Source organism: Pseudomonas sp. FW305-28, from assembly GCF_017351395.1.
In the GTDB taxonomy this organism is placed as follows: Bacteria; Pseudomonadota; Gammaproteobacteria; order Pseudomonadales; family Pseudomonadaceae; genus Aquipseudomonas; species Aquipseudomonas fluorescens_AA.
Window position 1 is genome coordinate 1 of record NZ_JACNDD010000038.1, and the last position, 45,475, is coordinate 45,475.

The 45,475-nt window shown below is 60.8% G+C and carries 40 protein-coding genes and 1 pseudogene; 14 read left to right on the forward strand and 27 right to left on the reverse strand.

Translation table 11 applies throughout. The annotated features are described in order from the left end of the window. Window positions 1-48 precede the first annotated feature (48 nt). Genes J4E53_RS11300 through J4E53_RS11315 form a run of 4 tightly spaced genes read right to left on the reverse strand, consistent with a single transcriptional unit; the run spans window position 49 to window position 2,397 of the window. Complete coding sequence (locus tag J4E53_RS11300) at window positions 49-492, reverse strand: hotdog fold thioesterase (protein WP_060741177.1); 444 nt, start codon at window positions 490-492, stop codon at window positions 49-51. A gap of 52 nt (window positions 493-544) precedes the next feature. Then, on the reverse strand, window positions 545-997 hold the full coding sequence (gene sixA, locus J4E53_RS11305; RefSeq protein WP_060741176.1) for a phosphohistidine phosphatase SixA: 453 nt from the start codon (window positions 995-997) through the stop codon (window positions 545-547). Beyond that, on the reverse strand, window positions 994-1,341 hold the full coding sequence (locus J4E53_RS11310) for a DUF4389 domain-containing protein (RefSeq protein WP_103308773.1): 348 nt from the start codon (window positions 1,339-1,341) through the stop codon (window positions 994-996). Before J4E53_RS11310 ends, sixA begins: the two co-directional genes overlap by 4 nt. Window positions 1,342-1,371: 30 nt before the next feature. Beyond that, window positions 1,372-2,397 (reverse strand): NAD(P)H-dependent glycerol-3-phosphate dehydrogenase, encoded by a 1,026-nt coding sequence (locus tag J4E53_RS11315; RefSeq protein ID WP_060741174.1) that lies wholly within the window; start codon window positions 2,395-2,397, stop codon window positions 1,372-1,374. 199 nt (window positions 2,398-2,596) lie between these two features. Between J4E53_RS11315 and J4E53_RS11320 the strand changes: the two genes are divergently transcribed. The 5 genes from J4E53_RS11320 to fabB all read left to right on the forward strand — a co-directional run bounded on the left by J4E53_RS11320 (window position 2,597) and on the right by fabB (window position 9,547). After that, window positions 2,597-4,720 (forward strand): TonB-dependent siderophore receptor, encoded by a 2,124-nt coding sequence (locus tag J4E53_RS11320; RefSeq protein ID WP_060741173.1) that lies wholly within the window; start codon window positions 2,597-2,599, stop codon window positions 4,718-4,720. After that, the gene (locus J4E53_RS11325; RefSeq protein WP_103308772.1) at window positions 4,721-5,653 is read left to right on the forward strand and encodes an ABC transporter substrate-binding protein; all 933 of its coding nucleotides are present in this window, start codon (window positions 4,721-4,723) and stop codon (window positions 5,651-5,653) included. Then, window positions 5,650-7,551: an ATP-binding protein gene (locus tag J4E53_RS11330; RefSeq protein WP_060741171.1), complete on the forward strand. Its 1,902-nt coding sequence runs from the start codon at window positions 5,650-5,652 to the stop codon at window positions 7,549-7,551. The genes J4E53_RS11325 and J4E53_RS11330 overlap by 4 nt, the downstream gene beginning before the upstream one ends. Before the next feature lie 248 nt (window positions 7,552-7,799). Next, the gene (fabA, locus tag J4E53_RS11335) at window positions 7,800-8,315 is read left to right on the forward strand and encodes a 3-hydroxyacyl-[acyl-carrier-protein] dehydratase FabA (RefSeq protein WP_003204400.1); all 516 of its coding nucleotides are present in this window, start codon (window positions 7,800-7,802) and stop codon (window positions 8,313-8,315) included. Window positions 8,316-8,326: 11 nt separating this feature from the next. After that, entirely contained in the window at window positions 8,327-9,547 is a 1,221-nt protein-coding gene (gene fabB / locus J4E53_RS11340) for a beta-ketoacyl-ACP synthase I (protein ID WP_060741170.1), read from the forward strand. A gap of 180 nt (window positions 9,548-9,727) precedes the next feature. On the opposite strand, the gene J4E53_RS11345 is transcribed toward fabB, so the two are convergent. After that, a complete protein-coding gene (locus J4E53_RS11345) occupies window positions 9,728-10,192 on the reverse strand; it encodes a DUF3859 domain-containing protein (RefSeq protein WP_018610122.1) in 465 nt (154 codons plus the stop codon). A gap of 136 nt (window positions 10,193-10,328) precedes the next feature. After that, window positions 10,329-11,345 carry an amidohydrolase family protein gene (locus J4E53_RS11350; RefSeq protein WP_103308771.1) on the reverse strand — a complete coding sequence of 339 codons (1,017 nt, stop codon included), beginning with the start codon at window positions 11,343-11,345 and terminating at the stop codon, window positions 10,329-10,331. Window positions 11,346-11,471: 126 nt separating this feature from the next. Between J4E53_RS11350 and J4E53_RS11355 the strand changes: the two genes are divergently transcribed. Next, the gene (locus tag J4E53_RS11355; RefSeq protein ID WP_103308770.1) at window positions 11,472-12,332 is read left to right on the forward strand and encodes a pirin family protein; all 861 of its coding nucleotides are present in this window, start codon (window positions 11,472-11,474) and stop codon (window positions 12,330-12,332) included. A gap of 130 nt (window positions 12,333-12,462) precedes the next feature. On the opposite strand, the gene J4E53_RS11360 is transcribed toward J4E53_RS11355, so the two are convergent. The 4 genes from J4E53_RS11360 to J4E53_RS11375 all read right to left on the reverse strand — a co-directional run bounded on the left by J4E53_RS11360 (window position 12,463) and on the right by J4E53_RS11375 (window position 16,264). After that, on the reverse strand, window positions 12,463-13,191 hold the full coding sequence (locus tag J4E53_RS11360; protein ID WP_103308769.1) for a dienelactone hydrolase family protein: 729 nt from the start codon (window positions 13,189-13,191) through the stop codon (window positions 12,463-12,465). Between the two features lie 146 nt (window positions 13,192-13,337). Beyond that, window positions 13,338-15,242 carry a molecular chaperone HtpG gene (htpG, locus tag J4E53_RS11365; RefSeq protein ID WP_060743152.1) on the reverse strand — a complete coding sequence of 635 codons (1,905 nt, stop codon included), beginning with the start codon at window positions 15,240-15,242 and terminating at the stop codon, window positions 13,338-13,340. A gap of 87 nt (window positions 15,243-15,329) precedes the next feature. Further along, window positions 15,330-15,791: a PaaI family thioesterase gene (locus J4E53_RS11370; RefSeq protein ID WP_103308768.1), complete on the reverse strand. Its 462-nt coding sequence runs from the start codon at window positions 15,789-15,791 to the stop codon at window positions 15,330-15,332. Beyond that, window positions 15,788-16,264 (reverse strand): PaaI family thioesterase, encoded by a 477-nt coding sequence (locus J4E53_RS11375; RefSeq protein ID WP_060741164.1) that lies wholly within the window; start codon window positions 16,262-16,264, stop codon window positions 15,788-15,790. The genes J4E53_RS11370 and J4E53_RS11375 overlap by 4 nt, the downstream gene beginning before the upstream one ends. Window positions 16,265-16,422: 158 nt before the next feature. Here J4E53_RS11375 and J4E53_RS11380 point away from each other — a divergent pair, with 158 nt between their 5' ends. Next, window positions 16,423-16,674 (forward strand): hypothetical protein, encoded by a 252-nt coding sequence (locus J4E53_RS11380; protein ID WP_060741163.1) that lies wholly within the window; start codon window positions 16,423-16,425, stop codon window positions 16,672-16,674. Between the two features lie 70 nt (window positions 16,675-16,744). On the opposite strand, the gene J4E53_RS11385 is transcribed toward J4E53_RS11380, so the two are convergent. From J4E53_RS11385 to sdhC, 11 genes are all read right to left on the reverse strand, one after another. Then, window positions 16,745-17,482: a DUF599 domain-containing protein gene (locus J4E53_RS11385; RefSeq protein ID WP_060741162.1), complete on the reverse strand. Its 738-nt coding sequence runs from the start codon at window positions 17,480-17,482 to the stop codon at window positions 16,745-16,747. 273 nt (window positions 17,483-17,755) lie between these two features. Further along, window positions 17,756-19,069, reverse strand: coding sequence for a branched-chain amino acid transport system II carrier protein (gene brnQ, locus J4E53_RS11390; RefSeq protein WP_060741161.1), 1,314 nt, complete (start codon window positions 19,067-19,069; stop codon window positions 17,756-17,758). Window positions 19,070-19,461: 392 nt separating this feature from the next. Then, a complete protein-coding gene (sucD, locus tag J4E53_RS11395; RefSeq protein WP_014339581.1) occupies window positions 19,462-20,346 on the reverse strand; it encodes a succinate--CoA ligase subunit alpha in 885 nt (294 codons plus the stop codon). After that, window positions 20,346-21,512, reverse strand: coding sequence for an ADP-forming succinate--CoA ligase subunit beta (sucC, locus tag J4E53_RS11400; protein WP_003179235.1), 1,167 nt, complete (start codon window positions 21,510-21,512; stop codon window positions 20,346-20,348). The genes sucD and sucC overlap by 1 nt, the downstream gene beginning before the upstream one ends. 196 nt (window positions 21,513-21,708) lie before the next feature. Beyond that, window positions 21,709-23,145 (reverse strand): dihydrolipoyl dehydrogenase, encoded by a 1,437-nt coding sequence (lpdA, locus tag J4E53_RS11405; protein WP_060741160.1) that lies wholly within the window; start codon window positions 23,143-23,145, stop codon window positions 21,709-21,711. Between the two features lie 111 nt (window positions 23,146-23,256). Further along, entirely contained in the window at window positions 23,257-24,477 is a 1,221-nt protein-coding gene (odhB, locus tag J4E53_RS11410) for a 2-oxoglutarate dehydrogenase complex dihydrolipoyllysine-residue succinyltransferase (RefSeq protein ID WP_060741159.1), read from the reverse strand. A 43-nt stretch (window positions 24,478-24,520) separates the two neighbouring features. Next, window positions 24,521-27,352 carry a 2-oxoglutarate dehydrogenase E1 component gene (locus J4E53_RS11415; RefSeq protein WP_060741158.1) on the reverse strand — a complete coding sequence of 944 codons (2,832 nt, stop codon included), beginning with the start codon at window positions 27,350-27,352 and terminating at the stop codon, window positions 24,521-24,523. 262 nt (window positions 27,353-27,614) lie between these two features. Then, window positions 27,615-28,319 carry a succinate dehydrogenase iron-sulfur subunit gene (locus J4E53_RS11420; RefSeq protein ID WP_053123967.1) on the reverse strand — a complete coding sequence of 235 codons (705 nt, stop codon included), beginning with the start codon at window positions 28,317-28,319 and terminating at the stop codon, window positions 27,615-27,617. Between the two features lie 11 nt (window positions 28,320-28,330). Beyond that, complete coding sequence (gene sdhA, locus J4E53_RS11425; protein WP_060741157.1) at window positions 28,331-30,103, reverse strand: succinate dehydrogenase flavoprotein subunit; 1,773 nt, start codon at window positions 30,101-30,103, stop codon at window positions 28,331-28,333. A gap of 3 nt (window positions 30,104-30,106) precedes the next feature. Continuing rightward, complete coding sequence (gene sdhD, locus J4E53_RS11430) at window positions 30,107-30,475, reverse strand: succinate dehydrogenase, hydrophobic membrane anchor protein (protein WP_003204438.1); 369 nt, start codon at window positions 30,473-30,475, stop codon at window positions 30,107-30,109. After that, the gene (gene sdhC / locus J4E53_RS11435; protein WP_003179220.1) at window positions 30,469-30,843 is read right to left on the reverse strand and encodes a succinate dehydrogenase, cytochrome b556 subunit; all 375 of its coding nucleotides are present in this window, start codon (window positions 30,841-30,843) and stop codon (window positions 30,469-30,471) included. Before sdhC ends, sdhD begins: the two co-directional genes overlap by 7 nt. 365 nt (window positions 30,844-31,208) lie before the next feature. Here sdhC and gltA point away from each other — a divergent pair, with 365 nt between their 5' ends. Then, entirely contained in the window at window positions 31,209-32,498 is a 1,290-nt protein-coding gene (gene gltA / locus J4E53_RS11440) for a citrate synthase (protein ID WP_003204440.1), read from the forward strand. Between the two features lie 265 nt (window positions 32,499-32,763). Here gltA and J4E53_RS11445 read toward each other — a convergent pair whose 3' ends face one another. From J4E53_RS11445 to J4E53_RS11455, 3 genes are all read right to left on the reverse strand, one after another. Next, window positions 32,764-34,422, reverse strand: coding sequence for a cation acetate symporter (locus tag J4E53_RS11445; RefSeq protein ID WP_060741156.1), 1,659 nt, complete (start codon window positions 34,420-34,422; stop codon window positions 32,764-32,766). Next, complete coding sequence (locus J4E53_RS11450; protein WP_060741155.1) at window positions 34,419-34,730, reverse strand: DUF485 domain-containing protein; 312 nt, start codon at window positions 34,728-34,730, stop codon at window positions 34,419-34,421. The genes J4E53_RS11445 and J4E53_RS11450 overlap by 4 nt, the downstream gene beginning before the upstream one ends. A gap of 330 nt (window positions 34,731-35,060) precedes the next feature. Continuing rightward, window positions 35,061-35,915 (reverse strand): glycine betaine ABC transporter substrate-binding protein, encoded by an 855-nt coding sequence (locus J4E53_RS11455; RefSeq protein WP_060741154.1) that lies wholly within the window; start codon window positions 35,913-35,915, stop codon window positions 35,061-35,063. A gap of 424 nt (window positions 35,916-36,339) precedes the next feature. On the opposite strand from J4E53_RS11455, the gene J4E53_RS11460 reads away from it, so the two are divergent. Then, the gene (locus J4E53_RS11460) at window positions 36,340-37,638 is read left to right on the forward strand and encodes a serine/threonine protein kinase (protein WP_060741153.1); all 1,299 of its coding nucleotides are present in this window, start codon (window positions 36,340-36,342) and stop codon (window positions 37,636-37,638) included. After that, the gene (locus J4E53_RS11465) at window positions 37,631-38,419 is read left to right on the forward strand and encodes a VacJ family lipoprotein (protein WP_092170930.1); all 789 of its coding nucleotides are present in this window, start codon (window positions 37,631-37,633) and stop codon (window positions 38,417-38,419) included. The genes J4E53_RS11460 and J4E53_RS11465 overlap by 8 nt, the downstream gene beginning before the upstream one ends. Window positions 38,420-38,551: 132 nt before the next feature. On the opposite strand, the gene J4E53_RS11470 is transcribed toward J4E53_RS11465, so the two are convergent. Then, on the reverse strand, window positions 38,552-39,466 hold the full coding sequence (locus tag J4E53_RS11470; protein WP_060741151.1) for a DUF808 domain-containing protein: 915 nt from the start codon (window positions 39,464-39,466) through the stop codon (window positions 38,552-38,554). Window positions 39,467-39,598: 132 nt separating this feature from the next. On the opposite strand from J4E53_RS11470, the gene J4E53_RS11475 reads away from it, so the two are divergent. Further along, window positions 39,599-40,204, forward strand: coding sequence for a TetR/AcrR family transcriptional regulator (locus J4E53_RS11475; RefSeq protein WP_014339596.1), 606 nt, complete (start codon window positions 39,599-39,601; stop codon window positions 40,202-40,204). 132 nt (window positions 40,205-40,336) lie between these two features. Here the strand turns inward: J4E53_RS11475 and J4E53_RS11480 are convergent. Together J4E53_RS11480 and J4E53_RS11485 are read right to left on the reverse strand one after the other, a co-directional pair. Next, window positions 40,337-40,792 (reverse strand): annotated as a pseudogene (locus tag J4E53_RS11480) (REP-associated tyrosine transposase); the annotation flags it as partial. A gap of 211 nt (window positions 40,793-41,003) precedes the next feature. Next, window positions 41,004-41,444 carry a heme-binding protein gene (locus J4E53_RS11485; RefSeq protein WP_060741150.1) on the reverse strand — a complete coding sequence of 147 codons (441 nt, stop codon included), beginning with the start codon at window positions 41,442-41,444 and terminating at the stop codon, window positions 41,004-41,006. A gap of 267 nt (window positions 41,445-41,711) precedes the next feature. Here J4E53_RS11485 and gcl point away from each other — a divergent pair, with 267 nt between their 5' ends. The 3 genes from gcl (at window position 41,712) to J4E53_RS11500 (ending at window position 45,452) form a co-directional block, all read left to right on the forward strand. Next, window positions 41,712-43,487, forward strand: coding sequence for a glyoxylate carboligase (gcl, locus tag J4E53_RS11490; protein WP_060741149.1), 1,776 nt, complete (start codon window positions 41,712-41,714; stop codon window positions 43,485-43,487). A gap of 136 nt (window positions 43,488-43,623) precedes the next feature. Continuing rightward, on the forward strand, window positions 43,624-44,406 hold the full coding sequence (gene hyi, locus J4E53_RS11495; protein ID WP_063324834.1) for a hydroxypyruvate isomerase: 783 nt from the start codon (window positions 43,624-43,626) through the stop codon (window positions 44,404-44,406). A gap of 155 nt (window positions 44,407-44,561) precedes the next feature. Further along, window positions 44,562-45,452, forward strand: coding sequence for a 2-hydroxy-3-oxopropionate reductase (locus tag J4E53_RS11500; protein ID WP_103308767.1), 891 nt, complete (start codon window positions 44,562-44,564; stop codon window positions 45,450-45,452). Window positions 45,453-45,475: the final 23 nt, after the last annotated feature.

Here is a 45,475-nt window from a genome sequence, read left to right on the forward strand (position 1 = left end):
GCTCCCACAGAGGATCCCCTAACCACAGGATTGCATCCAGCTAGAGCGTCAACGCGCCGGCGGCTGCTCACCCAACGGTACCACCGCCATGGTCAGGCGCGACACGCAGTTGACCTTGCCCTCGTCATTGACCAGGCGGATGTCCCAGACCTGGGTGGTGCGCCCCAGGTGGACCACCCGGGCCGTGGCCGTCACCCGCCCACTGCGCACGCCGCGCAGGTGGTTGGCGTTGATCTCCAGGCCCACGCAATAGAATTTGCTGGCGTCCACACAGAGATAGGCGGCCATGGAGCCGACCGTTTCGGCCAGCACCACCGAAGCACCGCCATGCAGCAGGCCGAACGGTTGATGGGTACGCTGATCGACCACCATGCTGGCGGTCAGGGATTCGTCGTCGAAGGACTCGAACCGAATGTCCAGCACTTCGCTGATGGTGTTCTTACCGGCGGCGTTCAGTTTCTCGATGTCGGGGGTGGTGCGCCACAGACTCATCGTTGCCCTTCCTGTGTGATTGTTGTCTTGCCCAGTCCTGCAACCGCTCTATTCAGGGGTGCCTGATGCCCTTGAGCAGCATCGCCCCGGCCAGCGGCAGATCGCCTTCCAGCTCGGCCAGGCCAGCGGTTTGCACTTGCTCGGGTTGTTGCAGATGGCCGTGCTGCAGTAAGCCCAGCAGGCTGCCCACCAATGGGTTATGGCTGACCAGCAGCACATCGTCCTGGTCCTCCAGATGCCTTAGCACCTCCGTCGGTCGGGTCTCCGGCGTGAGCCAATCGACGGTGATCAGTTCAGGTTCGAACCCCAGTGCTTCGCGCACCAGTTGCGCGGTCTGTTGGGCACGCACATAAGGGCTGGCGTAGATGGCCCGCAACGGCTCGCCCATCAACCGGCCGGCGCTGAGCAACACCTCCTCGCGGCCGTGCACCGTCAAGACCCGCTCCGGATCGGGACGGACACCATGGGGCTCTGCCTCACCGTGACGCAATACCCACAGTTTCATAGCTTCGGCTCCTCGTCCCGGACGGGATGCGGCGCCGGTGCCACGGCGTGTGACGCTTCGCCTTCCGGCGTACGTGGCGCCGGCCAGTCGGCGAACGGCCAAGGCTTCTGGTCGCTGTGGAAGGTGCCGAAGCGGCCGATCTGCGCCAGGAACTGGCTCAGGCTGTCGCCGAAATTCATCAGGCTGGCGCTGGGCGCGCCGTAAATCAGCCGATAAATCAACTGCACCAGCACCACGGCGCCGAGGATGAATTGCGCCACCTGCCAGACCAGCAGATAGACCACCATCCACAGCACACGCAGCAGGATGGATTCGTATTGGGGTTGCCCTTGCGGATCGTTCATGGCTCGCTCCTGCTTGCGGTCAATAGCGGTTCAGTTGAAACCGCTGGTGGAAATGAAATCGACGTCGGTCTTCGGTTCGCCACGCATCAACAGCTCGATCACCTGCTCAAGCGTGCGCCCTTCGAACAGAATCGCGTGCAGCCCGGCGACCAGCGGCATATACACCCCCGCCTCCTGGGACTTGGCCTTGAGCACCTTGAGGGTGTTGACCCCTTCGGCCACCTCACCCAGGCGCGACACGGCCTCGTCAAGGCTCAAGCCTTGGCCGAGGGCAAAACCGACCTGGTAGTTGCGGCTCTTGGGCGAGGAACAGGTAACGATCAGGTCGCCCACCCCGGCCAATCCCAGGAAGGTCATCGGATTGGCACCCTGGCTGACAGCGAAGCGGGTCATTTCCGCCAGCGCGCGAGTGATCAGCATGCTCTTGGTGTTCTCCCCCATGCCCAGCGCCACCGCCATGCCGGCGATGATGGCATAGACGTTCTTCAGCGCGCCGCCCAGCTCCACCCCAAAACGGTCGGCGCTGGCGTAGACCCGAAAGGTGCGGCCATGGAGTGCGGCCTGGACCCGTTGGCACAGCGCTTCGTCCTCGCTGGCGACCACGGTGGCAGTCAAGGCGTGCTCGGCGATTTCCCGCGCCAGGTTCGGCCCGGAAATCACACCGATCCGCGCCTTGGGGGCGATTTCTTCGAGAATCTCGCTCATCAGCTTGAAGGTCTGGGCTTCGATGCCCTTGGTCAGGCTCACCAACAACTTGCCGCTCAAGCGCTCGGCATGCGGCGCCAGCACCGAGCGCAAGGCACTGGACGGCAAGGCGACGAAGAACAGGTCGCTGCCCTCCAGGGTGGCCTGCAAGTCAGTCACCGGTACCACTTCCGGGCGGATCTTGATGCCCTTGAGGTAACGCGGGTTCTCGCGGTTGACCCGGATGGCCTCGGCCTGTTCCGGGTCACGCATCCACTGGCGCACCGGGTGACCATTCTCGGCCAGCAGGTTAGCCACGGCGGTACCGAAACTCCCGCCCCCCAGGACCGCAATCGGGCGCTGTTCAGTCATATGCAATCCGTTCATCCATACCAAGTGGCAATGCGGGGCATTATACGGAGCGGCCGGATGGCGACCAGCCCCGGCAACAATTACCGCCAGCTGTAGGAAGCTGACCATTAATTCCTAGGAAAATGCTGTCAACGTGAATGGAAAAGTCGTTCAGCTCAGTTAACATGCCCTTCACCCACCCATTCCCATAGGCTGTACCGTGTCCGTTGGCCCTTCCCGCTCAGGTTCGTCCCTGCTATTGGCACTGATCATCAGCCCGCCAGTGCTGGCCGACGACTTGTTCGTGGACAGCCAGCCCCTGCCCCAGGTACTGACGGCCACGCGCCTGAAGCAATCGCCAGCGGCGGTGCCGGGCAGCATGACCGTGCTCGACAGCGAGCTGATCAAGGCCAGCGGCGCCCGGGACATCAGCGAACTGCTGCGCCTGGTGCCAGGCATGATGGTCGGCAACATCACTGGCAACCAGGCGGCCGTGAACTACCATGGCACCAACGCCAGCGAAGCCCGGCGCATGCAAGTGCTGATCGACGGCCGCTCGGTGTACCGCGCCGGCCTGGCCACGGTGGACTGGAGCGATATTCCGGTGGCCATGGAAGACATCGAGCGGATCGAAGTCTTCCGCGGCCCCAACACCGTCAGTTATGGCGCCAACGCGCTGATGGCGGTGGTCAACATCATCACCCGCGCCCCGGCCGACAGCCACGGCACCCGGCTGAAAATCACCCGGGGCCAGCGTGGCATCAGTGACTGGTACGCCAGCCAGGGCAGCGGCTGGGACGGCGGCGACCTGCGGCTGTCGCTGTCCGGCCAGGAAGACGATGGCTTTGACAGCGACCGCAACGGTGCCGACTACCGCGACAGCCGCCGCCTGAACCGCTTCAACCTGTCCGTCAGCCAGACCCTGGACGAACGGCAGAGCATCGACTGGCAATTGAATGCCAAGGATGGGACCAACCAGCGGCCCTATACCTACCATCCCGTGTTTGCCGGGATTACCGCCGCTGGGGATAACTCCGATGTCATCGCCAAGGACTACGCCGGCTCACTGCGCTGGAACCTGGACCTGGACCCCGATCACAGCCTTTATGTACAGGGCTCGATCCAGCACTGGGATCGCCAGCAGACCTGGCGCGCCTGTGACGCCGAGGTGTCCTTCAGCCCGCAACTGACCGACCTGTGGCAGCTCAACCCCAACTATGCCGAGAAGCTGGCGCGCAATATCCCCAGCTACACCAGCACCGGCGCGCCACCCGGCACGCCACAGGAACAGGCGCTGGCCAATCAGGTGCTCGACCAGTGGCGCAACGGCGCCTCGCAAACCCTGTGCGGCGATATCGACCAGAGCGCCCGGGAATCGCGCTACGACCTGGAGATCCAGGACACCCTGAGCCTGTCCGACAGCCTGCGACTGGTCACCGGGGCCAACTATCGCTACGACCGGGCCGACTCGGAGACGTACTTCAACGGCACCCTGGACGACACCACCTGGCGCCTGTTCGGCCAGCTCGAATGGCGGGCCACCGAGCATTGGCTGTTGCAGGGCGGCGCGATGTTCGAAGACACCCGCCTGACCGGCAGCTCGCTGACTCCGCGGATCGCCGTCAATTACCTGATCACTCCGCGCCATGGCCTGCGGGCGGTGTACTCCGAAGCCGTGCGCTCGCCGGACATGTTCGAGAACAACGTCAACTGGAGCTATCAGGTCACCAACCTGCAACCCGCCGCCTTCGGCCAGAACAGTGCCCGTTACTTCGTCCAGACCCGCGGCCCGGGCAACCTGGAACAGGAGCACATGCGCTCCCGGGAACTGGGCTACAACGGTTACTTCGTGGACCTGGGCCTGGCGGTCGATGTGAAACTGTTCCATGACGAAATCACCGGCATGATCAGCGAGCCGCTGCGCAACAATCAGTACATTGCCAGCAACTCCAACGAATCACAGTTCTCCGGGGTCGAGACCCAGTTCGACTGGCGCATGACCAGCGCCGACCGCCTGCGCCTGACCTATGCCTATGTCGACGCCCAGGCCAGCAACCCTCTCGACGAACAACTGACCGCCCGCAACAGCGGCTCGGCCGGCTGGCTAAGGGACTGGGGCCAAGGCTGGAACAGCGCGCTGTTCTATTACGCCGCCGACGATCTCAATGGCTATCGCTTCGAACGGGTGGACACCCGTATCGCCCGGCGCATTCCCCTGGGCAAGGCCAGCCTGGAACTGGCGGGCGTCCTGCAACAGCGCCTGGACAACCAGCCCATGACCTTCGTCGACAACCGCTACGACGCTCGCCATGTCGTGTACTTCAGTGCGGAGTTGTCGTTCTAGATGTCCGGGAACGCCCGCCGCAAGAGGCCATTTCATGGCCGCCTGACGCTGGCCCTGTGCCTGGTGTTTGCCGGCTGGCTGACAACCCTCCAGGCCCGGGCCGCCGAAATCCTGTTGACCGGCGCCGAGGACAGCCCCGGCGTGCAGTCTTTCACCCAGGCCCTGAAAGCCCTGCGCCCCGAAGACAGCGTGCGGTTTACGCCGCTGGCCAACCTGCCGGCGCCGGACAAGTTGCCGGATAATGTCCGCCTGGTTCTGCTTGACCTGCCCAGCCTGGAGTGGCGCCTGCAAGACGCCCGGGGCCCGGCTACCCTGGTCCTGCGCATCAGCCGCCAGCAAGCCCGCGATCGCCTGGGCGAGGCCACGCCCGCGCATCTGAGCCTGTTGTGGAGCGATCCACCGATGGCCCGGCAATTGCGGCTGATCCGCACCATCCTGCCGCAAGTGCGCCAGGTCGGCGTGCTGTACAACGCCCACAGTGAATTCCTGCTCAAGGACATCCGCCAGGCCGCGGCACCGCTGGGCCTGGTGATCGTCAGCGAACGCTGGGACGACACCAGCGACAGCCGTCCCCTGCAAAACCTGTTGGGCCAGAGCGATGTACTGCTGGGCCTCGATGACCCCGACTTGTACAACCCCAAGACCGTGAAGAACCTGTTGCTCAGCAGCTATGCCCGGCAACGTGCGCTGATCGGGCCCAGCGCGGCCTTCGTCAAGGCCGGCAGCCTGGCCAGCACCTACAGCGACCAGCAAGACTGGCTGGCGATTCTCGACGACCTGCTCGACCGCCCCGCCACGACCTGGCCGCGCACGCTGTATCCGGACCGCTTCAAAGTCCTGGGCAACCGGCAGGTCTCCCGCTCGCTGGGGATCGAACCGATTGACGCCGAATCCGTCGCGGCAACGTTGGCCGAAGGAGAACACCGCCCATGACCTTGCGTCGTCGTTGGGACATCAATACCCGCACCCAGCTCATCGCCCTCGGTCCGGCGTTGCTGCTGACCGTGCTGCTGATCAGCTTCTTTACCTTCGTGCGGATCCAGGACTTGCGCCAGGAGCTCAATCACACCGGGCAACTGATCGCCAACCAACTGGCCCCCGCCACGGAGTACGGGGTGATTTCCGGCAACAACGAAGTGCTGGAGAGCCTGCTCACCGCGACCCTGGCGACCCCTCACGTACGCTTCCTGGAGGTCCAGGACAACACCGACAAGGTCCTGGTGTATGTCGAACAACCCGAGCAAGTCCACAGCCGTGCCCAACAGATCGAAGTCTTCCAGGCCCCGGTGCGCCTGCAGCGCATTGCCCTGAACAATGATTTCCTGCAAGGCAACAGCACCGCCGTCGAGGCGCCCGGCGAAGATTACCTGGGCCGCGTGATCGTCGGCATGTCCAGTGACGCCTTCAGCCAGCGGCAGCAGGAGATCCTGTTCAAGGCCGCGATCCTGGCGCTGTTCGCCCTGCTGTTCACCTTCCTGGTGGCGCGCCGGCTGGCGACCAACCTGTCCCGGCCGATCCGCGACATCGGCAACGCGGTCAAGGCCATCCAGCAAGGCGACTACAGCGCCCCGCTGCCCGTCGTCGATGATGCCGAACTGGGGGCCTTGTCGCGGCACATCAACAACCTGGCCGACGGCCTGGAACAAGCCAGCCGCGAACAGCACCAGGCCATGGCGCAGTTGATCAAGACCCGCGAGGAAGCGGAAAAAGCCAACAGCGCCAAGTCCGAGTTCCTGGCGATGATGAGCCATGAACTGCGCACGCCCATGAACGGCGTACTGGGCATGCTGCAGCTGTTGGAAACCACCCGCATGACCGACGAACAGCACGAGTACACGGCGCTGGCGTCAGAATCCACCGAGCACCTGCTGAAGGTGATCAACGACATCCTCGACTTCTCGCGCATCGAACGCTCGGCCTTGGAACTGGAGCACATCCCGTTCAACCTGGCCGAACTGGTGGGCAGTTGCGCGCAGTCGTTCCAGCACAGCGCCGCGCAGCGCAAGCTGGGCCTGGACCTGCTGGTCCCGGACGACATGCGGGCCTTGCAGGTGCAGGGCGATCCGACGCGGATACGGCAGATCCTGGTGAACCTGATCGGCAACGCGCTGAAATTCACCGAGCAAGGCCGTGTTACCGTGCAATGCCAGTGGCAGGCCCTGGACCACGAACTGCTGTGGTTCACCTGCACGGTGCGCGACAGTGGCATTGGTATTCCCGCCGAGAGCCTGGAACGCATGTTCGACGCCTTCCAACAGGCCGACAATTCGATTTCCCGGCGCTACGGCGGCACTGGCCTGGGCCTGCCGATCGCACGCACCCTGGCCGAACGCATGGGCGGGACGCTGCGGGCCCAGAGCGAAGAAGGCCAGGGCTCGGTGTTCACCCTCGAGATCCCGCTGGCCCTGTCGCGCCAGACGCCACCGACCCTGGCACCGCGCCTGCCCACCGGCAGCGGCGATGGCGAAGGCCGCAACGTGTTGCTGGTGGAAGACAATCCGGTCAACCAGACGGTGATCGAAGCCATGCTGCGCAGCCTGGGCTTCACCGTCAGCGTCGCCACCGATGGCGCCCAGGCTGTACGCAGCGCCGAAAGCCTGATTTTCGAAGCGATCCTCATGGATTGCCGCTTGCCCATCATCGATGGCTACGAAGCCACCCGGCAGATCCGTCAGTTGCCGGGCTGCGACGAGGTGCCGATCATCGCCCTGACGGCCAACGCCTTGCAGGGCGATCGCGAAGCCTGCCTCGCGGCGGGCATGAACGATTACCTGGCCAAGCCGTTCAAAAGGAACGACCTGCAGCAGATTCTGCAGCGCTGGGTGAACTAGAACCGCTCACCGGACCATCTGTGACTGGCGTGAAAGGCGAAAGTGCGGCAGTCTTAGGCACCCGAACAAGCCTCGATTGGGGCTTGAATAAAAATTTCAGTGCACAGGTGTACATTCATTTCCCGTGTGCTGTGACTTTCACTACAACGCAATAGTCTATGAGTAGGCTGTCGATTCGAGGCATGAACGCTTCGATCGGCCGGGAAGATTTGCCCCACCCTGCCGCATGGGACTATTGAGGAGCTCGCATGACCAAACAAAACGCCTTTACCCGGGAAGACCTGCTGCGCTGCAGTCGCGGTGAGCTGTTCGGCCCAGGTAACGCGCAACTGCCCGCCCCGAACATGCTGATGGTGGATCGCATCACCCATATCAGCGAAGAGGGTGGCAAGTACGGCAAAGGTGAATTGGTCGCCGAGCTGGATATCACTCCGGACCTGTGGTTCTTCGCCTGCCACTTCGAAGGTGACCCGGTGATGCCGGGCTGCCTGGGCCTGGACGCCATGTGGCAACTGGTCGGTTTCTTCCTCGGCTGGCAAGGCCTGCCGGGCCGCGGTCGCGCCCTGGGTTCGGGCGAAGTGAAGTTCTTTGGTCAGGTCCTGCCGACCGCCAAGAAAATCACCTATAACATTCATATCAAACGCGTCCTCAAGGGCAAGCTGAACATGGCCATTGCCGATGGTTCGGTTGCCGTGGATGGTCGCGAGATCTACACCGCCGAAGGCCTCCGGGTCGGCGTTTTCACCTCCACTGACAACTTCTAAGGGTTATCCGCATGCGCCGCGTCGTTATCACTGGTCTGGGCATCGTTTCGTGCCTGGGCAATGACAAAGAGACCGTCTCCGCTAACCTGCGTGCAAGTCGCCCTGGCATCCGGTTCAACCCGGAATATGCTGAAATGGGTCTGCGTAGCCAGGTTTCCGGCTCCATTGACCTCAATCTCGAAGAACTGATCGATCGCAAGATCTACCGTTTCGTCGGCCATGCGGCGGCCTACGCCTACCTGGCCATGAAGGACGCCGTCGCTGACTCCGGCCTGACCGAAGAGCAGGTTTCCAACCCGCGCACCGGCCTGATTGCCGGCTCCGGCGGCGCCTCCACCTTGAACCAGATGGAAGCGCTGGACATCCTGCGCGAAAAAGGCGTCAAGCGCGTTGGCCCCTACCGCGTCACGCGGACCATGAGCAGCACCGTTTCCGCCTGCCTGGCCACGCCGTTCAAGATCAAGGGCCTGAACTACTCCATCGCTTCTGCCTGCGCCACCAGTGCCCATTGCATCGGTACCGCCATGGAACAGATCCAGATGGGCAAGCAGGACATCGTGTTCGCCGGTGGCGGTGAAGAAGAACATTGGAGCCAGTCGTTCCTGTTCGACGCCATGGGCGCCTTGTCCAGCAAGCGCAACGACACGCCGGAAAAAGCTTCCCGTGCCTACGACGCCGACCGTGACGGCTTCGTCATCGCTGGCGGTGGCGGCATGGTCGTGGTCGAGGAGCTGGAACACGCCTTGGCCCGTGGCGCGAAGATCTACGCGGAAATCGTCGGCTACGGCGCGACTTCCGACGGCTACGACATGGTCGCGCCAAGCGGTGAAGGTGCCGTGCGTTGCATGCAGATGGCCATGTCCACCGTTGATGCACCTATCGACTACCTGAACACCCACGGCACCTCGACCCCAGTGGGCGACGTGATGGAAATGAAAGGCGTACGTGAAGTGTTCGGCGACAAGGCTCCGGCCATCAGCTCCACCAAGAGCCTGTCGGGTCACTCCCTGGGCGCCGCCGGCGTTCACGAAGCGATCTACTGCATGCTGATGATGGAAGGCAACTTCATGGCCGGTTCGGCCAACATCGACGAACTGGACCCGGAAGTGGCCGACCTGCCCATCCTGACCAAGACTCGCGAAAACGCCACCATCAATACCGTGATGAGCAACAGCTTCGGCTTCGGTGGCACCAACGCCACCCTGGTGATGAAGCGCTGGCAGGGCAAGTAAGCCCCGCCGCTACGCCACACACAAAAACGCCCCGACTGGTTCGGGGCGTTTTTTTGCGCCTATTCCCCTGTGGGAGCGAGCTTGCTCGCGATTGCAGTGTGTCATGCACCAGATAAGTTGACTGGCCTACCGCAATCGCGAGCAAGCTCGCTCCCACATCAGGTCTGTGGTGGCTAGAACTCAGCGCACCACAAACCGCTGCTGCGTCAGCAACCGATCGCCCTGGAACACCATGAACCGCCACTCCCCCGGTACCACTTCGTGGCTTTCGGTGAACTCATAGGCCATGACGTCCTGAGGCGCGCCGGGCACCAGTTTCTGGATGACTTCGAACTTGTCGTGGCGCACACCATCGGGGGTGCGGATACCGGGAGTGAAGTACAACAGGGTCAACGGCTGGTCGTCTGCGACCTTGCCCGCCAACTGATAACGCATGCCGAACTTGGTGCCCAGCTTCGCCGGGACGCTCTCGGTCTGGCGGATCTGCTCGTTGCTGCGCCGCAGGACCCGCTCCCCCGATTGCAGCTCGGCTTGCGGCCCTTCGAAGACGCCGTATTCCACCGGGCCTTCGACACGGACTTCGGCCTGTGCCAGGCCGCAGGTCAACAACAGCGCGACCAGTGCGCTTGAACGGGTGAGGTGCATAGTGCGCTCCTTGATTGAGATGAGCGCGAGGGTATGACGCCGCAGTGACAGGCTGATGACATAGCGATCTTGGTCTGTGAGAGCAAAGCTTGCTCGCGATGCAGGCACCTCGTTTCCCCGGAAACCGGCGTCGTCTTCATCGCGGGCAAGCCTTGCTCCCACACAACACCGCCAGGAAATTATCCCGCGCGACCTTCCTGGCCACCTCTTCCGGCAAGGCATCGAGGAACGGATCGAAGCCGTGCAACGCCTTGCCCAACTTGTTGAAGCGCCCGACCACATCCGATCCCACCATGAAGCGCTCAGGAAAGCGCTCCACCAGCTTTACCCACTCGTCCCGGGGCTTGCCCGCCTCGTCCAGCAAGTACGGCGTGAGCAGGCTCCAGGACAGGTCGATGTACAGATTGGGATAGGCCTCAAGCATGCGGGTCAGGGTCGGCAACAGAAAATCCAGTTGGGTCTGGTGGCGATGGATTTCCATGCTGGTGCCGGCATGGGCCCAGATGAAACGCGTATGCGGGTGGTTGCGCAACGGCTCCTCGATCTCCGCCAGGTACAGGGGATTTCTTTCACGCTTGGACGTGATATTGGAATGCAGCATCACCGGCAGGTCATTCTCGGCCGCCAGGTGATAGATCCGGGTCATGGCTTCGTTGTTGGCCCGCGGGGTATCGCCCGAGGTCAGCGCCGTCAGGTCGTCATGGCGAGTGAAGACTTCGCCGATGCCTTGCCACAACCCCGGGTAGAGATCGAGCATGCGCTGGATGTGGGCGGCGGAGTTCTTGTCGTTGGGATTGAAGCCCGACAGGAAAGGATGGAAGTGCCGACGTTGCTCCTCGGTCAGCTTGCTCACTGCCGCCGCAACGATCACATCGGTGGCGCTGTACCAATAGGCGTCTGCATCGTCACCGGCGTAGTAACGCGGGCGCTTGGGCTCGTCTTCATGCCATTTCTTGGCCACCGGAACACCGGAAATCATCACATGCTCGATGCGATTGTCCGCCATCGCCTGGAGCAGCTTGGGCATGCCGGCGGTTTCCTGAAAGAAATCGACGTAATGCAGGTGCGCATCGCTGTAGGCATATTCGCGGGCCGCGGCGCCGCCACTCGAAACAACCAGCAGCCAGGCAAAGATCAAACGGGTCAAAGGCACGGGCAGTCTCCAGAAGCCATGAGCAACATAGACCCTCGCCGTCCCGCTGGGGTTCAAGGCGCATCTGCCGCGTCTGCCGGCGGCGGGTTATGCTTCGCGCAACCGTTGTTCAACCTGGAAGACAACATGACCACTCCCCTGACCGTTCGCCCCCGCGCCGAAGACGTCGAAGGCCAGCCGATTCTTCGCCCGCTGCCGTCCGCCAAATGTCGCAGCGTCGGGCCTTTCGTGTTTTTCGATCACATGCTGCAAACCACCTACCCGGCCGGCAAAGGCATGAACATCCGCCAGCACCCGCATATCGGCCTGTCCACCCTCACCTACCTGTTCGAAGGCAAGCTCCAGCACAAGGACAGCCTGGGTTCCGACCAGGTGGTGGACGCCGGGGATGTCAGCTGGATGACCGCCGGCAGCGCCATTGCCCACGTCGAACGCACTCCCGAGTCACTGCTGGGCAGCCCTTTCGTCATGCACGGGTTGCAAGTCTGGCTGGCCTCGCCCAAAGCCTACGAACAAGGCCCGGGGCACTACAGCCATCATCCGGCACAGAGCCTGCCGGTCAGTGAGAACCTGGGGGTCAGCATCCGCATGATCGCCGGGTCAGGCTTTTGCCTGGAATCGCCGGTGCCGGTGCTCTCGCCCACGCTGTATGCCGAACTGCACCTGCAGACCGCGACGACATTGCTGATTCCCACCGAGCATGAAGAGCGGGCCCTGTATGTGTTGAGCGGCGAGGCGTTGCTGGATGGCGAGCCGGTGGCCCCCCACTCGTTGGTGATACTGCCAAACGGGGAAGAAATGACGCTGTTTGCAGAGAGCGACTGCCATGCCGTGCTGTTCGGCGGCGCACCGCTGGATGGACCGCGACGGATGAACTGGAATTTCGTCGCCAGCGAACCGGCCCGGATCGACGAAGCCCGCCGGCGCTGGGCAGCCGGAGACTGGCCGACCGTGCCAGGGGAAAGCGAGCGGATCGAGTTGCCCTAGATCGGATGCCATTAACCTGTGGGAGCCGAGCTTGCTCGCGATAGCGGAGTGTCAGTCGGCATTAATGCTGATTGATACACCGCTATCGCGAGCAAGCTCGGCTCCCACAGGGTTCTGAGTCAACCCAATCTCAGCCCTTGAACACTTCATCCAGCAAGTTATGCATCGACCGGAACGCGCGTCCGGCGACCTTGGCGTTGTACATCATCTTGCCCGGCATATTGGCCTGCGGGTCGGTGAACGAGTGCACCGCACCGCCGTAGCTCAGCAATTGCCAATCCACCCCAGCCGCGTTCATTTCATCTTCGAAAGCCGGTAGCTGCTCTTTCGGCACCAGCGGATCGGAGGCGCCATGCAGCACCAACACCGCACCCTTGATGTTCTGCGCATCGGCCGGGTTCGGTGTATCCAGGGTGCCGTGGAAGGAGATCGCCGCCTTCAACGGTGCGCCACTGCGAGCCAGCTCCAGGGCGCAGCAACCCCCGAAGCAGAAGCCGAACGTGGCCAGTCTCGCCGTGTCGACCTGTGCATCCCCCTGGCTCTGCAGTTGTTCGAACGCGGCCTGCATACGCTTGCGCAACAAGGCCCGGTCGTTCTTGAGGGGCATCATCGCCGCCCCCGCTTCATCGGCATTGCTCGGGCGCACCGTCTGCCCGTACAAGTCGGCGATCAACACCACATAACCGTTGGCCGCCACCGACTTGGCGATATCCTCGGCACCTGCCCCTACACCCATCCAGTTCGGCGCCATCAGCAAACCCGGGCGCGGACCCTGCTGGTTGACGTCGAAGGCCAGGCGACCTTCATAACTTTGACCATCGATCTGATAGACCAGCGAACGAACCGTAACCTGACTCATGACAGACTCCTCCTGATGAAACATTCAAGAAGCGCTTGTGGGAGCGAGCTTGCTCGCGATAACGGTAGACCAGTCAACGTATCTGTTGAATGTTGGACCGAAATCGCGAGCAAGCTCGCTCCCACAAGGGACTTTCCTGCGTCAGATTAAGCTGACAGTTCGACCAACAGCTTGTTCAGGCGACGCACATACGCCGCCGGATCCTTCAGGCTGTCACCGGCCGCCAGGGCCGCCTGGTCGAACAGGATGTGCGACAGATCGCCGAAACGCTCTTCGCTCTGCTCGTTGTCGAGTTTTTCCACCAGCGGGTGGGCCGGGTTGAATTCGAAGATCGGCTTGGAGTCCGGGACTTTCTGGCCGCTGGCTTCGAGGATCTGGCGCATCTGCAGGCCCAGGTCCTGCTCACCGATGGCCAGGATCGCCGGAGAATCGGTCAGGCGGTGCGAGACACGCACTTCGCTGACAGCATCGCCCAGGGCCGTCTTGATCCGCTCGACCAGGCCTTCCTTGCTCTTGGCGACTTCTTCGGCGGCTTTCTTGTCTTCTTCCGAATCCAGGTTGCCGAGGTCCAGGTCGCCACGGGCCACATCGACGAAGCTCTTGCCGTCAAACTCGTTGAGATAGCTCATCAGCCACTCGTCGATACGGTCGGTCAGCAGCAGCACTTCGATGCCTTTCTTGCGGAAGACTTCCAGGTGCGGGCTGTTCTTGACCTGTGCATACGTTTCACCGGTCAGGTAGTAGATCTTGTCCTGGCCTTCCTTGGCGCGGGCCAGGTAATCGGCCAGGCCAACGATCTGCTCGCCATCGTCACCCTGGGTCGACGCAAAGCGCAGCAGGCCGGCGATTTTCTCTTTGTTGGCGAAGTCCTCGGCCGGGCCTTCTTTCATGACCTGGCCGAAGTTTTTCCAGAAGCTCTTGTACTGCTCGGGCTCGTTCTTCGCCAGTTTTTCCAGCATGTCCAGCACGCGCTTGGTCAGTGCCGACTTCATGGAGTCGATGATCGGATCTTTCTGCAGGATTTCCCGCGAAACGTTCAGCGACAAATCGTTGGAATCCACCACGCCCTTGATGAAACGCAGGTACAGCGGCAGGAACGACTCGGCCTGGTCCATCACGAACACACGCTGCACATACAGCTTCAGGCCACGTGGCGCTTCACGCTGGTACAGGTCGAACGGTGCACGGGCCGGCACGTACAGCAGCGAGTTGTATTCCAGCTTGCCTTCGACCTTGTTATGGCTCCAGCTCAGCGGGTTCTCGTAGTCGTGGGCGATATGCTTGTAGAACTCCTGGTATTCCTCGTCTTTCACTTCGGTGCGCGGACGGGTCCACAGGGCACTGGCGCGGTTGACGGTTTCCCATTCCACTTCAGGCTTTTCTTCGCCTTCGGCAGCGGTGACTTCCTTCGGCAGCTCGATGGGCAGCGCGATATGGTCGGAGTACTTCTTGATGATGTTGCGCAGGCGCCAGCCATCGGCGAACTCGTCTTCACCGGATTTGAGGTGCAGCACGATGCGGGTGCCGCGATCAGCCTTGTCGACGGTAGCGACTTCGAATTCGCCCTCGCCCTTGGAAGACCAGTGCACGCCTTCGCTCGCAGCGAGGCCGGCACGGCGGCTGAACACTTCGACCTGGTCGGCCACGATGAACGCGGAATAGAAACCGACGCCGAACTGACCGATCAGGTGGGAATCTTTCTTCTGGTCGCCGGACAGGTTCTTCATGAAGTCGGCCGTGCCAGACTTGGCGATGGTGCCCAGGTGCGTGATCACCTCTTCGCGGCTCATGCCGATGCCGTTGTCTTCGAGGGTGACGGTTTTCGCGTCCTTGTCGAAGCTCACACGGATTTTCAGCTCGGCGCCGCCTTCCAGCAGTTCAGGCTTGGAAAGGGCTTCGAAACGTAATTTGTCGACAGCGTCAGAGGCGTTCGAAATCAGCTCGCGAAGGAAAATTTCCTTATTCGAATACAGCGAGTGAATCATCAGGTGCAGCAGTTGCTTCACCTCGGTCTGGAAGCCCAGGGTTTCCTTTTGAGTTTCCACGCTCATGGTCATCAAACTCCAAGTGGATGGTGGTGTCCGCCTCGCTGAGATTGGCGGCGGGATGTCCTCAAGGTGGGGGCAACGCTGATGATTTCAAGGGCGTTCCGTTTTTGAAGGCTCCTGGATCTTGAAATGCGCCCGGGCGGTGGCGATGGGCTCAGCCTCGACATCTTGCCAGGCGGTGATCGCGACATTGGCGACCCGCCGGCCCTGGCGCCAGACCTGGCATTTGGCATAGGTGTCGCGAAACTGCCCGGTGCGCAGGTAATCCAGGGAAAAGTCGATGATCTTTGGTACCCCCGGCGTGCCGGTGGCGATCAACAGATGAACGGCGGCCGACAACTCCATGAAACCGGCGATGACCCCGCCGTGGATGGCCGGCAATAAAGGGTTACCAATGTTGTCCTTGTTGGCCGGCAGGCGAAACACCAAGTCGTCGCCCTGGCGCGTGCATTCGACGCCGATGAGTTGGGCATAGGGGATCGAGGCGAGCAGCAGCGCGTAGTCGCCCTGCTCACAGGCATGGCGCAGTTGTTCCTGGGTGGTCTCGGTCATGGCTGGCCCACGGCAGTCAATGGACTGGCCTTCCCCATGCCCCTGGCATGCTGGCCCAGGCGCATGAACGTGCCCACCACATGGGCGATGGGTTGCTCGGGGTCGTCCTGATAGGCGAAACCCCGGGTGAAGATCACGTCCGGGGTCACCCGATAGCATTGAGCGAAGCCGTAGACGTCTTTGTGGGGCTCGGCGGCGTGCATGTAGTCGATGCGCAGGTCGAGGGTAGGACAGACTTCGAATTGCGGCAGCACACACAAGGTCGACATGCCGCACGCACTGTCCATCAATGAGGTCAACGCGCCACCATGGATGATGCCCGTCAGGGGATTGCCGACGATTTTCGGGCTGAACGGCAGGATGAGCGTCAGCCCATCACGACTGGCGCTGTGCAACTTCAAGCCCAACACCTGGCAATGCCGCAGGGCGGATAAAAAGCGGGTGGCACGCTCAAAAATGGGGTCTTCAGCCATGTCCATCAATGCCCTTGTTTATTTAGAGGCCTGGCAACAGGCGAGCTCGCTAAAGTTCCGCGACCGTGCAAAGTTATATATCTGTAGCAAAAGAGGAACTTAACCCGAGGGGGGTTGCTCAAAAGGCCAGTAGTTATTTCCATAAGGAGAAACACCCCATGCGTAAGACTTTTGCTATTGCCTTGATGTTGGCCGCCTCCCTCGGTCTCGCTGCCTGCGATAAAAAATCCGAGGACAAAGCTCAAGATGCCGCACAACACGCTGAGCAAGCTCAGCAAGACATGAACAAAGCACAGGATAAAGTGAACGACGCGGCTAAAGAAAACGCCGAAGCCGCCAAAGCTCAGTCTGAATCGAACAGCGCCGCCCAGCAGGAACAAGCACCTGCCACCGCGCCTAAGACCAACTGATACGGTTTTAGCTGTAAAAGAAAACCCGCCTGGTGCGGGTTTTCTTTTGCCTGTGATTTGGCGGCGCCTGTCAGGCCGCTTCCTTGCCAACCTCGGGCACTGGTGCTTCCGTGGGGGTATAGACCATCACGTCCAGCACATCGGAGTGAAACTCGCGCTGATACAGCACGAACACCACGCCGGCACTCATCAACATGAATAACCAGGGGCTGACGAACCACGCCAACATGGTCATGCCGAAATAATAGGAACGCAGGCCGAAGTTGAATTGGTTGGCCGCCATGGAAATGACTCGCGCCGCCCTTAGCGCAAAGGCCTTGCGCTCCTGCTCCGACACATGCCGCTCGCCGATCATCGGCGCCGAGCCAATCAGTACCGCCGCGAAGTTGTACTGGCGCATGCACCAACTGAAGGTGAAGAACGCATACACGAACACCAGTGCCAGGCACAGCAACTTGACCTCCGCCATGCCCTGGGAAGCCTGTTGCACCATGGGGATGTCCGCCAGCAACGACACCGCCCGATCCGATGCCCCGAGCACCGTCAGGATGCCAGCCAGGATGATCAGCGTGCTGGAGGCGAAGAATGAGGCGTTGCGCTCCAGGTTGCCGATCACGCTGGCATCGGCGATGCGGTTCTCGCGCAGCAGCATGCGGCGCATCCAGTCTTCGCGGTACAGGTGCATGACACTGGCCAGGCAGGCCGTATCGCGGGCCTTCCAGGTCGCGTAACGGGTGTAGCCCGCCCAGCAGATGATGAACCAGGCGGCGGCAAGCAGATGGATCAGGTTGGCTTGGATGAATGACATTCGATTTCCTGTGACGAAACAAAATCTGGAGCAATAGTCGCGGTGAACCCTGTGGGAGCGAGCTTGCTCGCGATTGCGATCCATCAGACACATCGATACTGGCTGATCTGGCGCTATCGCGAGCAAGCTCGCTCCCACAAGGTTGTGTGCAAGCCTTTCGAGACACTGCTTCGACGTTAGTCCACGAAAAAAGACACGGCACTCAAAAAAAATGCCCCGTATCGATTGATACGGGGCATTTCGGTTGTAGCCGATGAATCTGCCTGAAGCTGTTTAAGCCAGTGCTTCGCTGCGCTTGCCCAGCAGGCGATCACACACCACCGCGACCACCAGGGTCATCACCGAAGGCACCAGCCAGGCCAGGCCTTGTTCGCTCAGCGGCAAGTGGGCCAGTTGCGTCGGCATCCAGTCCGCCAGCCCGGCGCCCTTGAGCGCATCGATCAGGCCAAACAGGAACGACACCAGCATCACCGGGCCAACGATGCGCCCTTGCTCGTGCCAGAAGTCCTTGCAGAAGCTCAAGGCCACCAGGGCGATGCACGGCGGGTAGATCGCGGTGAGGACCGGAATCGAGAACGCGATCAGCTTGGTCAGGCCCAGGTTGGACACCAGCAGCGAAAAGGCCGCCAGGATCACCACCAGGGTCTTGTAGGACAGCGGCAAAACGCGGCTGAAGTACTCGGCACAGGCGCAGGTCAGGCCGACCGCGGTCACCAGGCACGCCAGGGAGATCAGCACCGCCAGGAAACCGCTGCCCAGGCTGCCGAAGGTATGTTGCACATAGGCATGCAGCACCGCCGCGCCGTTGGTCGCGCCCATGGCCACTTCATGGCTGCCCGAACCGAGGCGGAACAGGCTGACGTAGACCAGCGCCAGGCCCACCCCGGCAATCAGCCCGGCGATGATCGCGTAGCGGGTGATCAAGGCCGGCGACTCGACGCCCCGGGAACGGATTGCGTTGACGATGACGATCCCGAACACCAATGCGCCCAGGGTATCCATGGTCAGGTAGCCATTGATGAAGCCCTGGGAAAACGGCGCCGCCACGTATTCGGGGGTCGCCACGCCGATATCGCCGGCCGGCAAGGCAAACGCGGCGATGCCGAGCACGGCCAGGGCGATGATTTTCAGGGGCGCGAGGAAACGCCCGACGGTGTCCAGCAGGCGGCCCGGGTAGAGCGAGATGAAGAACACCAGCAGGAAATACGCGGCGCTGTACAGGAACAGTGCCAGCGGGCTTTCGCCCGTCAATGGCGCCAGACCGACTTCGAACGAAACGGTCGCGGTACGCGGCGTGGCGAACAACGGGCCAACGGCCAGGTAGCACACCGCCGCCAGCAACCCGCCGGCGACCTTGCCGATGGGGCTGCTCAAGGCGTCCATCGCCCCGCCCACCTTGGCCAGTGCCACGACCGTGATGACCGGCAGCCCGACCGCCGTGATCAAAAAGCCCAGCGCCGCCATCCAGACATGAGGCCCGGACTGCAAACCGACGATAGGCGGGAAGATGATGTTGCCGGCCCCGACGAACAGGGCAAATGTCATGAAACCAAGCGCCAGGATGTCCTGGCCTTTCAACACTTTCATTAAGGAAACCACACTACTGAATCGGAATTTAGAGAGGGATTTCCCTTATGGGTGAGGGAAATGCTGCCGATCCGTATGGGACCGACCCGTTTAGCGCGGCGCTTCCTTGTGGGCAGCGGTCGCAAAAATGGCTGCTAGCCTAACGAATTTGGCGATAAAACGCACTGTAAAGGGGCGAACTATCCGATGCACGACGTCCCCGTGTCGCGTTTTTGCATGTAAATGGTTGGCGATTGTCATTCCGTCATCGCGAGCAAGCTCGCTCCCACAATGAAATGCGCTCGACTGTGGGAGCGAGCTTGCTCGCGATAAGGCCCTCCCCATAGACCCAGAAACGACAAAGGCCACCCGAAGGTGGCCTTTGTTGCTGGAACGAAAAGGTCAGCCGAAGCTTACTTCTTCATTTCCCAGCCAGTCAGCTCGGCCAGGGCCTTGCCGATGTCTGCCAGCGAACGCACGGTTTTCACGCCTGCGTCTTGCAGTGCAGCGAATTTCTCGTCTGCAGTGCCTTTGCCGCCAGAGATGATTGCGCCAGCATGGCCCATGCGCTTGCCCGGAGGAGCAGTCACACCCGCGATGTAGGACACAACCGGCTTGGTCACGTTGGCCTTGATGTAGGCAGCGGCTTCTTCTTCAGCCGAACCGCCGATCTCACCGATCATGACGATCGCTTCGGTCTTCGGGTCTTCCTGGAACAGCTTCAGGATGTCGATGAAGTTCGAACCCGGGATCGGGTCACCGCCGATGCCGACGCAAGTCGACTGACCGAAACCGGCGTCAGTGGTCTGCTTCACAGCTTCGTAGGTCAGGGTGCCGGAACGGGAAACGATACCGACCTTGCCTGGCAAGTGAATGTGACCTGGCATGATGCCGATCTTGCATTCGCCTGGGGTGATCACGCCTGGGCAGTTAGGGCCGATCAGGGTGATACCCAGCTCGTCGCACTTGACCTTGGCTTCCAGCATGTCGATGGTCGGGATGCCTTCGGTGATGCAGACGATCAGCTTGATGCCGCCGAACGCTGCTTCAAGGATGGAGTCCTTGCAGAAAGGAGCCGGAACGTAGATCACGCTGGCGGTGGCGCCAGTGGCAGCTACAGCGTCTTTCACGGTGTTGAACACGGGCAGGCCCAGGTGCTCGGTGCCGCCTTTGCCTGGTGTTACGCCGCCAACCATCTTGGTGCCATATTCCAGGGCTTGCTGGGTGTGGAAACTACCTTGCGAACCGGTAATGCCCTGGCAGATAACCTTGGTGTCTTTATTGATCAGGACGCTCATTATTTGCCCTCCGCAGCTTTAACGACTTGTTGAGCAGCGTCGGTCAGGCTGGTAGCAGCGATGATGTTCAAACCGCTTTCTGCCAGTACTTTAGCGCCCAGCTCAGCGTTGTTGCCTTCGAGGCGAACAACAACCGGGATTTTCACGCCGACTTCTTTCACGGCGCCGATGATGCCTTCGGCAATCATGTCGCAGCGAACGATGCCGCCGAAGATGTTGACCAGTACTGCGGCGACGTTGGTGTCGGACAGGATGATCTTGAACGCTTCGGTAACGCGTTCCTTGGTAGCACCGCCGCCCACGTCGAGGAAGTTGGCTGGCTTGCCGCCGTGCAGGTTGACGATGTCCATGGTACCCATGGCCAGGCCGGCACCGTTGACCATGCAGCCGATGTTGCCTTCCAGGGCTACGTAGTTCAGTTCGAACTTGGCAGCGTGCGCTTCGCGCGGATCGTCTTGCGACGGATCGTGGAAAGTCTTCAGCTTAGGCTGACGGTACATGGCGTTGGCGTCGATGTTGATCTTGGCATCGAGGCAGTGCAGGTCGCCGTCGGCCTTGATCACCAGCGGGTTCACTTCCAGCAGTGCCAGGTCGTGGTCCTGGAACAGCTTGGCCAGACCTACGAAGATCTTGGCGAATTGAGTGACCTGCTTGCCTTCCAGACCCAGCTGGAATGCCAGCTCGCGACCCTGGAATGGCTGAGCGCCAACCAGTGGATCGATGGTGGCCTTGAGGATTTTCTCAGGGGTATCGTGAGCGATTTTCTCGATGTCCACGCCACCTTCGGTGGAAGCCATGAACACGATACGGCGGCTCGAACGGTCAACGACAGCGCCCAGGTACAGCTCTTTAGCGATATCAGTGCACGATTCAACCAGGATCTTGGTGACTGGCTGACCGTTGGCGTCAGTCTGGTAAGTCACCAGACGCTTGCCCAGCCACTGCTGTGCGAAGGCTTTGGCGTCTTCTTTGCTGCGAACCAGCTTGACGCCGCCCGCTTTACCGCGACCACCGGCGTGAACCTGGGCTTTGACAACCCATTCGCTGCCGCCGATTTTGTCGCAAGCTTCTGCTGCCGCTTCCGGGGTGTCTACCGCGTAGCCGGTGGATACTGGCAGGCCGTACTCAGCGAACAGCTGCTTACCCTGATACTCGTGAAGATTCATGCTTATTACCGTCTTCGTTAGGTACTGCGCATTCGGTGCTGCACCGTTCTGGTGCCGCACCACCTGTGACTGCTGCTTGCGTAGCGTTCCGGTGAACCGGTGCCGCTACGCAAGGCTGCGTCCAGCGGATATTCCGCGGTGAGTCTTGCTCGCAAGGCTCACGACGGGCCATACCGCCGTGGTTTCTTATTGTCTATTAACGCTTCTTGCGGTTGGCCACGTGGATGGCGCCGCCATTTACGGCCAGGGCCGCTTCGTGCAAGGCTTCGGACAGGGTCGGATGGGAGAAGACCATCATGCCCAGGTCTTCAGCGCTGGTGCCGAATTCCATACCGATCGCGCCTTGCTGTACCAGCTCGGCAGCGCTTGGGCCAATCACGTGAACGCCCAATACGCGATCCGTCTTGGCATCGGCGATGACTTTCACGAAACCACCGGTATCGTTGGCTGCCATGGCACGGCCACTGGCGGCGAACGGGAAGGTGCCGACGTTAACTTCAACGCCTTCGGCTTTCAAGGCCTGCTCGGTCTTGCCAACCCATGCGATTTCCGGGTGGGTGTAGATAACCGATGGGATCAGGTCATAGTTCATCTGGGCTTTGTGGCCCTTGATGCGCTCGACAACCATGATGCCTTCCTCGGACGCCTTGTGCGCCAGCATCATGCCGCGGACCACGTCACCGATGGCGAAGACGCCCGGTACGGTGGTGGCGCAGAAATCATCAACTTTGATGAAACCGCGTTCGTCGAGGTCCACGCCGCTATCGGCAGCCAGCAGATCGGTGGTCACCGGACGACGGCCGACCGCAACGATCAGCTTGTCGAAAGTGATGGTCTGTTCGCCATTGGCGTCGGTGTAGTTGACCACGACCTCTTCGCCGTTGACCTTCGAACCGGTCACGCGAGCGCCCAGCTTGATGTCCAGGCCCTGTTTGGTCAGGGTTTTCAGCGCTTCCTTGGAAACCGCAGCGTCAGCGGCCATCAGGAAGGTATCGAGGGCTTCGAGCACGGTCACTTGCGCGCCCAGGCGCGACCAGACCGAACCCAGCTCGAGACCGATCACGCCGGCGCCGATCACGCCCAGGCGCTTAGGCACGGACTGGAATTCCAGGGCACCGGTGGAATCGACGATCACGTTCTGGTCGACCGGAGCCGGCGGAATGTCGATCGGACGCGAGCCTGGCGCCAGGATGACGTTTTCGGCTTCGATCACTTCAACCGAGCCATCGGGCTTGGTCACTTCGACTTTCTTGCCCAGCAGCAGCTTGCCGTGGCCCTGGATCGAGGTCACGCCGTTGGCCTTGAACAGGGTGGCAACACCGCTGGTCAGGTTCTTGACGATGCCAGCCTTGCGGCCAACCATCGCGGCGACGTCCATTTTCACTTCACCGGTAGAGATACCGTGAACGTTGAAGCTTTCTTTCGCTTCCTTGTATTTCCAGGAGCTGTCCAGCAGCGCCTTGGAAGGAATGCAACCGACGTTCAGGCAAGTACCGCCGAGGGCCTGCTTGCCCTCGCCATCGGTGTATTTCTCGATGCAGGCAGTGGTAAGGCCCAGCTGCGCAGCCTTGATGGCCGCTACGTAGCCACCAGGGCCCGCACCAATCACTACCACGTCGAATTTCTGAGTCATGAGTCATTCCTTTTCGAATCAAACCGGACGATCACTTGTGATGACCGTCGAGGGACGAAACCGGTTGTTTCAGCAAGAGGCCGGTCGACAGACCGGCCCTCGCAGCGAAAATCAGATATCCAGCAGCAGACGAGCCGGATCTTCAAGCAGGTTCTTGATGGTGACCAGGAACGTCACGGCTTCTTTGCCGTCGATCAGGCGGTGATCGTAGGACAGTGCCAGGTACATCATCGGACGAATCACGACTTGACCGTTGATCGCCATCGGACGCTGCAGGATGTTGTGCATGCCCAGGATAGCCGCCTGTGGCGGGTTGACGATCGGGGTCGACATCATCGAACCGAATGTACCACCGTTGGTGATGGTGAACGTACCGCCGGTCATCTCTTCGATGGACAGCTTGCCGTCACGGGCCTTCTTGCCGAAGGTGGCGATGCCGCCTTCGATTTCGGCCAGGCTCATCAGTTCGGCGTTGCGCAGGACCGGAACCACCAGGCCACGGTCGCTGGAAACCGCGACGCCGATGTCGGCATAACCGTGGTAGACGATGTCGGAACCGTCGATCGACGCGTTGACCGCCGGGAAGCGTTTCAGCGCTTCGGTGGCAGCCTTGACGAAGAACGACATGAAGCCCAGGCGTACGCCATTGTGGGACTTCTCGAACAGATCCTTGTACTTCGAACGCAGGGCCATGACTTCGGTCATGTCGACTTCGTTGAAGGTGGTCAGCATCGCCATGTTCGACTGTGCTTCGACCAGACGCTCGGCAACCTTGGCACGCAGGCGGGTCATCGGAACGCGTTTTTCAACGCGATCACCGGCAGCGAACACCGGAGCGGCGGCGGCAGGTGCGGCTGGCTTGGCCGGTGCGGCGGCTGGCGCGGCTTTCTTGGCGGCAACGGCTGCCACCACGTCTTCCTTGGTCACACGACCACCCTTGCCGGTGCCGGCAACGGAGGCGATGTTGATGCCGTTCTCTTCGGCGATCTTGCGCGCGGCAGGCGCGGCGACTGGATCGTCTTCGCCATCGGCAGCAGGCGCTGCGGCCTGGGCAGCGGCAGGAGCAGCAGCGGCCGGAGCGGCGGCAGCGGCGCCGCCCTCTTCGATCGAGCCCAGTACCTGGTTGGACAGGACGGTAGCGCCCTCTTCGGCAACGATTGCGCCGAGCACGCCGTCAGCTTCGGCCAACACTTCCAGAACGACTTTGTCGGTCTCGATGTCGACGATCAGGTCGTCACGCTTGACTGCTTCGCCCGGTTTCTTGTGCCAGGTGGCAACGGTGCCATCGGCAACCGATTCCGGGAATGACGGGGCTTTGATTTCGATAGCCATTATCTGTGGGTCCTTAAAATTCGGTTTCAGTCAGCACGAAGGCTTAAACAGTGAAAGCATCTTGCAGCAGTTTTTCCTGCTGCTCGGCGTGCATCGACGCATAACCACACGCAGGTGCAGCGGAAGCATCACGGCCGGCGTATTCCAGGCCCAGGGCCTTGTTATGGTTGCCGATGCTGCGACGCAGGTGATGCTGGCTGCTGTACCAGGCGCCCTGGTTCATCGGTTCTTCCTGACACCACACCACGTGGGTGAGGTTGGTGTAAGGCGCGATGGCCTCCATCAGGTCTTCTTCCGGGAACGGGTAGAGCTGCTCGATACGCACGATGGCGATGTCTTCGCGGCCTTCGGCACGACGTTTTTCCAGCAGGTCGTAGTAGACCTTGCCGCTGCACAGGACCAGGCGAGTCACCTTCGCCGCGTCCAGCGTGTCGATTTCCGAAATAACGGTCTGGAACGAGCCTTCGGCCAGGTCTTCGAGCGTGGAGATCGCCAGTTTGTGACGCAGCAGCGACTTCGGTGTCAGCACGATCAGCGGCTTGCGCAGCGGACGGATGACCTGACGACGCAGCAGGTGGTAGATCTGTGCCGGTGTCGTTGGTACGCAAACCTGGACGTTGTGCTCGGCACACAGTTGCAGGTAACGCTCCAGACGTGCCGAGGAGTGCTCCGGCCCCTGCCCTTCATAACCGTGTGGCAACAGCATGGTCAGACCGCAGAGACGGCCCCACTTGTGCTCGCCGCTGGTGATGAACTGGTCGACAACCACCTGGGCACCGTTGGCGAAGTCGCCGAACTGGGCTTCCCAGATCACCAGCGCATTGGGCTCGGTGGTGGAGTAGCCATATTCGAACGCCAGGACGGCTTCCTCGGACAGCAGCGAATCGTACAGGTCGAAACGTGGCTGGCCCTTGTACAGGTGTTGCAGCGGGATGTAGGTGCTGGCGTCTTTCTGGTTGTGCAGCGCCGCATGGCGGTGCGAGAAAGTGCCGCGGCCTACGTCCTGGCCGGTGATGCGGATCGGGTGGCCTTCGAACGCCAGGGTCGCGTACGCCATGGTTTCGGCGTAACCCCAGTTGATCGGCAGGCCGCCGGCTTGCATCTTCTGCCGGTCTTCGTAGATCTTCGCGACCTGGCGCTGGACCACGAAGCCTTCCGGGATTTCCAGCAGCTTGGCGGACAGTTCCTGCAGGGTCTTGAGGTCGAAACGCGTGTCGTGACGCGCGGTCCAGGCGTGGCCCAGATACGGACGCCAGTCCACGAACAACTCTTTGTTCGGTTCCTTGACCAGGCTTTTTACCACGTGCAGCCCGTTGTCCAGGGCATTGCGATATTCATCGACTTTTTCCTGGACGCGGGCGACATCCAGAACACCGCCCTGGGTCAGGCGCTCGGCATACAGCTCACGGGTGGTGCGCTGCTTGGCGATCTGCTGGTACATCAGGGGCTGGGTGCCACTTGGCTCGTCGGCCTCGTTGTGGCCGCGACGACGGTAGCAGACCAGGTCGATCACCACGTCGCGCTTGTACTGCATGCGGTAGTCGATGGCCAACTGGGTCACGAACAGCACGGCTTCCGGGTCATCGCCATTCACATGGAGGATCGGTGCCTGGATCATTTTCGCGACGTCGGTCGCGTACTCGGTGGAACGCGAGTCTTCCGGGTTGCTGATGGTGAAGCCAACCTGGTTGTTGATCACGATGTGCACGGTGCCGCCGGTCTTGAAACCGCGGGTCTGCGACATCTGGAAGGTTTCCATGACCACGCCCTGACCGGCGAATGCCGCGTCACCGTGGATGGAAATCGGCAGCACCTTCTCGCCGGTCGGATCGTTGCGACGATCCTGGCGGGCGCGGACCGAACCCTCGACCACCGGGGAAACGATTTCCAGGTGAGACGGGTTGAACGCCATGGCCAGGTGGACTTCACCACCGCTGGTCATCACGTTGGACGAGAAGCCCTGGTGGTATTTCACGTCACCGGAGCCCAGCTCGACCTTCTTCTTGCCTTCGAACTCGTCGAACAGCTCGCGCGGGTTCTTGCCGAAGGTATTGACCAGTACGTTCAGGCGGCCACGGTGGGCCATGCCGATGACGACTTCCTTGGTGCCGTAGGAACCGGAACGCTGGATCAGCTCGTCGAGCATCGGGATCAGGCTTTCGCCGCCTTCCAGGCCGAAACGCTTGGTACCCGGGTACTTGGTGCCCAGGTATTTCTCCAGGCCTTCACCGGCGGTGACGCGCTCGAGCAAGTGGCTCTTGATGTCGGCGGAGTACGTCGGACGGCCACGAACGCTTTCCAGACGCTGCTGGAACCACTGGCGCTGCTCGGAATCGGTGATGTGCGTAAATTCAGCGCCGATGGTGCGGCAATATGTCTGCTGCAACGCTTCGTGAATTTCGCGTAGGCTCGCTTCCTCTTTGCCGATGAACAGGTCGCCGGCACGGAAGGTCGTATCAAGGTCGGCATTGGTCAAGCCGTAGTGAGTGATCGACAGGTCTGCAGGTGCAGGACGCTGCCACAGCCCCAGCGGGTCAAGCTGGGCTGCCTGGTGGCCACGCATCCGGTAGGCCTGGATCAGTCGCAATACTTCAACTTGCTTCTTCTCGTGCTCGGAGCTCACGCTGCCGGCAGACACCGGCTGAGCGCGGCGCTGGTTCTTTGCCAGCAACACGAAATGATCGCGAATCGTCGAGTGCGAAACATCAGTGGCAGAATTACCGTCGGCCGGTAGCTTCTGAAAGTAGGTGCGCCATTCTTCTGGCACAGCGTTAGGGTCGTGCAGGTAGAGCTCGTAGAGCTCTTCCACATAGGCAGCGTTACCACCGGAGAGGTGGGCACTGTTCCACATGCGCTGCATCACGCTTTCTTGCATGCTTGGTCACCCTCGATTAGGGGAACACCACCGGCGAAAACACCGAGCAAACTTGCAGAAGTCCGAGTGCAGCGACTAAAACAAGCCACTTAGGATCACGCTGATAGTCCGGGTACCAGCCCGGATGCCCCTGCTTGTCTCATTTCTTCAAAATAAGAACCACCGCTTTGTGAGCGGCTGTTCTGGTTATAGCCAAGACGCGGGTTGAAGCCCGCGCCCTGGCCTTTACGGGTACAACGGTCCTACGGGTACAGCAGCTGAATCACACGCCGCTTTGCAGCAGCATGTTACGAATGTGACCGATGGCCTTAGTCGGGTTCAGGCCTTTCGGGCAGACGTTGACGCAGTTCATGATCCCGCGGCAGCGGAATACGCTGAACGGGTCATCCAGCGAAGCCAGACGCTCGGACGTCTTGGTGTCACGGCTGTCTGCCAGGAAGCGGTACGCTTGCAGCAGGGCGGCCGGGCCCAGGAACTTGTCCGGGTTCCACCAGAAGGATGGGCACGAGGTCGAGCAGCAAGCGCACAGGATGCACTCGTACAGACCGTCGAGCTTTTCACGCTCTTCCGGAGACTGCAGACGCTCGATGGCCGGAGCCGGCGTGTCGTTCTGCAGGAATGGCTTCACCTTCTCGTATTGCTTGTAGAAGATGCTCATATCGACGACCAGGTCACGGATAACCGGCAAACCTGGCAATGGACGAACCACCAGCTTGTTGCCCTTGACCACGGCCGACAGCGGCGTGATGCAGGCCAGGCCGTTCTTGCCGTTGATGTTCATGCCGTCGGAGCCGCAAACGCCCTCGCGGCAAGAGCGACGATAGGAAAAACCCTCGTCCTGCTCTTTGATCAGGGCCAGCACGTCCAGCACCATCAGGTCTTTACCACCGGTATCGACCTGGAAGTCCTGCATGAACGGCGCAGCGTCCTGATCAGGGTTGTAGCGATAAACACTGACTTGCAACATAGCGGTCACCCTTAATAAGTCCGGACTTTTGGTTCGAAAGTCGGAACAGTCTTCGGCGAGAAGTTCACGGCACGCTTGGCGACGCGTTTTTCACCCGGGAAGTACAAGGTGTGGCACAGCCAGTTTTCGTCGTCACGGTCTTCGAAGTCTTCGCGGGCGTGGGCACCACGGGACTCTTTACGCACTTCTGCGGCGATGGCGGTGGCTTCGGCCACTTCCAGCAGGTTCTGCAATTCCAGCGCTTCGATACGGGCAGTGTTGAACGCCTGCGACTTATCGTTGATCTTCACGTTGGCGATTCGTTCACGCAATTGCGCCAGCTGGGCGATACCCTTCTGCATGTATTCGCCGGTACGGAACACACCGAAGTAGTTCTGCATGCAGTTCTGCAGCTCGCGACGCAGGGTTGCCACGTCTTCGCCTTCGGTACGCTCGTTCAGAGCGGACAGACGCGCCAGGGCAGCTTCGATGTTGGCATCGGTGGCATCGTCATATTCGATACCGTCGGTCAGCGCTTTCTCCAGGTGCAGGCCGGCAGCGCGACCGAAGACCACCAGGTCGAGCAGCGAGTTGCCGCCCAGGCGGTTGGCACCGTGGACCGATACGCACGCCACTTCACCCACTGCGAACAGGCCAGGGATGATTTCGTCCACGCCTTCGCCGTTCTGGGTGATCGCCTGGCCGTGGATGTTGGTGGCAACGCCGCCCATCATATAGTGGCAGGTTGGAACCACTGGAACCGGCGCGACGACCGGGTCGACGTGGGCGAAGGTCTTGGACAGCTCGCAGATGCCTGGCAGGCGGCTGTGCAGCACTTCCTCGCCCAGGTGATCGAGCTTGAGCATCACGTGGTCGCCATTCGGGCCACAGCCGTTGCCGGCGATGATCTCTTTAACCATCGAACGAGCCACAACGTCACGACCGGCAAGGTCCTTGGCGTTCGGCGCATAACGTTCCATGAACCGCTCGCCGTGCTTGTTGATCAGGTAACCACCTTCACCACGGCAACCTTCGGTCACCAGTACGCCGGCGCCGGCGATGCCGGTCGGGTGGAACTGCCACATTTCGATGTCTTGTACCGGCACGCCAGCACGCAGGGCCATGCCGACGCCGTCACCGGTGTTGATCAGGGCATTGGTGGTGGATGCGTAGATACGGCCTGCACCGCCGGTCGCCAGTACGGTGGCCTTGGCGCGGATGTAGGTGGTTTCGCCGGTTTCGATGCAGATCGCGATCACACCGACGAAGGCGCCGTCCTGGTTCTTCACCAGGTCGACGGCGTAGTACTCGTTCAGGAACGTGGTACCGGCTTTCAGGTTGCCCTGGTACAGGGTGTGCAGCAGTGCGTGACCGGTACGGTCGGACGCCGCGCAAGTACGCGCAGCCTGGCCGCCCTTGCCGTAGTCCTTGGACTGGCCACCGAACGGACGCTGGTAGATACGGCCTTGCTCGGTACGCGAGAAGGGCATGCCCATGTGGTCCAGTTCGAACACCGCGGCCGGGCCTTCCTGACACATGTATTCGATAGCGTCCTGGTCACCGATGTAGTCGGAACCCTTGACGGTATCGTACATGTGCCAGCGCCAGTCATCGTTCGGGTCGGCCGAAGCGATGGCGCAGGTGATGCCACCCTGGGCGGAAACAGTGTGCGAACGGGTCGGGAAAACCTTGGTGATCACGGCAGTCTTGTGACCGCCCTGTGCCAGTTGCAGCGCTGCGCGCATGCCGGCACCGCCACCACCAATGATGATGGCGTCGAAAGAAATCGTTGGAATGTTAGCCATGGATCAGATACCCCAGAGAATCTGCACACCCCAGACGAAGTAAGCGAACATCGCAACGCCGCATACTGCCTGGAAAAGGAAACGTACGGCAGTCGCCGACTTGCCGAACGCCATGGGCGTCAGGTAGTCGGTCGCGATGGTCCACATGCCGACCCAGGCGTGAGCGCCCAGTGCGACAAGTGCCAGCAGACTGAAGATACGCATCCAGTTGTTTGCGAACAGTTCATGCCATTGGGCATAGCCCAGGCCTGGGTTTGCCACGACATATCCGATCAGGAAAATGAAGTAAGCCGCGAGAACGACCGCAGACACACGCTGGGCCATCCAGTCGTAGAGGCCCGAACGCGAAAGGTTCGTGACGTTGGTTACCATATCCAGACTCCTGCCAGAACGATCAGCACCGCAGACACGGCGATAATGATTTTCGAGCCCAGCTTGCCGCCTTCCAGCGTCTCACCGATGCCCATGTCCATGATCAAGTGGCGCACACCGGCGACCAAGTGATACAGCAAGGCGGACAGGATGCCCCAAATCACTAGCTTGGCTAGCGGACTGGTCAAACACGCTTTCACCTGACCGAAGCCTTCTTCCGAATCGAGCGACTTGTCCAATGCATAAAGCATGATGGCCAGGCTGACGAAGAGGATGACACCGGAAATACGGTGAAGAATGGACGTGTAAGCAGTGACTGGGAGTTTGATGGTCCTTAGGTCTAGGTTTACAGGTCGTTGGCTTTTCACGGCTTTTTTTTCACACTGAAGAGCCCCTAACAATCAGGGCAAAGTTGTTGGGGCGCGCACTGGTCAGGTACTCACCACCCAGGGAGTGACGACCCCCAAGAAAGCAGGCCCAAAAGCCCCTGGCGGTCGGTGGCCGAGTATAGACAGTTAGGCTACTAATGACAACGCGTTCACCTTCCCCTAATAGCGCATTGCACATATGGCGCAAAAGGCGTAAACGGCAGGTAATTTCGCGGAAAAAGTGCGGTTAAAGCCTTCTGGAGCAAGACTTTAGGCAAATTGACTTTCGGATTTATCTCACTATAGTGGTGCGGGCCCTGCGTGGGGGGTCTGTCTGATGATTTCAAGCATTAATAGGAGGCCACATGGCTGACAAAAAAGCGCAGTTGATCATCGAGGGCGCAGCCCCCGTCGAGCTGCCCATTTTAACCGGCACCGTTGGTCCCGATGTAATCGACGTACGGGGCCTGACGGCCACGGGCCGTTTCACCTTTGACCCAGGTTTCATGTCGACCGCCTCGTGCGAGTCGAAAATCACCTACATCGACGGCGACAACGGCATCCTGCTGCACCGCGGCTACCCGATCGAGCAACTGGCTGAAAAATCGGACTACCTGGAAACCTGCTACCTGCTGCTCAACGGCGAGCTGCCGACCGCAGAGCAAAAGGCCCAGTTCGTCAGCACCGTGAAGAACCACACCATGGTTCACGAGCAGTTGAAGACCTTCTTCAACGGCTTCCGTCGCGATGCCCACCCGATGGCCGTCATGTGCGGCGTTGTCGGCGCTCTCTCGGCCTTCTACCACGACTCCCTGGACATCAATAACCCCCAGCATCGCGAAATCTCCGCGATCCGCCTGGTGGCGAAGATGCCGACCCTGGCAGCCATGGTCTACAAGTACTCCATGGGCCAGCCCATGATGTACCCGCGCAACGACCTGACCTATGCAGAGAACTTCCTGCATATGATGTTCAACACCCCGTGCGAGATCAAACCGATCAGCCCGGTGCTCGCCAAGGCCATGGATCGGATCTTCATCCTCCATGCCGACCACGAGCAGAACGCCTCCACGTCCACCGTGCGCCTGGCCGGCTCCTCGGGTGCCAACCCGTTCGCCTGTATCGCCGCCGGTATCGCCGCACTCTGGGGCCCTGCCCACGGCGGTGCGAACGAAGCGGTGCTGACCATGCTCGATGAAATCGGCGATGTCTCGAACATCGACAAGTTCATCGCCAAGGCCAAGGACAAGAACGATCCGTTCAAGCTGATGGGCTTCGGTCACCGGGTCTACAAGAACCGCGACCCGCGCGCCACCGTGATGAAGCAGACCTGCGACGAAGTGCTCAAGGAACTGGGGATCAAGAACGATCCGCAACTCGAACTGGCCATGCGCCTGGAAGAGATCGCCCTGACCGACCCGTACTTCATCGAGCGCTCGCTGTACCCGAACGTCGACTTCTACTCGGGGATCATCCTCAAGGCGATCGGCATTCCAACCAGCATGTTCACCGTGATCTTCGCCCTGGCGCGGACCGTCGGCTGGATCTCCCACTGGAAGGAAATGCTCTCCAGCCCGTACAAGATCGGCCGCCCGCGCCAGCTGTACACCGGCTACGAGTCGCGTGACATCACCCAGCTGGAAGACCGCAAGTAAGACCTGCCTTGCGATAGGTCCCAAGCTGCATTGAAACAGCCCCCGCTTCTTATATAAGAGCGGGGGCTGTTTTGTTTGTGCCTCCTTTTATGCAGTGGCGGCCGGACTGGCGCCATCGCGAGCAAGCTCGCTCCCACACTGGAACCCAATCCCCTGTGGGAGCGAGCTTGCTCGCGATGACGGCAGCCCTGGCCCCCTTAAACCCGGCACAAAAAAATACCCCGGCCTCTCGACCGGGGTATTTCTTCAAGCTCTTATCGCTACATCAATGGTTAACCGCCCCACTCGCCCCCAGGCCAGTCTGCGAACGCACGAACTGCGGGAAGAACAGCGCCCGTTCGTTTGCGCCTTCAGCCGACTTGTCGGTGATGGAGAAGAACCAGATGCCGACGAAGGCAATGGCCATCGAGAACAGCGCCGGGTATTCATACGGGAAGATCGCCTTCTCGTGACCCATGATCTGTACCCAGATGGTCGGGCCGAGGATCATCAGGCCCACGGCACTGACCAGGCCCAGCCAACCGCCAATCATGGCGCCACGGGTGGTCAGCTTCTTCCAGTACATCGAAAGCAGCAGTACCGGGAAGTTGCAGCTCGCCGCGATGGAGAACGCCAGGCCCACCATGAACGCGATGTTCTGCTTCTCGAACAGGATACCCAGGCCGATCGCCAGCACCGCCAGGGCGATGGTGGTGATTTTCGAGACGCGAATCTCGTCCTTCTCGTTGGCCTTGCCTTTCTTGATCACGCTGGCATACAGGTCATGGGACACCGCCGAGGCACCGGCCAGGGTCAGGCCCGCCACTACCGCCAGGATGGTGGCAAAGGCTACCGCCGAGATGAAGCCCAGGAAGATGCTGCCGCCCACGGCGTTGGCCAGGTGCACCGCTGCCATGTTGTTGCCGCCCAGCAAGGCACCTGCCGCGTCCTTGAAGGCCGGGTTGGTGCTGACCAGCAGGATCGCGCCGAAGCCGATGATGAAGGTCAGGATGTAGAAGTAACCGATGAAGCCGGTGGCATACAGCACGCTCTTGCGCGCTTCCTTGGCGTCGCTCACGGTGAAGAAGCGCATCAGGATGTGCGGCAGGCCAGCAGTACCGAACATCAGCGCCAGGCCCAGGGAGAAGGCCGAGATCGGATCCTTCACCAGGCCGCCGGGGCTCATGATCGCCTCGCCTTTAGGGTGAACCTTCACCGCTTCGGCAAACAGCATGTTGAAGTCGAAGTTGACGTGCTTCATGACCATCAACGCCATGAACGAAGCACCCGACAGCAGCAAGACCGCCTTGATGATCTGCACCCATGTGGTGGCCAGCATGCCGCCGAACAGCACATAGAGGCACATCAGGATACCCACCAGGATCACCGCAACGTGGTAGTCCAGGCCGAACAGCAGTTGGATCAGCTTGCCGGCACCGACCATTTGCGCGATCAGGTAGAACGCCACCACCACCAACGAACCGCTGGCAGACAAGGTACGGATCTGGGTTTGGCCCAGGCGATAGGACGCCACATCGGCAAACGTGTACTTACCCAGGTTACGCAGGCGCTCGGCGATCAGGAACAGAATGATCGGCCAGCCCACCAGGAAGCCGATGGAGTAGATCAGGCCGTCATAACCGGACGTGAACACCAGCGCGGAAATGCCCAGGAAGGACGCCGCCGACATGTAGTCGCCCGCGATTGCCAGGCCGTTCTGGAAACCGGTGATCTTGCCGCCGGCCGCATAGTAGTCGGCCGCCGAGTTGTTTTTCTTGGACGCCCAGTAGGTGATGTACAAAGTCGCGCCGACGAAGGCCACGAACATCAGGATAGCCGCGACGTTGAGGGGTTGTTTCTGCACGGCACCGGTCAGGGCGTCAGCCGCCCAGGCGCCTGGTGCGAACGCTGCGATGCTCAATAGAGCCAGTAGACGCCGGATCATTGCTGAGCCTCCTTGAGAATCGCATTGTTCAGGTCGTCAAACTCGCCGTTGGCGCGCCGCACGTAGATGCCGGTCAGGATGAAGGCCGAGACAATCAGGCCGACACCGATGGGAATACCCCAGGTGATGGTGGACTCAGGCGTGATCTTGGCCCCGAGAATGTGTGGCCCGTAGGCGATCAGAAGAATGAAGCCGGAATACAGCCCAAGCATGATCGCCGAGAGAATCCAGGCGAACTTTTCCCTTTTTCTCACCAGCTCCTTGAAGCGCGGGCTGTTTTGAATCGAGAGGTAAATGCTGTCGTTCATTGTTTTTATCCTCGCAGCACAGATTTAATTGGAACGACTCTACTCTATGCGGCTCAAGGCCAGGTTCCAGACGACCTTAGTATTAGAACGACATGACGGTTTTGCCAGTTTCCCGCACATTTCTCGTAATCCCCCCTGTGGGAGCGAGCCTCTGTGGGAGCAAGGCTTGCCCGCGATGCAGGCACCTCGCTTGAACTTGAGACCTAGGCGATGCCATCGCGGGCAAGCCTTGCTCTCACAGGGCTCGGTGTAGAACCCAGGAATTGCAGGCACAAAAAAACCGCATGACACAACGTCATGCGGCTTCTCGAGCCAGCTAAATCAGGTTGATTACTTGCCGGTCCACTCCTTCACGCGGTCCGGGTGCTTGGCGACCCAGTCCTTGGCAGCGGCGTCCGGCTTGGCGCCTTCCTGGATCGCCAGCATGACTTCGCCGATCTCGTCTTTCGACGCCCACTGGAATTTCTTCAGGAACTCGGCCACTTCCGGGGCCTTGGTGCCCAGTTCCTTGCTGCCGATGCTGTTTACAGTCTCAGCCGCGCCGTAGACGCCTTTCGGGTCTTCCAGGAAGCGCAGTTTCCACTTGGCGAACATCCAGTGCGGCACCCAACCGGTGACCGCGATGGATTCGTTTTTCTTCTCGGCACGGGTCAGCTCGGCGATCATGCCGGCGCCGGAACTGGCCTTGAGTTGATAACCGGTCAGGTCGTAATCCTTGATTGCCTGTTCGGTCTTGAGCATCACGCCTGAACCGGCGTCGATGCCGACGATGCGCTTCTTGAAGGAGTCGTCGGTCTTGAGATCCTCGAGCGACTTGGCCTTGACGTACTCCGGCACGATCAGGCCGATTTTTGCGTCCTTGAAGTTGGGGCCGTAATCGACCACTTGATCCTTGTTCTTGGTCCAGTAGTCGCCGTGGGTCACTGGCAGCCAGGCCGACAGCATCGCATCGAGTTTGCCGGTGGCCACGCCTTGCCACATGATCCCGGTCGCGACCGCTTGCAGCTTCACGTCATAACCGAGTTTTTGCTTGATCACTTCGGCGGCCACGTGGGTGGTCGCGACGCTGTCGGACCAGCCGTCAACGTAACCGATGCTCAGGGTTTTGGTTTCGGCGCTGGCCAAGGTGGAACTGACGGCCAGTACCAGTGCGGCACCTGCGCCCAAGAGTCGTCGCATCTTCATCGTTACTTCCCCGAAAGTGCTGCGCCCGACGGATGTCGGGCGGCGTCAACGTATAGTTATGATGCTCAGCGCCCCCATCACGCTCGCCCTCAAACCGGTCTGAACGCCAGTGGAGTACTGACAGGATTGATCATCAACCTGTGCCGTTCCGCAACCTGCTCTGTCTGCGACGTCGAGGCAACGAGAAACGACATCAGAACGCCAGCTACTGTTTCCGGGCAATTGGCGTCTCCTCACACGTGAGATTTGCAGGCCAAATCCGGTAAATGCCAGATAACTAGCCGCCACTGCGCATGACCGTGTATCGTCCCGCTACTATCGCGCCCCGTCCGTGCCTGTTTTGTGCCCGTCATGGCACTTGGCTCCGCTTCGGTGGTCATAGGCTGCGAACTTCATTCGGCACCTTCCTCTAAGGGATCCAGTCATGCTCCGTTCCTTGCGCTTCGCTGCCCTCCTCGGCGGCCTTATCCTGAGTGCGTCCGCGCTGGCGGCAGATATTGACGCCGCCAGCTATGGCTACCCCTTGACCAACCCGTTCGAGGCGACCATCGCCACCACGCCGCCGGACCTGCGTCCGGAGCTGCCGCTGATCGAAGACATCAATCAGGCCGACCACAGCCTGACCCTGCGCCCGGAACGCGAGTTCATCCTGCCGGACAACTTCTGGCCGGTTAAAAGCCTCACCTACCGCATGGCCACCCAGGACAAGCCCGCGCCGCTGATCTTCCTGATCGCCGGCACCGGTGCGCGCTACGACAGCACCCTCAACGAATACCTCAAGCGCCTCTACTACAAGGCCGGCTACCACGTGGTGCAGTTGTCCTCGCCCACCAGTTTCGACTTCATGAGTGCCGCTTCGCGCTTTGCCACGCCGGGCATTTCCAAGGAAGACGCCGAGGACATGTACCGGGTGATGCAGGCCGTGCGCGCGCAGAACCCCAAGCTGCCGGTGACCGAGTACTACCTGACCGGCTACAGCCTCGGCGCTCTGGATGCGGCCTTTGTCGCCCACCTGGACGAAACCCGGCGCAGCTTCAATTTCAAGAAAGTGCTGCTGCTGAACCCGCCGGTGAACCTCTACACCTCGATCACCAACCTGGACAAACTGGTCCAGACCGAGGTCAAGGGCATCAACAGCACCACGACCTTCTATGAACTGGTACTGAACAAGCTGACCCGTTACTTCCAGCAAAAAGGCTACATCGACCTCAACGACGCCCTGCTCTACGACTTCCAACAGTCCAAGCAGCACTTGAGCAATGAACAGATGGCGATGTTGATCGGCACCTCGTTCCGTTTCTCGGCAGCCGACATCGCGTTCACCTCGGACCTGATCAACCGTCGCGGCCTGATCATCCCACCCAAGTTCCCGATCACCGAAAGCACCAGCCTGACGCCGTTCCTCAAGCGTGCGCTGCAATGCGATTTCGACTGTTACCTCACCGAGCAGGTGATCCCGATGTGGCGCGCGCGCACCGACGGCGGCAGCCTGCTGCAACTGGTCGACCAGGTCAGCCTGTACGCGCTGAAGGATTACCTGCACGACAGCCCGAAGATTGCCGTCATGCACAATGCCGACGACGTCATTCTCGGCCCGGGCGACCTGGGCTTCCTGCGCAAGACCTTTGGCGATCGCCTGACGGTTTATCCACTGGGCGGCCACTGCGGCAACCTTAACTACCGCGTCAACAGCGACGCCATGCTGGAGTTTTTCCGTGGCTAAATATCTGCTGCTTATCGCTGCGTTAATGAGTGCGGGCATGGTCCACGCCGACAACAGCAAAGCCAACGCGCCTGTGGTGGTGGATTCGGACGGCTTCAAGGAACCGCTGACCAAACTCAAGTTCAACCCGGGGCTGGACCAGCGCGAGTTCGAGCGCTCGACCCTCAACGCGTTGAACGTCTATGACCCGCTGGAATCCTGGAACCGCCGGGTCTATCACTTCAACTACCGCTTCGACCAATGGGTCTTCCTGCCCGTCGTCGATGGCTATCGCTACATTACCCCAGGCTTCGTGCGCACCGGGGTCAGCAACTTCTTCAACAACCTGGGGGACGTGCCGAACCTGATGAACAGCCTGCTGCAATTCAAGGGCAAGCGTTCAATGGAAACCACGGCGCGGCTGCTGCTCAACACCACCGTGGGCATCGCCGGCCTGTGGGACCCGGCCACCGCCATGGGCCTGCCGCGCCAGAGCGAAGACTTCGGTCAGACCCTGGGCTTCTATGGCGTGCCAGGCGGCGCGTATTTCGTACTGCCGATCTTCGGCCCGTCGAACCTGCGCGACACCTCTGGCCTGCTGGTGGACTACACGGCCGAATCGGCGATCAACTTCCTCAACGTCGCCGAAGTCAGCTCCAACCACCCGGAACTGCTGCTCCTGCGCGGCGTGGACAGGCGCTACCAGACCAGCTTCCGCTATGGCCAACTGAACACGCCGTTCGAGTATGAAAAGGTGCGGTACGTGTACACCGAGTCGCGCAAGTTGCAGATCGCCGAGTAACTTTCGACCACCCCAAACCCACTGTGGGAGCGAGCTTGCTCGCGATAGCGCTCTGTCAGACAACATAAATGTTGAAGGTCAGGCCCTCATCGCGAGCAAGCTCGCTCCCACAGTTGTCCTGGGTTGCCAGTCTTAGCCTTTCAGCGCTTTCCAGAGCTTGCCGACCACCATCACCCCCGCCAACACCGCCGCCCCGGCAACGATCCCGGCCACGGCATTGAGCAGCGTCGGCACGATAAACCCGGCACCACCGGCACTGGCTGCCACGCCTTCGATCCAGTGATGCACCACTGGCACGCCATGGGTCAGGATGCCACCGCCCACCAGGAACATGGCCGCGGTGCCGATCACCGACAGGCTTTTCATCATGTAGGGTGCCGCCCTCAGGATCGCACCGCCGATGCTTTTGGCGGCCTGGCCTGGCTTCTGCGTCAACCAGAGTCCCAGGTCATCGAGCTTGACGATCCCGGCCACCAGACCATAGACGCCAACGGTCATGACGATGGCGATGCCCGACAGGACGATCACCTGCTGGGTCAGTGCTGCGTCAGCGACGGTGCCGAGGGTGATCGCGATGATTTCGGCCGAGAGAATGAAGTCGGTGCGCACCGCGCCCTTGATCTTGTCCTTTTCAAAGGCCACCAGATCGACCGCCGGATCCGCCACCGCCTCGACCAGTTGCGCATGTTCGGCCTGGTCCTCGGCCTTGCTGTGAAGGAACTTGTGGGCAAGTTTTTCGAACCCTTCGAAACACAAATAGGCGCCGCCCACCATCAACAAGGGCGTCACCAACCAAGGAACGAAGGCGCTGATCGCCAGCGCCGACGGCACCAGGATCAATTTATTGATGAACGACCCCTTGGCCACCGCCCACACCACTGGCAGCTCCCGCTCGGCACGCACACCCGACACTTGCTGGGCATTGAGCGCCAGGTCATCGCCGAGCACGCCGGCGGTTTTCTTGGCGGCCATCTTGGTCATCAGCGCCACATCGTCGAGCACGGTGGCGATGTCGTCGATCAGTACCAGCAAACTGCTTCCAGCCATGGAGGGGGCTCCTTGAATAATAATGCCGCGCAGCATACCGCGAGCCGCGGCGCCTTGGGGCATTCTTGAGCGCCGCGCGAAGCCGGTGCTACCATGCGCCACCGCCAGAACAGGCAAGGAACCCCTGGGTTTATGAGCACAATCCGCGAGCGCAACAAAGAATTGATCCTGCGTGCCGCCAGCGAAGAATTTGCCGACAAGGGCTTCGCCGCGACCAAGACCAGCGACATCGCGGCCAAGGCCGGCCTGCCCAAACCCAACGTCTACTACTACTTCAAATCCAAGGAAAACCTCTACCGCGAGGTGCTGGAAAGCATCATCGAGCCGATTCTCCAGGCCTCGACCCCGTTCAATGCCGACGGCGTGCCCGGCGAGGTGCTGAGCCACTACATCCGCTCCAAGATCCGCATCTCCCGCGACCTGCCTTTCGCCTCGAAAGTCTTCGCCAGCGAAATCATGCACGGCGCCCCCCACCTGAGCCCCGATCTGGTGGAACAACTCAACGCCCAGGCCCGGCACAACATCGACTGCATCCAGACCTGGATCGACCGCGGCCAGATCGCCCCCATCGACCCCAACCACCTTATGTTCAGCATCTGGGCCGCCACCCAGACCTATGCCGATTTCGACTGGCAGATCAGCGCCGTGACCGGCAAGGCGAAGCTGGATGAAGCGGATTACGAAGCAGCGGCGCAGACGATCATTCGGTTGGTGTTGAAGGGGTGTGAACCAGACTGAAGACCGAGTTGCCTTCAATCGTGAGCAAGCTCGCTCCCACACTGGGTTTGCGGTGTCTAGGCATCATGTGTCCAGCATCAACCCTGTGGGAGCGAGCTTGCTCGCGATTGAAGGCACCTCGACTTCAGATTGAACCCATATTGCATCCCACAGTGGATAGTCACCCAATCGCGTCACCAGACCTGCCCGCAGCGGGTTGGCGACAACATAGCGAGCGAGCTTGACCAAGTCCTCCTCGCGCCGCAGCGCTCGGTCATGGTATCCCTGTTGCCACAGGCTACCTTGTCGTCCAGTGGACAGGTTCACCGCCCGAGCACTCAAGGACTTGGTTTTTTGCATCAACTCATTCAACGAGCCTTGCTGCAATTCGATCAACCAATGGAAGTGATCAGGCATAACCACCCAAGCCAATGACTTCGCCCATTTCTTATCCTGGGCACACCGAAATTGTTCAACGACCAATCTGCCTAAAGCGAAGTCCTGGAAAATCGGCTTTCGCTCAACCGTGTTAGTGGTCAATAAATAGATTCGACTCAACTCACCGTAACGGCCAATGCGCAAGCGATGTGAAGCAGGTAGATCAGGCATTCCTTCGCCTCTCCAATAATCAGGTCATCAAAGGCTAGGCCCGTTGATTTTTGGATGCCGGGCTGACTCTTGGCTGGATGTGTCTGACAGATCGTCATCGCGAGCAAGCTCGCTCCCACACTGGGTTTGCGGTATTTAGACACTATGTGTCCGGCATCAAACCTGTGGGAGCGAGCTTGCTCGCGATAGCGCCAGTCCATTCACCCCAAAATCAAGCAACCACCCCCACATCCGCCCTCAACTGCAACGCCTCCACCGCCCTGACCGCCACCTGCTCATCCACATCCGAAACATCACCACTGACACCAATCGCCCCCAGCACCCTCCCGTCCTGATCCCTGATCAATACCCCACCCGGGGCCGGTACGACGTTGCCCTGCCCTAACCCATTCAAGGCGGCAAAGAACGCCGGGCGTTGTTGGGCGTCCTGGGCGAGCAGGCGCGAGCCCTTGCCCAGGGCGATGGCGCCCCAGGCCTTGCCGATGGCGATCTGCGGGCGAAGCAGGCTGGCGCCGTCTTCGCGCTGCAAGGCAATCAGGTGTCCGCCACTGTCCAGGACCGCGACGGTCAAGGGCGCAGCGCTGATTTCACGACCGGCGGCAAGGGCTTGCCCGGCCAGGTTGACGGCGACTTTCAAGGTTAGAGCGCTCATGGGTGCTGTCCTTCTTTTGTTATGGAAAAGCCTTTTGGCTTCACTTTCAGAAAAACCGAACCTCACAAATAGAACACAACACTGAATATTTTTGTATACAATAATTTTCACAAATCGCCTTAACTGATGAAAGAGAGCAGCAAAACCTGACCTTCCGACGAATGAAACAGGTGCTTGAGGAAATGGATTGACCTTCGTCGTTCGCCATGAATACACTCTGCACAAAGCCACTTGTATACAATTACAAAACGTAAGAGGCACAAAACCATGAGCAAAATGAGAGCAATCGAAGCCGCCGTTCTGGTGATGCGCCGTGAAGGCGTGGACACGGCCTTCGGCATCCCGGGTGCCGCGATCAACCCGCTGTACTCCGCCCTGCAGAAGGTGGGTGGCATCGATCATGTCCTCGCTCGCCACGTTGAAGGCGCCTCGCACATGGCCGAGGGTTACACCCGGACCAAGGCCGGCAATATCGGTGTATGCATCGGCACTTCGGGCCCGGCCGGCACCGATATGGTGACCGGCCTCTACAGCGCTTCGGCCGATTCGATCCCGATTCTGTGCATCACCGGGCAAGCCCCCCGCGCCCGTATGCACAAGGAAGACTTTCAGGCTGTGGATATCACCAGCATCGTCAAACCCGTGACCAAGTGGGCAACCACCGTGCTGGAGCCAGGCCAGGTGCCGTATGCCTTCCAGAAGGCGTTCTTCGAAATGCGCTCCGGCCGCCCGGGCCCGGTGCTGATCGACCTGCCGTTCGACGTGCAGATGGCTGAGATCGAGTTCGACATCGACGCCTATCAACCGCTGCCGCTGGCCAAACCCGCGGCCAATCGCGTGCAGATCGAGAAAGCCCTGGCGATGCTCAATCAGGCTGAGCGTCCATTGCTGGTGGCCGGCGGCGGCATCATCAACGCCGATGCCAGCGACCTGCTGGTGGAGTTCGCCGAACTGACCGGTATCCCGGTCATCCCCACCTTGATGGGCTGGGGCACCATTCCCGACGATCATCCGCAGATGGTCGGCATGGTCGGCCTGCAAACATCCCACCGCTACGGCAATGCGACCTTGCTCAAGTCCGACGTGGTGCTGGGCGTCGGTAACCGCTGGGCCAACCGTCACACCGGTTCGGTGGACGTCTACACCGAAGGCCGCACGTTCATTCATGTGGACATCGAGCCGACCCAGATCGGCCGCGTCTTCACCCCTGACCTGGGCATCGTTTCCGACGCCGCCTCGGCCTTGACGGTGTTCATCGAAGTGGCCCGCGAATGGCAAGCCGCCGGCAAACTGAAAAACCGTAGCGCCTGGCTGCAGGACTGCCAGCAACGCAAGGCCAGCCTGCAGCGCAAGACTCACTTCGACAACGTGCCGGTCAAGCCACAGCGGGTGTACGAAGAAATGAACCAGGTGTTCGGCAAGGACACCTGCTACGTCAGCACCATCGGCCTGTCGCAGATCGCCGGGGCGCAGTTCCTCCACGTCTACAAACCACGCCACTGGATCAACTGCGGCCAGGCCGGTCCCTTGGGTTGGACGATTCCGGCGGCGCTGGGGGTGGTCAAGGCCGATCCGAGCCGCAAGGTCGTGGCGCTGTCGGGCGACTATGATTTCCAGTTCATGATCGAAGAGCTGGCGGTGGGTGCGCAGTTCAAGCTGCCCTACATCCATGTGGTGGTGAACAATTCCTACCTGGGCCTGATTCGCCAGGCCCAGCGCGGGTTCGACATGGACTATTGCGTGCAACTGTCCTTCGACAACCTCAACGCCCCGGAACTCAACGGCTATGGCGTGGACCACGTTGCCGTGGCCGAGGGCCTGGGGTGCAAGGCGCTGCGGGTGTTCGAACCGGCGGGTATCCAACCGGCGCTGCGCCAGGCCCAAGCGATGATCGAGGAGTTCAAGGTGCCGGTGATCGTCGAGATCATCCTGGAGCGGGTGACCAACATCTCCATGGGCACCGAGATCAATGCCGTCAATGAGTTTGAAGACTTGGCGCTTGTGGGCAACGATGCACCGACCGCTATTTCGTTGCTCGATTGACCGACCGGCGTCCCTGTGGGAGCGAGCTTGCTCGCGATGACGGCGCTACATTCAACCTGGATGCAAGCAGACACACCGCTATCGCGAGCAAGCTCGCTCCCACAGGGGGCCTGATAAATACTCACAGGAGACCACCATGCCGCGTTTCGCCGCCAACCTGTCCATGCTGTTCACCGAGCAGGATTTCCTCGCCCGTTTCGAAGCCGCCGCCAAGGCCGGCTTCAGTGGTGTCGAATACCTGTTCCCCTATGACTACAGCTCCGCCGAACTCAAGGCCTTGCTCGACGCCCACGGCCTGACCCAAGTGCTATTCAACCTGCCGGCCGGCGACTGGGCCAAGGGCGAGCGCGGCATTGCCTGCCTGCCGGACCGGGTCGAGGAATTCCGCGCCGGTGTCGACCTGGCCATCGCCTATGCCCAGGTGCTGGGCAACACGCAGGTCAACTGCCTGTCGGGGATTCGTCCGCAGAACTGCAGTGAAACCCTGGTGGAGAAAACCTTCGTCGCCAACCTGAAATACGCCGCCGAAAAGTTGCAGGCCAAAGGCATCAAGCTGGTGATGGAAGCCATCAATACCCGCGACATTCCTGGCTTCTACCTGAACAACACCGCCCAGGCCTTGTCGATCCGGGAGCAGGTGGGCAGCGCCAACCTGTTCCTGCAATACGACATCTACCACATGCAGATCATGGAAGGTGACCTGGCCCGGACCCTGTCGGCACACCTGGGCGAGATCAACCATGTGCAACTGGCGGACAACCCGGGCCGCAACGAGCCGGGCACGGGGGAAATCAACTACCGCTTCCTGTTCGAACACCTGGACCGCATCGGCTACCAGGGTTGGGTCGGCTGTGAATACAAGCCGCTGACCACCACCGAAGCCGGCCTGGGCTGGCTGAAAACCCATAACGCGATCTGACGCAGTTTCCCCCTGTGGGAGCGAGCTTGCTCGCGATGGCGTCAGTCCAGTCACTCATTTCCTGGCTGACACACCGTCATCGCGAGCAAGCTCGCTCCCACAGAAAAGCACTCCCTCATTTGCTTGAAGCAATACAAAAACAAGAGGATTTTCCCATGGCTAAAATCGGATTCATTGGCACCGGCATCATGGGCCACCCCATGGCACTGAACCTGCAAAAGGCCGGCCACAGCCTGTTTCTGTCCCAGCACCACGACGCGGCTCCGGCCGACCTGCTGGCCGGTGGCGCGGTGGCGTTGGCCAACCCGAAGGAAGTGGCCCAGGAAGCCGAGTTCATCATCGTCATGGTCCCGGACACGCCGCAGGTCGAGGACGTGCTGTTCCGCGCCGACGGCATAGCGGCGGGCGTGGGCGCGGGCAAGGTGGTGATCGACATGAGTTCGATCTCCCCCACCGCCACCAAGGCGTTCGCGGCGAAGATCAATGAAAAAGGCGCGCAGTACCTCGATGCCCCGGTCTCCGGTGGTGAAGTCGGTGCCAAGGCTGCGACCCTGAGCATCATGGTCGGCGGCGACAACGCCGCCTTCGAGCGGGCCCTGCCGCTGTTCCAGGCCATGGGCAAGAACATCACCCTAGTGGGCGGCAATGGCGATGGCCAGACCGCCAAAGTGGCGAACCAGATCATCGTCGCCCTGAACATCCAGGCGGTGGCCGAAGCGTTGTTGTTCGCCGCGAAAAACGGTGCCGACCCGGCCAAGGTCCGTGAAGCACTGATGGGCGGTTTCGCGTCGTCGAAGATCCTCGAAGTACACGGTGAACGCATGATCAAGGGCACCTTCGACCCGGGCTTCCGCATCAGCCTGCACCAGAAGGACCTGAACCTGGCCCTGCAAGGCGCCAAGGAACTGAACATCAACCTGCCCAACACCGCCAACGCCCAACAAGTGTTCAGCACCTGCGCGGCCATTGGCGGCAGCCACTGGGATCACTCGGCGCTGATCAAGGGGTTGGAGCATATGGCCAATTTCTCGATTCGCGACAAATAGACCCTGCCCCCCTGTGGGAGCGA

Excerpts from the sequence above, each read along its gene's own strand:
- J4E53_RS11460 (WP_060741153.1), top strand. The coding sequence starts at position 36,340 with ATGCTCCGTTCCTTGCGCTTCGCTGCCCTCCTCGGCGGCCTTATCCTG.
- J4E53_RS11325 (WP_103308772.1), top strand. The coding sequence starts at position 4,721 with ATGTCCGGGAACGCCCGCCGCAAGAGGCCATTTCATGGCCGCCTGACG.
- J4E53_RS11315 (WP_060741174.1), bottom strand. The coding sequence starts at position 2,397 with ATGACTGAACAGCGCCCGATTGCGGTCCTGGGGGGCGGGAGTTTCGGT.
- J4E53_RS11310 (WP_103308773.1), bottom strand. The coding sequence starts at position 1,341 with ATGAACGATCCGCAAGGGCAACCCCAATACGAATCCATCCTGCTGCGT.
- hyi (WP_063324834.1), top strand. The coding sequence starts at position 43,624 with ATGCCGCGTTTCGCCGCCAACCTGTCCATGCTGTTCACCGAGCAGGAT.
- brnQ (WP_060741161.1), bottom strand. The coding sequence starts at position 19,069 with ATGAAAGTGTTGAAAGGCCAGGACATCCTGGCGCTTGGTTTCATGACA.
- J4E53_RS11415 (WP_060741158.1), bottom strand. The coding sequence starts at position 27,352 with ATGCAAGAAAGCGTGATGCAGCGCATGTGGAACAGTGCCCACCTCTCC.
- htpG (WP_060743152.1), bottom strand. The coding sequence starts at position 15,242 with ATGAGCGTGGAAACTCAAAAGGAAACCCTGGGCTTCCAGACCGAGGTG.
- J4E53_RS11470 (WP_060741151.1), bottom strand. The coding sequence starts at position 39,466 with ATGGCTGGAAGCAGTTTGCTGGTACTGATCGACGACATCGCCACCGTG.
- J4E53_RS11345 (WP_018610122.1), bottom strand. The coding sequence starts at position 10,192 with ATGCACCTCACCCGTTCAAGCGCACTGGTCGCGCTGTTGTTGACCTGC.
- J4E53_RS11370 (WP_103308768.1), bottom strand. The coding sequence starts at position 15,791 with ATGACCGAGACCACCCAGGAACAACTGCGCCATGCCTGTGAGCAGGGC.
- fabA (WP_003204400.1), top strand. The coding sequence starts at position 7,800 with ATGACCAAACAAAACGCCTTTACCCGGGAAGACCTGCTGCGCTGCAGT.
- odhB (WP_060741159.1), bottom strand. The coding sequence starts at position 24,477 with ATGGCTATCGAAATCAAAGCCCCGTCATTCCCGGAATCGGTTGCCGAT.
- J4E53_RS11450 (WP_060741155.1), bottom strand. The coding sequence starts at position 34,730 with ATGAACGACAGCATTTACCTCTCGATTCAAAACAGCCCGCGCTTCAAG.
- J4E53_RS11475 (WP_014339596.1), top strand. The coding sequence starts at position 39,599 with ATGAGCACAATCCGCGAGCGCAACAAAGAATTGATCCTGCGTGCCGCC.
- J4E53_RS11300 (WP_060741177.1), bottom strand. The coding sequence starts at position 492 with ATGAGTCTGTGGCGCACCACCCCCGACATCGAGAAACTGAACGCCGCC.
- J4E53_RS11375 (WP_060741164.1), bottom strand. The coding sequence starts at position 16,264 with ATGGCTGAAGACCCCATTTTTGAGCGTGCCACCCGCTTTTTATCCGCC.
- J4E53_RS11360 (WP_103308769.1), bottom strand. The coding sequence starts at position 13,191 with ATGAGTCAGGTTACGGTTCGTTCGCTGGTCTATCAGATCGATGGTCAA.
- sixA (WP_060741176.1), bottom strand. The coding sequence starts at position 997 with ATGAAACTGTGGGTATTGCGTCACGGTGAGGCAGAGCCCCATGGTGTC.
- J4E53_RS11455 (WP_060741154.1), bottom strand. The coding sequence starts at position 35,915 with ATGAAGATGCGACGACTCTTGGGCGCAGGTGCCGCACTGGTACTGGCC.
- sucD (WP_014339581.1), bottom strand. The coding sequence starts at position 20,346 with ATGAGCGTCCTGATCAATAAAGACACCAAGGTTATCTGCCAGGGCATT.
- J4E53_RS11445 (WP_060741156.1), bottom strand. The coding sequence starts at position 34,422 with ATGATCCGGCGTCTACTGGCTCTATTGAGCATCGCAGCGTTCGCACCA.
- J4E53_RS11330 (WP_060741171.1), top strand. The coding sequence starts at position 5,650 with ATGACCTTGCGTCGTCGTTGGGACATCAATACCCGCACCCAGCTCATC.
- sucC (WP_003179235.1), bottom strand. The coding sequence starts at position 21,512 with ATGAATCTTCACGAGTATCAGGGTAAGCAGCTGTTCGCTGAGTACGGC.
- gltA (WP_003204440.1), top strand. The coding sequence starts at position 31,209 with ATGGCTGACAAAAAAGCGCAGTTGATCATCGAGGGCGCAGCCCCCGTC.
- J4E53_RS11500 (WP_103308767.1), top strand. The coding sequence starts at position 44,562 with ATGGCTAAAATCGGATTCATTGGCACCGGCATCATGGGCCACCCCATG.
- J4E53_RS11380 (WP_060741163.1), top strand. The coding sequence starts at position 16,423 with ATGCGTAAGACTTTTGCTATTGCCTTGATGTTGGCCGCCTCCCTCGGT.
- J4E53_RS11420 (WP_053123967.1), bottom strand. The coding sequence starts at position 28,319 with ATGTTGCAAGTCAGTGTTTATCGCTACAACCCTGATCAGGACGCTGCG.
- gcl (WP_060741149.1), top strand. The coding sequence starts at position 41,712 with ATGAGCAAAATGAGAGCAATCGAAGCCGCCGTTCTGGTGATGCGCCGT.
- sdhA (WP_060741157.1), bottom strand. The coding sequence starts at position 30,103 with ATGGCTAACATTCCAACGATTTCTTTCGACGCCATCATCATTGGTGGT.
- lpdA (WP_060741160.1), bottom strand. The coding sequence starts at position 23,145 with ATGACTCAGAAATTCGACGTGGTAGTGATTGGTGCGGGCCCTGGTGGC.
- J4E53_RS11485 (WP_060741150.1), bottom strand. The coding sequence starts at position 41,444 with ATGAGCGCTCTAACCTTGAAAGTCGCCGTCAACCTGGCCGGGCAAGCC.
- fabB (WP_060741170.1), top strand. The coding sequence starts at position 8,327 with ATGCGCCGCGTCGTTATCACTGGTCTGGGCATCGTTTCGTGCCTGGGC.
- J4E53_RS11355 (WP_103308770.1), top strand. The coding sequence starts at position 11,472 with ATGACCACTCCCCTGACCGTTCGCCCCCGCGCCGAAGACGTCGAAGGC.
- sdhD (WP_003204438.1), bottom strand. The coding sequence starts at position 30,475 with ATGGTAACCAACGTCACGAACCTTTCGCGTTCGGGCCTCTACGACTGG.
- J4E53_RS11385 (WP_060741162.1), bottom strand. The coding sequence starts at position 17,482 with ATGTCATTCATCCAAGCCAACCTGATCCATCTGCTTGCCGCCGCCTGG.